The organism is Streptomyces sp. NPDC025618 (assembly GCF_055558795.1).
In genome coordinates, this window is record NZ_JBVHLW010000013.1 from 62,314 (window position 1) to 119,984 (window position 57,671).

At 70.1% G+C, this 57,671-nt stretch carries 44 protein-coding genes and 3 pseudogenes (1 of these 47 running past the window's edge); 22 read left to right on the forward strand and 25 right to left on the reverse strand.

Annotated features, from left to right (window positions below; genetic code table 11):
• Window positions 1–180 precede the first annotated feature (180 nt).
• Window positions 181–1,203 carry a polyprenyl synthetase family protein gene (locus ACZ4A5_RS14530; protein WP_467582557.1) on the forward strand — a complete coding sequence of 341 codons (1,023 nt, stop codon included), beginning with the start codon at window positions 181–183 and terminating at the stop codon, window positions 1,201–1,203.
• Between the two features lie 28 nt (window positions 1,204–1,231).
• Entirely contained in the window at window positions 1,232–1,789 is a 558-nt protein-coding gene (locus ACZ4A5_RS14535; RefSeq protein WP_467582560.1) for a hypothetical protein, read from the forward strand.
• 164 nt (window positions 1,790–1,953) lie between these two features.
• Here the strand turns inward: ACZ4A5_RS14535 and ACZ4A5_RS14540 are convergent, their stop codons facing one another.
• Window positions 1,954–3,219 carry a 2-hydroxycarboxylate transporter family protein gene (locus tag ACZ4A5_RS14540; protein ID WP_467582563.1) on the reverse strand — a complete coding sequence of 422 codons (1,266 nt, stop codon included), beginning with the start codon at window positions 3,217–3,219 and terminating at the stop codon, window positions 1,954–1,956.
• A gap of 65 nt (window positions 3,220–3,284) precedes the next feature.
• Window positions 3,285–4,397 carry a tartrate dehydrogenase gene (locus ACZ4A5_RS14545; RefSeq protein WP_467582565.1) on the reverse strand — a complete coding sequence of 371 codons (1,113 nt, stop codon included), beginning with the start codon at window positions 4,395–4,397 and terminating at the stop codon, window positions 3,285–3,287.
• 126 nt (window positions 4,398–4,523) lie between these two features.
• Here ACZ4A5_RS14545 and ACZ4A5_RS14550 point away from each other — a divergent pair, with 126 nt between their 5' ends.
• Window positions 4,524–5,432 (forward strand): LysR family transcriptional regulator, encoded by a 909-nt coding sequence (locus ACZ4A5_RS14550; RefSeq protein ID WP_467582567.1) that lies wholly within the window; start codon window positions 4,524–4,526, stop codon window positions 5,430–5,432.
• Between the two features lie 171 nt (window positions 5,433–5,603).
• On the opposite strand, the gene ACZ4A5_RS14555 is transcribed toward ACZ4A5_RS14550, so the two are convergent.
• The 7 genes from ACZ4A5_RS14555 to ACZ4A5_RS14585 form a co-directional block, all read right to left on the reverse strand.
• Complete coding sequence (locus tag ACZ4A5_RS14555; RefSeq protein WP_467582569.1) at window positions 5,604–8,468, reverse strand: M91 family zinc metallopeptidase; 2,865 nt, start codon at window positions 8,466–8,468, stop codon at window positions 5,604–5,606.
• Window positions 8,469–8,505: 37 nt separating this feature from the next.
• Window positions 8,506–10,242 (reverse strand): hypothetical protein, encoded by a 1,737-nt coding sequence (locus ACZ4A5_RS14560; RefSeq protein WP_467582571.1) that lies wholly within the window; start codon window positions 10,240–10,242, stop codon window positions 8,506–8,508.
• A 176-nt stretch (window positions 10,243–10,418) separates the two neighbouring features.
• Window positions 10,419–11,537: a hypothetical protein gene (locus ACZ4A5_RS14565; protein WP_467582573.1), complete on the reverse strand. Its 1,119-nt coding sequence runs from the start codon at window positions 11,535–11,537 to the stop codon at window positions 10,419–10,421.
• Window positions 11,534–12,652, reverse strand: a complete 1,119-nt coding sequence (locus ACZ4A5_RS14570) for a hypothetical protein (RefSeq protein ID WP_467582575.1) — start codon at window positions 12,650–12,652, stop codon at window positions 11,534–11,536. The genes ACZ4A5_RS14565 and ACZ4A5_RS14570 overlap by 4 nt, the downstream gene beginning before the upstream one ends.
• Before the next feature lie 28 nt (window positions 12,653–12,680).
• The gene (locus ACZ4A5_RS14575) at window positions 12,681–16,139 is read right to left on the reverse strand and encodes a hypothetical protein (RefSeq protein WP_467582577.1); all 3,459 of its coding nucleotides are present in this window, start codon (window positions 16,137–16,139) and stop codon (window positions 12,681–12,683) included.
• Complete coding sequence (locus ACZ4A5_RS14580; RefSeq protein ID WP_467582579.1) at window positions 16,136–18,358, reverse strand: hypothetical protein; 2,223 nt, start codon at window positions 18,356–18,358, stop codon at window positions 16,136–16,138. The genes ACZ4A5_RS14575 and ACZ4A5_RS14580 overlap by 4 nt, the downstream gene beginning before the upstream one ends.
• A 7-nt stretch (window positions 18,359–18,365) precedes the next feature.
• A complete protein-coding gene (locus tag ACZ4A5_RS14585; RefSeq protein ID WP_467582581.1) occupies window positions 18,366–20,945 on the reverse strand; it encodes a DUF6603 domain-containing protein in 2,580 nt (859 codons plus the stop codon).
• 953 nt (window positions 20,946–21,898) lie between these two features.
• Between ACZ4A5_RS14585 and ACZ4A5_RS14590 the strand changes: the two are divergent.
• The 3 genes and pseudogenes from ACZ4A5_RS14590 to ACZ4A5_RS14600 form a co-directional block, all read left to right on the forward strand.
• Window positions 21,899–22,129, forward strand: a pseudogene (locus ACZ4A5_RS14590) (beta-ketoacyl synthase N-terminal-like domain-containing protein); the annotation flags it as partial.
• A gap of 19 nt (window positions 22,130–22,148) precedes the next feature.
• Complete coding sequence (locus ACZ4A5_RS14595; protein WP_467582583.1) at window positions 22,149–22,433, forward strand: beta-ketoacyl synthase N-terminal-like domain-containing protein; 285 nt, start codon at window positions 22,149–22,151, stop codon at window positions 22,431–22,433.
• Window positions 22,434–22,439: 6 nt separating this feature from the next.
• Complete coding sequence (locus ACZ4A5_RS14600; RefSeq protein ID WP_467582585.1) at window positions 22,440–23,387, forward strand: hypothetical protein; 948 nt, start codon at window positions 22,440–22,442, stop codon at window positions 23,385–23,387.
• Here ACZ4A5_RS14600 and ACZ4A5_RS14605 read toward each other — a convergent pair.
• Window positions 23,282–23,845 (reverse strand): YbaK/EbsC family protein, encoded by a 564-nt coding sequence (locus ACZ4A5_RS14605; protein ID WP_467582587.1) that lies wholly within the window; start codon window positions 23,843–23,845, stop codon window positions 23,282–23,284. The genes ACZ4A5_RS14600 and ACZ4A5_RS14605 overlap by 106 nt on opposite strands.
• 219 nt (window positions 23,846–24,064) lie before the next feature.
• Here ACZ4A5_RS14605 and ACZ4A5_RS14610 point away from each other — a divergent pair, with 219 nt between their 5' ends.
• Window positions 24,065–25,315 (forward strand): cytochrome P450, encoded by a 1,251-nt coding sequence (locus ACZ4A5_RS14610; RefSeq protein WP_467582589.1) that lies wholly within the window; start codon window positions 24,065–24,067, stop codon window positions 25,313–25,315.
• Window positions 25,316–25,574: 259 nt separating this feature from the next.
• Here ACZ4A5_RS14610 and ACZ4A5_RS14615 read toward each other — a convergent pair whose 3' ends face one another.
• Together ACZ4A5_RS14615 and ACZ4A5_RS14620 are read right to left on the reverse strand one after the other, a co-directional pair.
• A complete protein-coding gene (locus ACZ4A5_RS14615; protein ID WP_467582591.1) occupies window positions 25,575–26,117 on the reverse strand; it encodes a hypothetical protein in 543 nt (180 codons plus the stop codon).
• A gap of 189 nt (window positions 26,118–26,306) precedes the next feature.
• Entirely contained in the window at window positions 26,307–26,504 is a 198-nt protein-coding gene (locus tag ACZ4A5_RS14620) for a hypothetical protein (protein ID WP_467582593.1), read from the reverse strand.
• Window positions 26,505–26,682: 178 nt separating this feature from the next.
• Here ACZ4A5_RS14620 and ACZ4A5_RS14625 point away from each other — a divergent pair.
• The 7 genes and pseudogenes from ACZ4A5_RS14625 to ACZ4A5_RS14655 form a co-directional block, all read left to right on the forward strand.
• Window positions 26,683–27,342, forward strand: a pseudogene (locus ACZ4A5_RS14625) (beta-ketoacyl [acyl carrier protein] synthase domain-containing protein); the annotation flags it as partial.
• A gap of 102 nt (window positions 27,343–27,444) precedes the next feature.
• Window positions 27,445–34,110 carry an SDR family NAD(P)-dependent oxidoreductase gene (locus ACZ4A5_RS14630; protein ID WP_467582686.1) on the forward strand — a complete coding sequence of 2,222 codons (6,666 nt, stop codon included), beginning with the start codon at window positions 27,445–27,447 and terminating at the stop codon, window positions 34,108–34,110.
• Window positions 34,111–34,339: 229 nt separating this feature from the next.
• Complete coding sequence (locus ACZ4A5_RS14635; RefSeq protein WP_467582595.1) at window positions 34,340–35,386, forward strand: 3-oxoacyl-ACP synthase III family protein; 1,047 nt, start codon at window positions 34,340–34,342, stop codon at window positions 35,384–35,386.
• A gap of 143 nt (window positions 35,387–35,529) precedes the next feature.
• Entirely contained in the window at window positions 35,530–35,757 is a 228-nt protein-coding gene (locus ACZ4A5_RS14640) for a 3-oxoacyl-[acyl-carrier-protein] synthase III C-terminal domain-containing protein (RefSeq protein ID WP_467582597.1), read from the forward strand.
• Window positions 35,754–36,689, forward strand: coding sequence for an alpha/beta fold hydrolase (locus tag ACZ4A5_RS14645; RefSeq protein WP_467582599.1), 936 nt, complete (start codon window positions 35,754–35,756; stop codon window positions 36,687–36,689). The genes ACZ4A5_RS14640 and ACZ4A5_RS14645 overlap by 4 nt, the downstream gene beginning before the upstream one ends.
• On the forward strand, window positions 36,686–38,293 hold the full coding sequence (locus tag ACZ4A5_RS14650; RefSeq protein WP_467582601.1) for an AMP-binding protein: 1,608 nt from the start codon (window positions 36,686–36,688) through the stop codon (window positions 38,291–38,293). The genes ACZ4A5_RS14645 and ACZ4A5_RS14650 overlap by 4 nt, the downstream gene beginning before the upstream one ends.
• Window positions 38,290–39,276: an NAD-dependent epimerase/dehydratase family protein gene (locus ACZ4A5_RS14655; protein ID WP_467582603.1), complete on the forward strand. Its 987-nt coding sequence runs from the start codon at window positions 38,290–38,292 to the stop codon at window positions 39,274–39,276. The genes ACZ4A5_RS14650 and ACZ4A5_RS14655 overlap by 4 nt, the downstream gene beginning before the upstream one ends.
• A gap of 224 nt (window positions 39,277–39,500) precedes the next feature.
• On the opposite strand, the gene ACZ4A5_RS14660 is transcribed toward ACZ4A5_RS14655, so the two are convergent.
• Window positions 39,501–39,692, reverse strand: a complete 192-nt coding sequence (locus ACZ4A5_RS14660) for a hypothetical protein (protein WP_467582605.1) — start codon at window positions 39,690–39,692, stop codon at window positions 39,501–39,503.
• 431 nt (window positions 39,693–40,123) lie between these two features.
• Window positions 40,124–40,348: a hypothetical protein gene (locus ACZ4A5_RS14665; RefSeq protein ID WP_467582607.1), complete on the reverse strand. Its 225-nt coding sequence runs from the start codon at window positions 40,346–40,348 to the stop codon at window positions 40,124–40,126.
• 235 nt (window positions 40,349–40,583) lie between these two features.
• Here ACZ4A5_RS14665 and ACZ4A5_RS14670 point away from each other — a divergent pair.
• Window positions 40,584–41,383 (forward strand): IS5 family transposase gene (locus ACZ4A5_RS14670; protein ID WP_467582689.1). Its coding sequence is split into 2 segments (ribosomal slippage): window positions 40,584–40,932 and window positions 40,932–41,383, totalling 801 coding nucleotides; the frame shifts between segments, so codons are not numbered across the junction.
• Window positions 41,384–41,391: 8 nt separating this feature from the next.
• On the opposite strand, the pseudogene ACZ4A5_RS14675 reads toward ACZ4A5_RS14670, so the two are convergent.
• Window positions 41,392–41,529, reverse strand: a pseudogene (locus ACZ4A5_RS14675) (transposase); the annotation flags it as partial.
• A gap of 215 nt (window positions 41,530–41,744) precedes the next feature.
• Here ACZ4A5_RS14675 and ACZ4A5_RS14680 point away from each other — a divergent pair.
• Window positions 41,745–42,833, forward strand: a complete 1,089-nt coding sequence (locus tag ACZ4A5_RS14680) for an alpha/beta hydrolase (protein ID WP_467582609.1) — start codon at window positions 41,745–41,747, stop codon at window positions 42,831–42,833.
• Between the two features lie 131 nt (window positions 42,834–42,964).
• On the opposite strand, the gene ACZ4A5_RS14685 is transcribed toward ACZ4A5_RS14680, so the two are convergent.
• From ACZ4A5_RS14685 to ACZ4A5_RS14695, 3 genes are all read right to left on the reverse strand, one after another.
• Window positions 42,965–43,270, reverse strand: a complete 306-nt coding sequence (locus ACZ4A5_RS14685; RefSeq protein ID WP_467582611.1) for a hypothetical protein — start codon at window positions 43,268–43,270, stop codon at window positions 42,965–42,967.
• A 1-nt stretch (window position 43,271) separates the two neighbouring features.
• A complete protein-coding gene (locus ACZ4A5_RS14690) occupies window positions 43,272–43,556 on the reverse strand; it encodes a hypothetical protein (RefSeq protein WP_467582613.1) in 285 nt (94 codons plus the stop codon).
• Between the two features lie 325 nt (window positions 43,557–43,881).
• Window positions 43,882–44,946 (reverse strand): polyprenyl synthetase family protein, encoded by a 1,065-nt coding sequence (locus ACZ4A5_RS14695; protein ID WP_467582692.1) that lies wholly within the window; start codon window positions 44,944–44,946, stop codon window positions 43,882–43,884.
• Between the two features lie 630 nt (window positions 44,947–45,576).
• Between ACZ4A5_RS14695 and ACZ4A5_RS14700 the strand changes: the two genes are divergently transcribed.
• Window positions 45,577–46,068 (forward strand): DinB family protein, encoded by a 492-nt coding sequence (locus ACZ4A5_RS14700; RefSeq protein ID WP_467582615.1) that lies wholly within the window; start codon window positions 45,577–45,579, stop codon window positions 46,066–46,068.
• A 293-nt stretch (window positions 46,069–46,361) separates the two neighbouring features.
• Here ACZ4A5_RS14700 and ACZ4A5_RS14705 read toward each other — a convergent pair whose 3' ends face one another.
• Complete coding sequence (locus ACZ4A5_RS14705) at window positions 46,362–46,997, reverse strand: TetR/AcrR family transcriptional regulator (RefSeq protein ID WP_467582617.1); 636 nt, start codon at window positions 46,995–46,997, stop codon at window positions 46,362–46,364.
• 86 nt (window positions 46,998–47,083) lie between these two features.
• On the opposite strand from ACZ4A5_RS14705, the gene ACZ4A5_RS14710 reads away from it, so the two are divergent.
• Complete coding sequence (locus ACZ4A5_RS14710) at window positions 47,084–48,040, forward strand: zinc-binding dehydrogenase (RefSeq protein ID WP_467582619.1); 957 nt, start codon at window positions 47,084–47,086, stop codon at window positions 48,038–48,040.
• Window positions 48,041–48,052: 12 nt separating this feature from the next.
• Here the strand turns inward: ACZ4A5_RS14710 and ACZ4A5_RS14715 are convergent, their stop codons facing one another.
• Window positions 48,053–48,193, reverse strand: coding sequence for a hypothetical protein (locus ACZ4A5_RS14715; protein ID WP_467582621.1), 141 nt, complete (start codon window positions 48,191–48,193; stop codon window positions 48,053–48,055).
• A gap of 142 nt (window positions 48,194–48,335) precedes the next feature.
• On the opposite strand from ACZ4A5_RS14715, the gene ACZ4A5_RS14720 reads away from it, so the two are divergent.
• The 3 genes from ACZ4A5_RS14720 (at window position 48,336) to ACZ4A5_RS14730 (ending at window position 50,249) form a co-directional block, all read left to right on the forward strand.
• Window positions 48,336–48,644 (forward strand): DUF7677 family protein, encoded by a 309-nt coding sequence (locus ACZ4A5_RS14720; protein WP_467582623.1) that lies wholly within the window; start codon window positions 48,336–48,338, stop codon window positions 48,642–48,644.
• 389 nt (window positions 48,645–49,033) lie between these two features.
• Complete coding sequence (locus ACZ4A5_RS14725; protein WP_467582625.1) at window positions 49,034–49,774, forward strand: class I SAM-dependent DNA methyltransferase; 741 nt, start codon at window positions 49,034–49,036, stop codon at window positions 49,772–49,774.
• Window positions 49,775–49,931: 157 nt separating this feature from the next.
• The gene (locus ACZ4A5_RS14730; RefSeq protein ID WP_467582627.1) at window positions 49,932–50,249 is read left to right on the forward strand and encodes a cupin domain-containing protein; all 318 of its coding nucleotides are present in this window, start codon (window positions 49,932–49,934) and stop codon (window positions 50,247–50,249) included.
• A 202-nt stretch (window positions 50,250–50,451) separates the two neighbouring features.
• Here ACZ4A5_RS14730 and ACZ4A5_RS14735 read toward each other — a convergent pair whose 3' ends face one another.
• The 4 genes from ACZ4A5_RS14735 to ACZ4A5_RS14750 form a co-directional block, all read right to left on the reverse strand.
• Window positions 50,452–51,450: a phospholipase D-like domain-containing protein gene (locus ACZ4A5_RS14735; RefSeq protein WP_467582629.1), complete on the reverse strand. Its 999-nt coding sequence runs from the start codon at window positions 51,448–51,450 to the stop codon at window positions 50,452–50,454.
• Between the two features lie 193 nt (window positions 51,451–51,643).
• Entirely contained in the window at window positions 51,644–52,618 is a 975-nt protein-coding gene (locus ACZ4A5_RS14740; protein ID WP_467582631.1) for a helix-turn-helix transcriptional regulator, read from the reverse strand.
• Between the two features lie 122 nt (window positions 52,619–52,740).
• Window positions 52,741–53,682, reverse strand: a complete 942-nt coding sequence (locus tag ACZ4A5_RS14745) for a VOC family protein (RefSeq protein ID WP_467582633.1) — start codon at window positions 53,680–53,682, stop codon at window positions 52,741–52,743.
• 190 nt (window positions 53,683–53,872) lie between these two features.
• Window positions 53,873–55,000, reverse strand: coding sequence for an FAD-dependent monooxygenase (locus ACZ4A5_RS14750; RefSeq protein WP_467582635.1), 1,128 nt, complete (start codon window positions 54,998–55,000; stop codon window positions 53,873–53,875).
• A 540-nt stretch (window positions 55,001–55,540) separates the two neighbouring features.
• Here ACZ4A5_RS14750 and ACZ4A5_RS14755 point away from each other — a divergent pair.
• Window positions 55,541–56,878 carry a phosphatase PAP2 family protein gene (locus tag ACZ4A5_RS14755; protein WP_467582637.1) on the forward strand — a complete coding sequence of 446 codons (1,338 nt, stop codon included), beginning with the start codon at window positions 55,541–55,543 and terminating at the stop codon, window positions 56,876–56,878.
• A gap of 234 nt (window positions 56,879–57,112) precedes the next feature.
• Here ACZ4A5_RS14755 and ACZ4A5_RS14760 read toward each other — a convergent pair whose 3' ends face one another.
• Window positions 57,113–57,671: the 3' portion of a TetR/AcrR family transcriptional regulator gene (locus ACZ4A5_RS14760; protein WP_467582639.1), read on the reverse strand. It continues 68 nt past the right edge of the window; only the last 559 of its 627 coding nucleotides appear in the window; the start codon falls outside the window, past its right edge; its stop codon occupies window positions 57,113–57,115.

A 57,671-nucleotide genomic window follows, 5' to 3' on the forward strand; every position in this document is an offset into this window, starting at 1 on the left:
CGTCCCCCCCCCCCCCCCCCCCCCCCCCCCCCCCCCCCCCCCCCCCCCCCCCCACCCCACCCCCCCCCCCCCCCCCCCCCCCCCCCCCCCCCCCGGGGCTGTGAGTACTGCCCGGCAGATTGTGTGCCCCTCCACACTGACGGCGCCCGATCTTGGCCCACCCTGGCAGCGGAGGCTGACATGTCCGAGACCCCGCGCGATGGCACGACGATCCTGGCGCAGACCGCTGCCATAGTGGGGCCGTTGATCCGCGCCCGGGTCAACGGCCTTGCCCCCGAGATTCGGCATGCGGTCGCCCTGCATTTCGGCTGGCAGGCGGAGGACCGTACCGTCCAGAGTGCCGACGTCGACGGCAAGGCCGTGCGTCCGGCGCTTGCCCTTCTGGCCTGCCGTGCCGTCGGCGGCACACCCGAAGACGCGCACCCGGCCGCGGCCGCCGTGGAACTCGGCCACAACGCCAGCCTGCTGCACGATGACATCATCGACCACGACGCGTTACGCCGGGGCCGCCCGGCACTGTGGGCCGCCAAGGGCCTGCCCGCGGCCCTCCTCGCGGGCGACGCGCTCTTCTTCGCCGCCATCCATGCCCTCACCGAATCCAACCGCGGCGCACAGGCCATCCCTATCCTGCTGGGCAGCGTCCAGTCGCTCATCGAGGGCGAGTATCTCGACACTCTCCTGGAGGCCGGCTCCGGTGTCAGCGAAGACCGTGCTGTGGCAGTGGCCGCGGCCAAGACCGGCGAGCTGTTTGCCTGCGCGTGCGAACTCGGTGCCCTTGCCGGCGGCGCGGACCCTGCCCGGGCCCGGCATCTGCGCGCCTTCGGGCAGTTGCTCGGGCTGGCCTTCCAGTGCCTCGACGACATCCTCGGCATCTGGGGGGAGGAACAGCTCACCGGCAAGCCCGCCCACTCCGACCTGCGCGCACGCACCATCACCGTGCCGGTCGCCGCCGCGATGGCCGGCCGCACCCCGCAGGCATCAGCCCTGCGCGCCCTCTACCAGCAGGACGCACCCATGAGCGAGGAGGACTGCCGTCAGGCCGCCAGACTCATCGAGGAAACCGGAGCACGGGAGACAACCCTGCGCCGGGCAACCCGCTGCACCGCCGAGGCCCTCGAACACCTGGCCCTCGCGCAGCCGGAAGCCGTTCCCGCCGCCGAACTCGCCGCCCTGGCCCACACGATCGTCCACCGCGATCACTGACCGTCTACGCGTCTTGAGCGAGGCCACCATGACCACCGAACTACCCGACGGCTTCCTGACCTTCTGGCTTCCCTTCCCCGCGGAGAAGGGCCCGGACGCGGACCGGCTCCGGGCCGAGTGCACCGCCTGGGCCCAGCGGCACAACGTGGGCGGCAGCGCCGAGACGGCCGCCCTGTATGCCGCCGTCGCCTCGGCACTGATCACCCACGTGCTTCCCCACACGCCCCGGGCAGCCGCCCGGCCACTGGCCGACTGCCTGGCCTGGGGCTGGCACGCCAACGACATCGCGGTTCCCAGCTCGCCGGAGGCGACGCTGGCGGACGCCGTGCGGGCCGTGGGCCGCTTCTACCTGCTCCTGCGCGACAAAGCCCTGGAGACCGCCGATCCCGAAACGCGCCGCTACTTCACAGGCGTCGACCTGTCCATCGCCGGGAACGTGCCCTTCTCCAGGACAGCCCTGCGCTACCTCGACCCCGAGGCCGCCAGCGCAGTCCGAGTCACGCCCGAGCGCCCAGCCCACACAAGCTCGGGAGCCGTTCCCGCCTACCCTCTCTTGGCCCAATGGGCAGACGTACTCCAGGCTTAACGCTGAGAGGACGAGCTGTCGGCGGCTACGGTGAAGGTCAGCGGCCCGCTCCGGGCCGGGCTCGAACCCCGGTGGGCCCATGCAGAGGGAGCCGAGGCGCGGACGACCCTCGCACGCGCCCCCGCACCCGGTCGGAGACCGGCACACCCGCCCGGGTGAGTGGCTCAGGGCCTGGTGAGGTGGATCAGGGTTGCCGCCGAGATGACGGTGGTGACCCCGCCGATGCGGGTGGAGATCTGAGCGAAGGGCATCAGCGCCATGCGATCGGAGGCGGACAGGATGGCGACGTCGCCGGTTCCGCCGAGTCCGCTGTGGCAGATCGTGACGAGCGAGGAGTCCACGGGGTAGAGGCCCAGCGCCTTGCCGGTGTAGAAGCCGGCGAGTGCCATCACGGCCACCACGGCGACACAGGTGAGGACGTAGCCGATCGAGAGAACCCCGATGACCTGGCCCATCGGGATGTACAGCAGACCGAGGCCGACCATCGTCGGATAGATGAGGTGCCCCGAGGTGATCGCGTAGATCGCGCGGGCCGCGCTGCGCGCACCGGCCGGGACGATGTTGAGGATCTTGCACAGGACCGAGAAGATGATCAGTAGTACCGGCGCGGGAAGGTGGAGGAGCGGCTCGGCCATGTTCGCCAGGACGTACATGCCGCAGATCAGCAAAAGGCCCAGGGCATAGTGCGGGCTTGAGTCCAGGGCGTGGTCCGGCTGATGGTGAGCGTCGTGATCGGGCGTGGGTTCGGCGTCCGCGGCGTCACGCTTCGGCTTTACCAGCGCGCCGCCACCGTCCAGTGCGCTGCGGCGCTCGCCCAGTCGCTTGAGCAGTCCGGCGAGGACGACGGCGGTGATGTTCCCGATGACCGCCGCCGGGATGAGCTGCGCGACGAAGTGCGCCGACTCTCCTCCCAGAGCCTTGGAGTAGGCGGTGGAGAGCGGGATGACACCTTCACCGATGCCGCCGCCGAGGATCGGGACGACGATGTAGAAGACGGCTCGTCGGAGGTTGTAGCCGAAGAGCATGGCGACCCCGGTGCCGATGGCCACCGCTGCGGCGGTGCCGGCCGCCAGGGGCACGAAGATGCGTGCCAGCGCGCGCAGGACGGTGGTGCTGTCCATGCCCAGGATGCTTCCGACCACGAGGGTGGCGATGACGAAGTAGAGGAAGTTGGCGTCCTTCATCAGCGCCGTAGCGGCACCGAGGATGTTCTTGTCGAATGTTCCCAGGTACACCAGAAGGGAGGGCACCATGAGGCAGACCAGGGCGCCGCCGCCGACTCTGGAGATGATCGGCAGCCGGTTTCCCAGCGGGCCGAGCAGCATGCCGAGCGAGGTGATGACGGCCAGGCCGCCGATCATGTCGGCTGGGATCGCGTGGAGAGCCCCGGCCGTGACGACGACTGCGGCGAAGAGGACGGGGACGATCACGGAGGCACGACCGGGAGTGGACCGGGGGACTTGGGCCGGATCTCTTCGAAGGGCTGTCATGGTGTTCACGCAGGTTCTCGCTTCATCGGAAGAAGGGGGCCGCGGCTGATCTCCTCAGCGACGGCCCGCCCGAGGGCCCGTGTGCTGCCGTTGCCTCCGATGTCCGGGGTCAGGACCTCCTTGTCGCCGCGCGCCAGGACGTTCTCGAACCCCCGCTGGACCGCGGCGGCCGCCTGCTGTTCGCCGAGGTGCTCGAGCATCATGGCGGCGCTCCAGATCTGGCCCACCGGGTTGGCGATGCCTTTGCCCGCGATGTCCGGGGCCGAGCCGTGCACCGGCTCGAACAGGCTCGGGAATCTGCGTTCGGGGTTGATGTTGCCGCTGGGGGCGATGCCGATCGTCCCCGTACAGGCCGGTCCCAGGTCGGAGAGGATGTCGCCGAACAGATTGCTGGCCACCACGACGTCGAACCAGTCCGGGTGCAGTACGAAGTTGGCCGTCAGGATATCGATGTGGAACTTGTCGACCTTCACCTCGTGATACCGCGCGGCGGCCTCCTGCACCCGCCGGTCCCAGTAGGGCATCGAGATGGAGATGCCGTTGCTCTTGGTGGCCGAGGTGAGATGCTTCGCGGGACGGCTGCCGGCCAGTTTGAAGGCGTAGTCGAGGACTCGGTCCACGCCGGTGCGGGTCATCACCGTCTCCTGGATCACCGTTTCCCGGTCTGTGCCCTCGAAGATCGTGCCGCCGATACTGGAGTACTCGCCCTCGGTGTTCTCCCGCACGACATAGAAGTCGACGTCGCCCGGCACCCGGCCTGCGAGCGGGCTGTCCACCCCGGCCAGGAGTTTGACCGGTCGCAGGCTGATGTACTGGTCGAAATGCCGGCGAAACTGCAGGAGGCTGCCCCAGAGAGAGACGTGGTCCGGTACCGCGTCCGGCCATCCGACAGCGCCGAAGAAGATCGCGTCGAAGCCGCGCAGCTGCTCGAACCAGTCATCGGGGAGCATCCGGCCGTGCTTGCGGTAGTAGTCGGCGTTCGCGAAGTCGAACTCGGTTGCCCTGAGGTCGAATTCGAAGGTCTCCGCGGCGGCTTTCAAGGCGCGCAGGCCCTCGGGGACCACCTCTTGGCCGATGCCGTCGCCGGCGATGACGGCGATGCGGTGGGTGCGTGTCATGAACTCGGCCTTTCCACTCGATCAAAAGGCAGGGTCGTCTCCCGCCCCACGTAGGCTAGGAGACAAGAAAGCCGCCATCGAGAGCCCTTGCGGCAAGGCATTGTTTCCTGAGTCGAAAGAAGTGGCGTGGATCTGGCATCGATCGACGATCTGGAGTTCTTCGAGCAGATCGCGAGATCGCGGAGTCTCACCGAGGCGGCCCGGACGTGGGGCAAGTCGGTCTCCTCCGTGAGCAAGCGGCTCGGCGCGCTGGAGGCCCGGCTGGGTGTGCAGTTGGTCAGGCGCAGCACTCGTCGACTGGCCCTGACCGAGGAAGGGCGCCGGTACGCCGAGGGCGCGGCATCGATCCTGCAGCAGAAGGCGGACCTCGAGGACGGCGTATCGAAGCACCGCGGCGAGCTCCGGGGGAGGATCTCGGTTCACTCGACACTCGGCATCGGGCGGGCACATATCGCGCCGCTGCTGGGCGAGTTCGCTCAGCGGCACCCCCGCGTCAGCATCGACTTGGAGCTTTCCGCTCTCCCGCTGAACACCTCGGGGACCGACTTCGACATCGCCGTCCGGGTGGGCTCGGTGCCGGACTCCCGGCTGACGGCACGGCTCCTCGCCCGCAACCGGAGGATCGTGTGCGCCGCACCGCAGTACCTTCGAAACGCCCCGGAGCTACGCACCATCGCCGATCTCGCGCAGCACAACTGCATCCTTCTGCGCGAGAACAGCAACGACTACACGCTGTGGCGGTTCGGCGCGGGCAGCGAACAGCAATACACGCGCGTCGACGGGAGCATGATCAGCGATGACGGAGACGTCGTGACCGAGTGGTGCCTGCAGGGGCTCGGGCTCATCATGCGCTCGACCTGGCACGTCGATCCGCTCATCCGCGAGGGAAGGCTTGTCCAGGTGCTGCCGAACGTCACCACGCCCGACGCCGACATCCTCGCCCTCTCTCCTGGCAACCCGCAGACTCCTCGGCGGGTCTCGGCCGCCGTCGAGTGCCTGCGGGAAGGACTCGCCGCGCGACTCCACAACTGCTGATCCCCGGCGCGAGGCCGCCGTGCTGCGGTGCCTCGTAACCCGGACTCCGCTGTGGGGTACGCGCATCCGCGGCAAGCCGGTGGTCGATCACGGCACGTCTTGGCGGGAACGCCGAGGTGGCAGGCCGGGGCCTGATGCCCGCATCGGTATCAGGCCCCGTTCACTCCGTGCTCAGTGGGGGAGCAGGCGATACGCCTCGACGTAGTTGCGCAGCAGGGCCTCGTGGGTGCCGTCGATGATTTCGCCGAGCGAGGTCTGAGCGAGGGTGCCGGGGCTCTTTTCCTCGATCCTCTTGCTGAGCTCCGTCCATCTGCCCTTGGTGATGTACCGCTCGAACACTGCCGGGTCCATGTCGGCGAGCTTTGCGAGCTTGCTGTCCTCCGGAACGTAGAAGACGAGATCCGACAGGACCCACGCCGTAGCAGGCGCCACCCCGTAGAAGTCCAGCACACGCTTGCGCCACTCCTCACGGCGGGCGTGGCTCTGGGTGTAGGACTGGCGGAGCGCGAGGACGCGGTCGCTGACGGGGCCTGTCGCGGGCGTGTTCTGGATGGCCTTGACGAGCCTGTCGCCGTCGGTGACGACGGAGCATTCGGGGGCGAACACCCTGTTCTCCTTGTCCTCGCCGCGGAGTTTGGCGAGGGACTTCGCCAGGGCCTCTCCCTCCTGGTCGCCCGTGCCGAAGGTGACGCCGTCCTCCAGGCGGGTGTCGCCCTCCAGGAGTTTGATGAAGGTGTTGGGCTCCGGGAAGTAGACGGTCCTGGGGTCGGCCTTCGCCATCGCGACGCGGACGTCCCGGTCCATCGCGGTGGCGATGTCCACGCGCGGGTCATTGCCCTTGGGGAGGCGGTAGCCCCCGCTGAAGAGGTCGGGCCAGTTCTTCTTCGCCAGTCGTTCCGCCGCCGTGTCGTACAGCGGGGTGTCCGCGGGAGTCCTGAGGGAGATCACATCGGCGTCGCCGGTGTGGAAGTAGATCCGCTCGTATCCCTTGCCGCCGTCGTACAGTCTTTTCGCGAACGCCTGCGCCTGGTCGCTCCCGGCGATGGTCTGCCGAATGGCGCCGTAGGGGATGGTCTTCTGATCGCTGAGACTCGCCTTGCCCTTGGGCGCGCACCAGAGGAAGGAGAGGACGGCGACCGGGAATTTCTCGTCCCGCCAGGCTTTGGTGAAGTCATTGATGATCTTCCGCTGCCGTGCGACGCGTTCCTCGCGTCTGGTATCGCTCTCGCCGTAGGGATAGCCCTCGTTGAGACCGATGACGAGCGCGCAGCCCTGCCCGGTCGCGGTGGCCTCGTCGCGGTAGCGGCGGGCCAGGGTGAGCAACTTCTCGTAGCTGTTCACCTTGGCCGGGACCATGGCGACGAAGCCCACACTTCCCTTGCGGGGTTCGGGACTGCCCGTCGCCTGGCCCGCGTACAGGTCGGTGATCTGCTCCCAGGGGGCCTTGCCGGTGGCCGAAGTGCCGTGCCGCGCCCGGTTGACGAGCGCCCCGGCCTGCTTCCGCTGCTCTTCGGGCAGGCTGTCGGGACTCATCCACTGAGGCCGGGAGGTCTCGGCCGGATTGCCACGGCTGCGATGGCACGCGCGCTGCTCGACCAGGTAGCCCTGCTCCAGGCGGGCGGCGCCGATCTTGTCCCGGTGATCCCACACCTGGAAGGCGGCGGCCCGGTCGACGGTGCTCAGGAACTTCGCCAGCTCGTTCAGGGAGGAGAGGTCGCGCTTGTAGACGAAGCTGCTCGCCCCTGTGAAGAGACGGTGGGGGATCCGCCGACGGGGCACGTCCAGGTGGTGTACGCCTTCCACCCTCGTCAGCGCGACGTAGGCGATGCGGTGCCGGAATCCCAGGTCGCGGGCGATGGCGACCTCGGTGACCCCGCGTACGCGCGTGCGCTGCTGCCAGGTGGCGGCGGCGTCGCGCAGGGCGGCGAGGCCGTCGGCGTCCCGCCGGCCGGCGCGCAGGACCGCGCGGGCGTGGTGGTCGAAGGCCACCCGCTCGGCGCGTACTTCGGCCGGGGAGGGCGAGACACGCCGGCCCTTGTGCCGCTCCACCACACCGTCGATCCACTCCAGGGCCACGTCGCTGCCGTGGGTGCGGATCTCCTCCCAGTTCGTGCCGCGCAGCACGACCAGCCCCTGCTCCGTCTCCGCGACCGGGAGCGGGTAGAGGTATCTCAGGGACAGCTCGGTGAGTGTCGCCTTGTAGAACGCCTCGCGCTCCTGACGCGTCTCGGACTTCCCGGTGCCGGGTACGTCCACCGGGCGAGGGTCCTTCATGCTGACCGCGTAGCCGGTGCCGTACTTCTCGCGGAACAGCCGCTCGGTCTCGGCCAGCGCGGCCTGCCGGACCCTGGCGCGTTCCTCGTCGTCGTGGCCCGTGTCGTCCATGGTCCCGGACAGGGCGTGCGCGGCGTGGATCAGCTCGTGCGCGAGGGTCACCTCGGGGGCCGTGGCGACGTCGTCGGTGAGCAGCAGCACCCGGGGGTGGAAGGACACGATGGAGTACACGCCCCGGCCGTTGTAGAGCGGACCCTTGAGCCTGGAGTTCAGCGACCACTGGACGGGCTTGCCGTCCGTGGCCTGCGTGATGATGACGTTGATCCCCGCGAGGTCGCGCTGTTTCGGCGTCGTACCGCTCTTGCGGGAGCCGCCGTGGCGGCACAGGACCCGTGTGCTGATGCCTGTGTCCCAGTCCTCCGGCCCGCCGTAGGTGCCGTCCGGGTCGGGCAGCGGCCGGGCGTGGCCCAGGAACTCGACCAGGCGCCTGCCTGTTTCGGAGGACTCGATCCGCTGGAGCAGGTAGTCGATCTCCTTGACGTACTCCTCCTCGTCCAGCTCGAGGCCGGGGTCGGGGTTGGAGGTGTCGTCGCGTATGTCGAGCGTGTCCGGGTCGGGGCACACGGCGATGCCGGGACGTATCACGGTGAGGGAGAGCGGCTTGCCGCCGAGCCAGGCGATCTCGATGGGCGACTCCGCGGCCGCCCGGACCGGCTGCGGTGGTGTCAGACGGGCAGGGTCGAGCCCTGTGAGGCGACGCATGACGGGGTGTGGTTCCTTTCGGGGATTCGGCGGGGATTCAGTCCGTGACGACCAGGACGGCCCGCGCCTGCTGGGCGTCGGTGGTCAGGACCAGGGAGGCGGCGGCGTCGGCCGCCGTCGGCGCGGTGTAGCGCAGCGAGATCTTCTCGACGGCGGGCAGCAGGTTCGGCAGCCCCGCCGTCGGGGAGCCCGCCGCGGGGAGCAGGGGGGCGAGCGCCTCGCCGAGGGTGATGCCTTCCTGGGCGGCCCAGGTCGCGGTCCAGCTCGTCGCCTCCGGATCCCTGTCCGCCGCGAGATCCAGCTCCATCAGCGACGCGTCCGGGCCGCTGAGGAGGAGGGAGCCGGTGGCCTCGACGTCGGGCGGGCCGTCTCCGGTGCTGATCCGCGTCGTGAGGTGGGCGCGGGCCCGCAGCCCGGCGGGCAGCGGGAACTCGGCCGATCCGGCCGCGGCGAACAGCCGTCCGGAGGGAGTCGGGACGATCTCGAAGCACAGCTCCCGCAATGTCAGCTCCGCCAGGGAGGCGGGCAGGCCGCTGCCCATGGCCTGCTCGGTCCAGGTGCTGATGTCGCGGAAGGCGATGCGGTCCGCCTCGACCGTCAGCCCCCAGCCCAGGGCGCTCCTGGCGGCCTTCACCCCGATCCGGGCCCCGCCCACGACGAGCGTGCCCGCCAGGGTGACCTCGAGCGCCCGGTCCCCGCCGCCGGACACCAGGACCGTCTGGTCCTCGATCCGTACGCCCGCGATCTCCAGGGGTTTCAGGAGCTCTCCCGCGACGACGAAGGCGCCTTCCCGGAGGTCGCACAGGAAGGAGAGCCGCCCCAGGCCGTTTTTGCCGAGGTCGGGGGCGGCGCGCTCGAAGAGGCCGCTGCCGTCGGCGAGTTCGCCGTGCGCCGTCAAGGCGGGCAGGTCGACCGTGACGGCGCTCTCCAGCCCGGCCACGGACAGGTGGGCGCTCAGCCCGACCGACAGCCCTCCCCAGCCGTTCTGCCGGGCGGCGGAGTCCAGGGCGATCCGCGCACGGACCTGGCTGAGCGTCACACCCGCCAACAGGGGCCACTCGTGCGCCAGGTCGACCTCGATCTCTCCGGTCACCCGTCCGTCCCCGGGGGCGTACGAGACGGTGACCTCGCGGAGCGCGGGCAGCGCCGAGGCGAGGAGCCCCTGCCACTCCGCGGGGAAGTGATCGGTGACGGCGTCCGCGCCCGTGCAGCCCGGCAGATCCGCCATGTGCCGCAGGGACGGCAGGGTGAGCCCGTCGGGAAAGCGGGCGGACACCGTGAACGCGCCCTCGTGCACGGAGGCGAGGAACAGCACCGGCTCGTCGAGGCCGGGCAGCTCCCACCGGGCTCCTGTGACGACCGGCGTCCGCTCCTGCCCGGACTCCTTGTCCGTATGAGGGGTGGCATCGAGGACGACGACGGGCGACCGCGCGCCCAGGGCCTGGAGCGGGCCCAGGTCATAGGCCGGGAAAGGCTCCGGCAGTTGCCACTTCGGGGCGTCCGCGACCAGGACGAATCCCACGAGCGTGCCGCCCGAGGTGTCGGCCAGGAACTCCGCCACGACCGGGCGAGGCTCCGGCCCGAGGGCGGGCACGGCGCAGCGCCCCCGGACCGTCATGTTCTCCGCGGTGAATTCCGCGTCCGAGAAGTTCAGTTCGGAGGAGCCGAGATACGTGGAGAACGCGTCACGGACCGCTGGGTCGGTGAACTCCTCGGCCTGGAGCCGCAGACTTCCGTTCCGCGCCCTCTCGGCTATTTCCTCAATGGATGGCATTGCCGGATCCCGTCCTCTTGGTGTTGCGTGGTGTGACTCACCGTTGATTCCTCAGGCTGACGCTCGCTGTGGCCTCGGCCGCCCCTGGGGGAAGCCGGGGCGGCCGGGCAGGGGCTTCCGTGCCGTCCACGGCCCGCGGCCCGGCGTGGAGCAATGCCGGGCCGCGTCCTGTGGTTTCACGCCGGAAACACGTGATTTCCCCATGCGATGGTGACCTTCGCGACGTCGGTGTTGTTCACCTCGGAGGAGACGAGCGTGGCCCTGCCGGCGTCGAAGTAGCTGTCGCCGCCGGCACCGCCGTGGCCGCCACCACCGCCTGCGCCACCGCCGCCTCCGCCGCCGGCACCGCCTCCGGAGAACCAGCCGGCGCCGCCACCCCAGGTTCCGCCTGCGCCACCGCCACCACCGAAACCGGCCTGCCCCGCCTCTCCGTCGGTTGCCCGGGTCCGCGCGTTCCCGTTGGCACCGGCCCGGCCTCCCCGGCCGCCGGAGCCGCCGTGGCCTCCCTGGCCGCCGGCACCGCCGGCGTTGATTCCGCTCGATGCCCCGGAGCCCCCGGTACCACCCTGCTGCGCGTTTCCGTTGTTTCCATTGCCGGCGCTGGTGTCGTCGGCGGTACCGCCTTTACCGGCGCTGGAGGTTGTTCCCTTCCCGCCGCCGTTTCCGCCGATACCGACGCCGTACAGGCCCCACTTCCAACCGTTGCCGCCGCGTTCGCCGTCGCCGCCGTCGCTTCCGCTTGACCCGGGGTCGCCTGGCCTGCCGGCGGCGGTACCGCCGGCGGGGGTGACGTGTCCGGCGTCTCCACCGGCGCCACCACCGCCCCCGTTCCCCCCGGAGCCGCCAGGGGCGCCGGAGGGGTAGCCGTCGGTCGTGCCCTGGCCGCCGTCGCCACCGGTTTTCCCGGCGTCACCCCGGCTGCCGGCCGCACCCGCCTCTCCACCGCTGCCCGCCCCCACGATCAGCGTGCCGTTGTGGGAGACCTGTGCCGAGGCCCCCGATGAGCCGTCGCGGGCGATGCGGACGCCGATGAGGTCTCCGGGAGTGACGTGGAGCAGGGCCTGGACGCAGGCACCCTTGCCCCCGCTCACCCCGTCGACGGACTCGCCCCCGGCGCCCCGGACGTACAGCGACAGGATGGTGACGTGGTCGGGGACGGTGAACGTCCGCTCGTCCGTACCGTTGTAGAAGAAGTCCCGGCTGTCGGCCCCCGGGTTGCGGATCCGCAGGTGGCTGCCGGCCCTGATGTTTCCCGTGGCCTTGAGGCGTCCGCCGATGGTGATGTTGCCGGTCATGCCAGCTTCCCCCGCAGCGGCGTGCCCTGGGGGTCGAGGAACTGCGCGTCGGTCGTGATGTCGCCGCTCGCCTCGACGGCGCCGGTGACGTTCATGTCCTTGCCGACGGTGAGGTCCTTCCGCGCGACGATGGCATCGCCCACGGTGAGTGTGCCGCCTCCGCCGTACAGGGTGCCGAAGACGTGGCATTCCTCATCCACGCGCATGGCGCCCTGGACGGTGAGGAGCTGGTGACCGTCCCCGTTCTTCGCGCCGTTCGCCTTGATGGTCTCGACGGTCAGCCGCGGGAAGACAGGCTCTTCGACGGCCACGGCCGTCGAGAGGTGGTGCGTGACCGTGTCGCCGGAGCGCTTGAGCGTCACCTGGACGTGGAAGTGGGTGTCGCGGGTGAGGCCCGTGACGGTGTGCTGCCACTTCTCCTTGTCGCGGAGCTGCTCCGCGTGCTTGCCGTTGTAGTAGACGTCGCAGATGGCGTCCGGCGGTGCGGTCCAGCTGAGGACGGCTTGCCCGCCCGGCTTGAGCAGAGTGATGGGGGTGGAGCCGGGATTGCCGTTGGCGTCGGGCTCGTGCAGGGCGAGGTCGCCGACCACGTCGGCCGTGAGTGCCTCGGCCGGAGGGTACTTCGCGAGCGGGAGGACGAGCTGGTTGGTCTCCCAGGTCCGGCCGTTGTCGACGCTCACCGTCTCCCGGATGCGCAGCAGGGCGGTGCCCACGAGGGCGTTGGCCTTGAAGTCCTTGAGGCGCAGGAGGAGCCCGTGGGCGGTGAGGGAGACGGACTCGCCGCTGGTGGGGCGGACGGTGAGCGGCGTGTTGCCGGGGGTGAAGGCCGCCAACTCGTCCTGGGGCAGGGTGAGGAGGACGCCGCTCTCGATCTCGTCGACGGTCCACTGGTCGGCCGGATCGACGGTGGGAACGATGCGGTGCCCTGCGGGCACGAGGTCCTGGGCGAGGTCGCCGGTGGGGATCTCGACGAGGATCTGCTTGCACAGGACGGCCTCGGTGCCCGAGTTGGACACGACGATGTCGATGTGGGCCGGCCGGTCGGTGGCCAGGGGAGCCGGAACGGTGGCCATGCCGTAGGTCAGGCGGCTGGTGCCGCCGTTGTTGGCGCTCATGGTGGCTATTCCTTCGGTTCTCGCGGGGTTACTCGGACGTGGCGGCGTCGGCCGGCGGCAGCGGGCCGCGGGAGGTGAGCAGGCCGGAGCGGAGCACGGGGGCCCGGCCGTCCCAGCGCGGCGTGGTGCTCGCGGCCGAGGTGGCGAAGTGGGCCCAGGTGCCGTCGACGGCACGCTCCGCCCACGTCCACGTCTGGTCGTCGACGGTGCGCACCGGCAGGGCGACGCTGCCCTCCTGAAGGGCGGCCGCCGGGGTGAGCAGCGGCCCGGTGCGCAGGACGGTACGCATGCGGGTCAGCGGGCCGTCGGTGAAACGGTGGGGGATCTCCAGTGTCGCGGTGGGCAGCAGACCGGTCGTGGCGTGCACGGGGGCGTGCGGGTCGACGAGCAGGGTCAGGTGCCGGTCCGCCCCGGCCGTGACGCGCAGGTGGGTTCCGTCGCCGATGGCGGCGATGCGCGGATGCGCGTCGCCCGGTGCGACCACGGTGCGCAGCACGCCGGGGTCGGCGTCGGCGAAGTAGCCCACCAGTCCGTCGCCCATACGCAGTCGCTCGCCCAGGCGCACCGGCCAGGAGTAGCCGGTGAACTCCGGCCGCGGCGGCTCGTGGTCGAAGATGTGCCGCCAGCCCGGGTCGGTGGGCGGCGGCCCGTCCAGTTCCAGGTGGAGGCGGCAGCGGACGAGGGCCAGCGGGCGCCCGGCGAGCGCGGCCGTGGCGGCGCCCGCGGTGGGCACGATGTCCACCAGCGAGGTCTCCAGGAGGTCCATGGCGGCGGGCAGCGGACTGCCCTCCGTCCCTGTGCCCTGGAACCAGGTGACGAGCGAGTGCACGTGGGGGAAGGCGGTGCGCAGGGCGTCGAGGTCGGCAGGGGCGGCGCCGGGCAGCGGCGTCCATACGGCTTCCCGGGCCGGCCGGCCGATGCGGTACGCCCAGCGCAGCAGGCCGAGGGCGGTGCCGTCGGGCGCGTACGCCGTGAGCGAGCCGTCGACCAGGTTGGGGACGATCCAGCCGGCGATCGGATTGCCGTCGTCCAAGTGAGTGGCCTGGTGCGTCTCGCGGGCGGCGTCCATGAGGTCCAGTCCGAGGCGCGCTGCCTGCGGCAGGCGCGGCGGCAGTTGGACGACGTGCTCCGGACTCGTGTCCAGGGCCGCGTGCGACGGGCGCAGGTGATCGGCGACCACCGGGTGCCGGAGGCCGCTCGCCCCTCCGGTGCCCGCCGGGGTGATGACGTCCAGGGCGCGCCCGAAGGAGTCCACCAAGGTCAGCCTGAGGAAGCGGAACTGGCCCGCGCGCAGCTGCTGGAAGCCGGAGTCCGGCCAGCCCTCGAAAGGCACGGGCAGGGGGCCCGGGTCGGGGCTGGTGCGGTAGGCGTCGCCGATCAGTTCCGCCAGCTCCGGCGGCGCGCCCAGGGGAGGGACGCCCTGGCCGGGGTCCTGGCCGATGAGCATGTCGCGCAGCCCCGCCAGCGAGCTGGACAGGATGTCCCCGCGGACCATCCGCTCGGCCAACGCGTCGCAGTGCGGGGCGAGTTCGTGGTTGTCGGGCGCGTACTGCCGGAGCTGGTCGGCCAGGCTCCGCGGCAGGTGGTCGCTGAGCAGCGTCCGGCCGGTGTAGGTGCGCGCGGCCTCGGGGCGCGGCCGGGGCCGCGGGCAGAAGTAGCGGTCACCGTCGAACTGCCACTGCTCGTACGGGAGGGGGTGGTACTCGATCTCCCAGAGCAGGTGGAGGGGACGCCACGGCTGTTCCCAGGGATCATTGCCGAAGGCCGGGGCGGTGCCGGTGCGCGGAGTCACCGTCGGCGCCGTGTCCGGCCGGCTGTCCGCCGGACGCGGCCGCACGGCCGGGCTGTGCGGGTCGAGCAGGAACGCCTCGCGCAGCAGGGCGCGGGTGGAGCCCGGCATGGCGGCGTGCTCGCCGGCGCCGAGGTCGAGCGTGTTGCACGCGAGATCGGCCCGCTCGGCGGTGAACTCATCCGAGCTGTCGCCGAGTTGTACGGCGGTCACGGTCTGGTCGCCGAACCGGCAGCGCAGTGGCGTGTCGTCCGCGTGGGGCACGGAGCCGGCGCCCTGCAGGACGACGGCGGGGTCCAGGGCCCGGTGGAAGAGGGCCGGGGCGACGCGCTTGAGGTCCCACCCGCTGGGCAGGCCGTGTGCCTGGGCGTACTGGCGGACCGATTCCGTCAGCTGTGCGGGCGTGTCCCCGGCGGGGAGGGCGGCCCGGAGGCGGTCGACCTCCTGCCGTTCGGCGCGTACGCGTGCGGCGAGGCTGCCCTCACGCGTGGGGTCGAGCTCCTGTGTCAGCTGCTGGTGGTGGTAGCCGCGCGGCAGTACGGGCAGGCCCTGGAGGCGCCACATGCCGTACAGCCTCCGGCGCAGCCCGGCCAGTTCGCGGTCCGCCCGGTCGTAGGCGTGCTGCGCGGCGTTCAGGGCGGCCTCGACGGCCCGGGCGCGGCGCACGTCCTCGGGGGAGGCGGCCTCGTCCGCGGTGCTGGGCGGCACCGCGTGCCAGGCGTACGCGACCGTACTCTCGCCGAAGCCGGCGCCGAGCAGGATGTCGGCGAGACGATGCGTATTGTCCGGCTCGTCCGCCCGGGCGAGGGTGTTGCTCTGGAGCTGGTCGAGCAGCGCGGGCGCGAGGGTGAGGGACGCGTCGGTGGCCGCCTTGTGGGTGGTCAGGGCGGTGAGCGCGGAGCGGGCGCTGTCGGCGACGGCCACCGTCGGGTCGGGCCGCTGCTCGCCGGAGGGGTCGTAGTGGGGCGACACGCTGTGGACGCGGCCGGTGTAGACGGTACGGGCCCCCGGAGGCGGGGTGCGGTCGGCCTGCCAGCCCAGGGAGCCTTCCAGAGCCTCGCGTACCCGCGGGTCGTCGAGCGGGTCGTCGGAGCGCGTCGCGTGCCAACCGATGACCTGGTAGCCCAGGCGGTCGAACGTGCCGGGCAGCTGCGCCAAGGGGTCGTGGAAGGAGAAGACGTCCTGGCAGTGCGGCTGGAACGCGGCGAACGCCAGGGTCCCCGGGCCGGTCGCGGTCAGGAAGGTGGGCTGCTCCGCCGCGGACTCCGCCCACCGCGCGGCCTCGGTGTGGCGCCCGATCCGGGTCGGGGTGACGTGGCCCCGGCCGGGGCGCAGATAGGGGACGGTGCCCGTGCGCTTGTCGAGGAAGTCGCTCTCGACGACCCACGCGGCGGTGGTGTACTCGCCCTCGGCCGTGTAGGCGTGCCGGACGACCAGCCAGCGGTTCGGGGCGGGCGGGAGTGTGACCTCGCCGCCGGGCGTGGTCGCCCTGCGCAGCGCCGCCGGAAGCTCCCAGTGCAGGTACACGCCCGCCTCCAGGGAGGACTCCGTGCTCGCGTAGGGCGACGGCTCCGGGGACCGGTGGACGCCCAGCAGGTGGTAGTTGGGCACCCAGCGGAGGAAGGAGTCCCGGTCGCGCACCTGGTCGTTGACGACCAGGGCCCGGAGCCTTACGGGGACCAGGAGGTCGGTGTTCATCGGGTGGTTCCTTCGAAGGAGAGGGTCAGCTGCTCGGGGGCGCGCACCAGCTGCACGGCGAACTCGGCGGGGGAGAGGAGGGATCCGGGCTTGACGTCCTCGGCGAGGCGGGCCGCGAGCCTGCCGACGTCCAGCACCCGTGCCCCGGCCGGGGTGGTGACGGTCAGGGCCGGGTCGGCGGCGACGGGCACCGAGCGTCCCAGCGGCCGGCCGACCTCACCGGGGGCCAGGCTGCGCGGCGCCACGTTCCCCTGGCCGTCCACGCCGAAGTGCAGCCCCTGGCGCGGTTCGCTGATCGTCAGGCGGTCGGGCATCCGGTCGAAGAGCATCAGCAGGACGTCGGCGCCCAGGGCCTCGCTGCGGATCACCTCGACCGGGACGGTCCCGGAGGCCGCGCGGGCCTCGACGCGCAGCGTCGGCCAGCCCGGGACGAGGGCCGAGCGCAGCAGCAGACCGGCGGCGGGCACGGGCCCCTGGCCCTCGAGCAGGCCGTCCAGTTCGGCGTCGGTCGCGGCGTCGGCCCCGGGGTGCCGGTCGAGGCTGCGCGCGCCGTCGAGCAGGGCGTGCAGCCAGCCGCGGTCGACGTGGAACAGGCGCAGGCTCTCGGGCGGGAGCATCCGCTGGTCCGGTACGAGGTAGTCGAACGGCACTCCGCTGAGCGTGCGCAGCCTGGCCAGCCACGCCGCCGTCTCCCGCGCGTCCGACGTCGGCCGCCGCGCGGCGGCGGAGCGCTTCGGCGCGCCCGGGCGGTGAGCGGTGGGAGCGGCGCGTACGGTCCGGGGGCGCGGCTCGTCGTCCTCGGGAATGCCGAAGGTCGCGGCCAGCGCGCCGAGAGCGCCGCCGCGCAGCAGCTCCTCGAACTGCTCGCGCGGCGTCGGCTGCTCGGGCGGCGTGGGCGCGGCCGCAGGGGCAGCGGCCGTGCGGGGGGACGGACCGGCGGACGGGGCGCTGTGGAAGAGCTGCCGGCGGTACGTCGCGTACTGGCGGTCGGTCGCCCGGCGCAGCCGGCCCTGGTGGCGCAGCCGGACCAGGGTCGTCGCGAAGCCAGGGTCGGCCAGGGCCAGGGCGCGGCCCACGTTCCAGGCGCAGGCATAGCCGGTGGCGAATGTGCCGGTCCGCGGCTCGTGGAGCAACAGGCCGTCGGCGTCGGGGAAGTGGCCGTCCTCAGGACGGGGCAGCTCGGGCGCGACGCGGGGGAGGAACGGGCCGCTGTACCACGCGAGGGCGCGTTCGCCGGACTCGGTGATGTGGGTCATCGGGACCATGCCCTGCTCCAGCAGGGTGCCCAGATCCTCCGGCAGCCCGCTGTCCGCGGCAGCGGCCGGGCGCAGCGGTGCGGCGCTGTGCTCGCCGTGCCCCGGGGTGAGGCGTCCGGCCAGCCGGCCGAAGCTGTCGCCGGATTCGGCACAGGAGGTGAACGTCCAGCTGTGCAGGGACACCAGGCGCACGGGCTTGCCGTCGGCCCGCGGCCCGGGCGGCGTGTGGCCCTCCAGCGAGACCAGGTGAGCCACGTACCGGCCCTGGGCCGCGGCGGGAAAGCGCGCGGTGGTGACGACCGCGTGCGCGTCCTGGCCCGGCCGGCCGTCCTGGCCTTCGGCGGGCGCGGCGTCCTCGCCGCCCGAGCGGACGTGGGCGAGGAGGGCGAGACCGGCCGGCTCGGGGAGCAGCTGTGCCAGCAGTTCCCCCGGTACATCGACGATCTGGCAGGGGGTGTCGAGCAGAGCGGGGTCGACGGCGTCCCGGTCCAGGGCGGGCCCCGAGACCGCGGCGTCGCCGTCGAGGAGCGCGCGTACGGTCAGCGGGGCGGTGGTGCCCAGGGCGTTGGGGTCGCCGGGCAGTTCGCCCTCGCCGAACAGCAGCAGCGCCAGCCACGGGGCCCGGGCGGGGTTCTGGACATCGCCGGTGAAGGGCTCGCGCTCCCACGGCAGGGCCGCCGGGTTGAGCGTGATGTGCGGGAGCAGGCCGTGGAAGGGACCCTGGCTGTGCGCGGCCGGGTAGACGGCGTGCACCCACGAGGGGTCGAGACGGAACTGCGCGGCCCGTACGTCGACGATCTGTTCCACCGGGTCGAGCCGGGCTCCCGGCAGGTCCTCGGCGGGCAGCTGCTGCTCGACGGTGATCCGGTAGCGGCCGGCTTCGATGCCGGGCAGCAGGTGGTCGTGAAAGGTGACGGGGCTGTCGTCCGCCGGTGCGGACTGCTCGGTCGGGTGCGTGGTCATGAGGTCCTCACGAGTGGACGAGTCGCAGGGGCGGGGAGGAGAAGGCCGCTTCGCGGGCGTAGCGGCCGAGCTCCGGGGCGGCGTCGAGCGGATGACCGGCGGCGGCCAGGGCGGCGAGCGCGGCCTTGCGCAGCGCGGTCTGCTCGGGTGTGTCGACCCGCAGCTCGCCGGTCCCCGCGGTCTTCTCCCGCTCCCCGCGGACCCCGGCGGGGACCGCGTCCGGGTCGAGCGGCAGGATCCCTTCGGGCAGCGGGGCGTGGGCGAGGCGGCCGCTGCGGCTGGACGCGGCCGCCTCGGGCAGGCGCGGTTCCGGCACGGCGATGCGTGCCCCGCTGACCAGGCCGTCGACGAAGGGGGCCGCGCTCAGCGCGTCACCGGCCTTCCCGGAGCCCCACAGCGCGGTCGGCTGCGGCGCCTTGTGCACCTTGATGTCCCAGTCCTGCCAGCGGTCGGCGGGCAGTTGCCGCCAGTGGCCGTCCTCGGTCTCCTCCTCGACCGTGACCGAGAGCGTGACGTCGAGGCCGGACTTGCCCATCGGACGGATACCGACCTCGGCGTGGCTGTCCTTCGTCTCGTCCTCGCCGTTGACCTTCAGCTTGGAGGCGGGGAACGCGCTGCCGACGGTGAAGGCGAAGCCGTCGGCGGTGGCGGTCCACGCGTCGGAGCCGCCCCGCTGTGCCCGCGCGGCGTGGTCGGGGTGGAGTCCGTCGACGGGTGCGAGCGTCAGCGGCAGCCGCGGCAGCAGCGTGCGGAACTGTTCCCAGCCGATGGGCGCGGGCCCGGCCTTGGGCTCGCCGAAGTCGATCGGGATGGAGATACCCAGCACCTTCACCTGTGCGGTGCCGCCGAACGACGGGCCCCACACCGACAGCCGCGCGCCCAGTGACGCCTCGCCGCTCCAGCCGAACAGCAGCCACACCTGGGCGGTGACCTCCGCCCATACGTCCACCTCGTAGTGGAACGGCGCCCACTCGACCAGGGCGTCGTAGCCGACGTCGACCCGGGCCTTGGCCCACGAGCCGTCGTACCGCAGCTCCAGGCGGCCGCCGGCCATGACGGCGGAGGGGGTCAGCGCGAAATAGCTGGTGCCCTTCACCGCCAGCTCGGAGCCGGAGGTCCAGTCGATGCCGACCGGGTCCGCCCGCGGGTAGTGCGGGGGCGGGGTGAAGCGCGGGTGGTAGCCGCCGATGGTGAAGACGAAGTCGCCGGGGTGGCCGCTGCCGCCGAACCACAGGCGCAGCGCCGCCCCGCCGGTCAGGTGCACCGACCGGTCGAGCAGGAAGCTGTCCGGGGCGAGGCGGGCGTCGACGGCGAGCATGTCGGCGGAGCGCCGGTAGACGGCGGAGACGTCCAGTTCGACGCTCGCGTACGGCTCGCCCATTTTCTTCTCGGGGTCGGGGAACTGGGCCTTGGCCGAGCCGAGCAGCCCCACCACCAGGTCGTCCGGGCCGAACTCGGCGAACGCCAGGGCCTTGCAGTGGACGATCTCGAAGATGTCCGCGTCCAGGCCGAGGGCCAGCCAGGTGTTGCCCTCGCGCGGGGTGACCCAGGCGGGAGCGCCGTCGCTCCCCTCCGTCAGTTCCTTGAGTACGTCCAGGGGCTCGGCCGGCGTGCCCTCGCCGGCCCCGGCGAGCCCGCGCAGCAGGGGGAAGCCGGCGACCTGGTCGATGGCGGGCACGCGCAGGGCGCTGTGGTAACCGAAACCCGCCTTCACCGCGGTGACCCTGAAAGCGGGAGGACCTCCGAACGCGGCCCCCAACTCCGCGTACAGGAACATCGACTGGGTTCCGCTCTTGAGGTGCTCGTAGGCGCCGATAGCCCCGAAGCTGGCGCTCGGGGTCTTGATCAGCGCGCTGCCCTCGATCAGCCGGTCGTAGGGCGAGTCGGCGGTGACCGGCTTGTTCACGAACGCGCCGGATATCTCCAGCGGCGGCTTGCGGAAGGACAGGCTCAGCCCGTCGAGCCGACCGGAGGGCGTGAAGTCCTTGCCGTCCAGGGCGATGCCCAGCCCCAGCCCGTCCACGCCCAGCTCCAAGGGGCCTGCGTGCACCGTGGCATCGCAGAGGACCCAGAGCTTCTCGTCCTGGTAGCTCGCACCCAGGCGCCGCAAGTACAGCGGGCCGAAGGAACGGTCGAGGGTGACCCACGCGGCGGCCGGAGTGTCCGGGGCGTCGGGTGCTGCCGGCGCGGCCGCCTGGACGTCCGTCGCCGCTGATACCGCCCATGTCGCCGCGACCGGCGCGGTATTGAGCGACTTGGGGGCGGGGGCGTCGTGCCCGTTGTCCTTGACGGGCTTCGCGCCGGCGAGACGGAACATCAAGGGGGTGCGCTTCTCGCCTCCCCACTCGTAGTCCAGGGCCACCAGAGCGCGCCCGCGGGTCTCCTCGGGAAACCTCGGATGGTCGCCGTCCAGGCGGGATATCTGTTCGTTGAGTGCTTTCACCTGATCGGCGGTGAGGGCGTCGGAGGCGATGACGGCTTTCACGCCGGTGATGCCGAGGTCGTGGTCAGGGGAGACGCGGTCGCCGACCAGGGGGAGGTCGCTGAGTTTGGCGGCAAGTCGCGCATCGACGAGCAGGGCGAACAAGAGGCACCTTCCGGGCCGGGAAATGGAAATCGGAGGGGAGTCGAAAGGGGATCACTTCGCGCTCAGGAAACCCGGCAGGTATCTCGTCTCAGGGCAGGAGCCGTGCGACACCAGGCCGATTTCCCCGGCGAGTTCGGTCCTGATGAGCTCGATTCATTTTGTTCAACAGTTGACTGAATTATCGGCGGCCGGTTACGCGCAAAGCGGGCGATGATCAACATCTTAAATCTATGCGCACAGCCGATCCGTAAGCCAACTGACGGTGTGTGGTGTGCTGCACACCCGAACATCGTCCCGCTCGGGAACTCGCACGGCGGCTCGCGCGACCGTAGCCGGGATGTCGCCGGAATTTTCACGGCAGGGTTTCTGAGATGCTGTCGATACGGCCCGGCCGGCAAGGGTGAAACCACTTCAGTGCCGACGGGTCCCGGGAAGTTCCGTATGTGAGGGAGTTGGCGCGGTCTTCGGCGCCGAGCAGTTCCTCCGGGCGGCGGGCGAGAACATGCCACAGCGGGTGTCCCGCCGACGGGGCTCGCCCGGATCTCCGGGCTGCATTCCGATCGGCTTCCCCGCCGGCGGGCGGTCGGGGGTGTAGGAGGCGCCGTGCTGGGCGACTGCGTCGAGGCCAGGGCGTGCGTATCACTCCGGGGACCGTACTGAGGCGTGCAGTTGATACGGCATTTACCGCGACAGGCGAGTGGGGGCGCATCAGAGCTACGAACGGGCGTGCGTTACGGCAGCTGTGTGATGTCTGCTTCGAGCGCTGGTTCGTCGCGTCTTCCCAAGGCCGTCACGCGCGCTCTCAATGGGGGTGCCAGTCTCCGGTACCGGCCGTGGTGGACGGTGGTGTGGAGCCTGTGGCGGTACGGAGATGCCAGCGGGAGGTGTGCCGATGGCCGGCGAGACCGTCGGGCGGGGGCTTCGTGATCTGAGAAGCATGGAGGTATCGAACGATGTCCGCGTCGGCTGAGAATCCTGTTGCGATCATTGGTATGGGGTGTCGGCTGCCGGGCGGGGTGGGTTCACTGGCTGGTTTATGGGATTTGGTGGCCAGCGGGCGTGAGACGGCCGGGCCGGTACCGGCGGGGCGGTGGGATGCGCTCCGGCTGCAGGAGTATCAGCATCCCGATGGCGTGAATCGTTACGGGGTGGGATGTTTCGTCGACGGTGATCCGTGGTCGTGGGACCCGGAGGCGTTTTTCAGTGGCTCCGGTGGAGGCGCCGTGGGTGGACCCGCAGTTTCGGATGCTGATGGAGGTGTCCTGGGAGGCGGTGGAGCACGCCGGTCTCCCGGTCGACCGAATACGGGGATCACGTACGGGCGTGTACATGGGGGTGTACTCGCCGGACAATATCTGGCGAGAGGCCAGGCCGGTTCAGGAGGCGCTGGATTCCCTGTATCTGTTCGGCGATTTCCATGCCGGTGCCGCCGGCCGAGTGGCGTTCGGGCTCGATCTCCGGGGCCCGGTGATGGTGATCGGGTACTGACTGGCGGTGATCCGGGGATCGGGGACGAACAACGACGGTCGGTCCGGCCGGTTGACCGCGCCGTCCACCGCGTTGCAGCAAGAGCTGTTCCGGCAGGTGGTGGCGCGCGCGGGCATCGATCCCGGTGCGGTGGGTCTGGTGGAGACCCACGGGCCGGGTACCGCAGTCGGTGACCCGGTGGAGTTCGAGTCGTTGGACGCGGTGTACGGGGTCGGCCAAGGTGCTTGTGCGTTGGGTTCGGTCAAGACCAATATCGGGCATACCGAGCCGGTCTCGGGTATAGCCGGCACGATCAAGGCCGTCCAGGCATTGCGGCACGGGGCGATCCCGCCGAACCTGAATTTCCAGACGTGGAACCGGCAGATCAGCCGACGTGAGAAGTCCCGGTTGTTCGTTCCCACCTCCTTGGGGAAGTGGCCGGTCGCCGAGGGGACTCGGTTGGCGGCGGTGTCCTCCTACGGGCTGGTCGGCACCGACGCGCACCTCGTGCTCGGACAGGCACCCACCCGCAGCGGCTCGTCACGACGTTCGCCAGCCACTGCCCCCAGCACCGGGGGCCACACCCCGACGGCGGGCCCGCAGGTGTATCTGCTGTCGGCGGGTTCGACGGAAACCTTGGCGCGCAACGCGCGCAGCCTCGCCGACTGGCTCGGTCGAGGAGCAGGCGCGCCACAACGCCTCGGCCGGTGCCGGCATGTTCGTCCGCTACGCGCGGGAGGATGTCAACGTCGGCCGCACATCCGGGGGGGCGGAGGCGATGCGCGTGACCTGGCAGGGCGGCCCGGAATGACCGGCACCGGGGCCAGCCGGCTTCCGGTGCCGGTGACAGGCCGGCTCCGGGACGGTGCTCAAACCGCGAGCTCGGGGAGGACTTCCGCGCCGGGGAGTTGGGCCAGCGCACTACCGGGGAGAATCAGCTTGCCCCGGCGCCGACCGCTGCCGATGAGGACGTAAGGGGCGTCGGCCACAGCTTTGTCGATCAGGAGCGGCCATGCGCGAGGCAGGCCGACAGGAGTGACGCCGCCGTACTCCATGCCGGTCTCGGCGACCACCGTGTCGAGCGGGGCGAAGGAGGCTTTACGCGCTCCCAGGTGCCGGCGAACGGCGTTGTTCACGTCGACACGAGTGTGAGCGAGGGCCAGGCAAGCGACCAGGGTGGTGCTCCCACCCCGCTTGGCGGCAACCACCACACAGTTCGCGGATGCCCGCGGCGCCACGTCGTACGCGTCGCAGAAGACCGTGGTGTCCGCCAGGCCGGGGTCAGTGTCCACATAGAGCACGGACTCGGCAGCCTCGCGGGCCTCCCAGGTCCGGAGGGCCTCGGACACGGGGCCGGCCAGGGGGTCGCGGACCTCCAGTGCCGTGCTGACATCCGTGAAGTTCCCGAACGGAACGCGTACCTGGTCGCTCATGGGAAGATGATAGCGAGGATGGTGCCGCGCGTTCCCGGACTGCGGGATCACACGATGCGGAGGACTCATCGGACCACCACTGTTTTATGGAGTGATGCTTCCCCCTTCACGCATCAGAGGCGGGAACACGGGACAGTCATCTCCAGGGCTGGCCGGAAAGAGGGAGGTCCAGTTGTGGCCCAAGAAGTCACCCGAGCCAATTGGGCAGACACGGCTCGATTGATCGCCTTCGGTCTGCTTCCCAACCTCGCCCAAGGCCCCATCATCCGCCGCCCCCTCACCGTCCGGCTGGCGGCCGGACTGGACACCAACGCCTGGTGCTGCCGGTCCCTGGACCGGCTGCGTGAGCGCCACGGCCCGGGCCCGGTGCTGGTCAGCGCTCTCGGAAGGAAGGGCATCGTCCTCCTCTCGGCCGAGGACGCCCGCAGGGTCCTCGACGAGACGGACACGTCGTTCACGGCCGCCAACAAGGAGAAGGCAGCCGCCCTTTCGCACTTCGAACCCGACGGCGTGCTGATCACCGCGGGCCCCGCCCGCGCCGAGCGGCGCAGGTTCAACGAGGCCGCGCTCGACTATCCCGCCGTGGAGCACCGGTTCCACGACGCATTCCGGAAGGCCATCCAGGAAGAGGTCCGACCGCTGCTGGTCGGTAAAACCGTCACCTGGAAGCGGTTTCACGCCGCCTACCAACGCATCGTGCGCCGGATCATATTCGGCGACACCGCGCGCGACGACGAGCGCATCACCGAGCTGCGGGACAAGCTGCGCGGCGATGGCAACTGGTTCACGCTGCACCGCAAAAGGGACCGCCTGCGCCGGGAATTGTTCGCCCGCACACAGCGGTATATCGACCTGCCCGAGCCGGGCGGCCTGGCACGCGCGGTGCGCGCCACTCCGACGACGCCCGACATCAAGCCGGTGGCCCAGATGCAGCACTGGTTCTTCGCCTTCGACGCCGCCCCGATCGGTGCCTACCTCGCGCTCGGCCTGCTCGCCGGCCATCCGCAGCAGGCGGCCAAGGCCCGTACCGACCCCGCGTACCTCCGGGCCGCCGTCCTGGAATCGCAGCGGCTGTGGCCCACCTCCCTGGCCCTCCTGCGCGACACCACGGTCGAGACGCGCTGGCCGGGCGGCGTGACACTCCCCGCGGGCACCGCGGTGATCTTCTGCAGCTCGTACTTCCACCGCGACGCCCGGCGCCTGTCCTACGCCGACCGCTTCGAGCCTGAAGTATGGCTCGACGGGCGGGCCGAGGCGGACTGGGCCATCGCACCGTTCAGCCGCGGTCCCGCCGAGTGCCCGGGCAGGAACATCGTGCTGTTCACCAGCGTCACCCTGCTCTCCGAACTGCTCCGCCACGACTGGCGGCTGTCCTCGGCGCACCGGCTGGGGCCCGGGCGCCCGCTGCCCCGTACGGTCGACCACACATCGCTGCGACTGGCGGCAGGAGAGCACGTGGGGCAGGGCTGATTCCACCTGCGCCTCCGCCGCCCCACGCTTCCTTCGCACCGCCTAGGGCACCACCACACCCCCAGAACCAGCACGCCCGACCGCGCCGCACACCTGCGGCTGATGCACCGCCGACACGTGCTCAAACAGTCCCTCACGCAGATCGCCGCAGACACCGGTATCTCCGCCACCACGCTCAGGAACATGCTGAACGCGTCACACGCAAGGTGAGCACATCCCCACGAATTCTGATCGCGTAGGTGGAGGCGCCACCTTGAGCCTATAGTTCCCACCACCATTCGAAGGCCGGAAGTGGCACAGGTGGAGGACCGGTGTGCGAGGGTGTGTCGGTGAAGGTACACGTGGTGCGGACCGCGTCGTGATGCAGCCCGTCAGGGTTCCTGTAGCGGGGAACCATCAGGCCCCATTCGAAATTTCCATGGTTGGCGAGGGCGCCGGTGGTGGGGGCATAGGAGCGGCCGTTGTCGTTGAGCATCACGACGACCGGCCGCCCGGGGGCGGCACCCAAGTTGTTCACGGTGCCCCGGCTCCCGCCGGGGTCGTGGCGCGGGCAGCCCGCGACCTCGGAGTAGATCCAGTGGTCGCTGTCGTAGAGCTGGTGCACGTCACCGCAGTAGTCGCCGGCCAGGGCGGCGGCGCGGGATACCGCGGCTTCAGCTGTGGTGCCGAGGGCGGGGCCAGCCAGTGCCAGGAGGGCAGTGCTCAGGCCGATCCCGGTTCTGCGTGCCAGCCGGCCGGTCGCACGGCCGGTGAGGTCAGGGGTCTGGGACGTTGCCGTGGTGGTGCGTCGCGAAAGCCGCATGAGCCGCCTCCTGCTGCGCGTTCCACCCCCTGGGATGCGGGGTGCGTCCAGAACAGCAGGACACGTCACCCCCTGATAGCCATCACGCAGCAAATTTCCCCGTATGGGTGCTCAGGGGTGCTTGACTGACAGCCCCGCAAGGATCACAGCCCGGTCCGGGGAAACCATGGGTCCGTGATCGCTGAAGCGTCAGACGATCTCGGGTGCGGGCAACTGCGCGCGATCAGCACCCAACGGACGCCTGCCGAGAGTGCTGGCGATGACGATGTTCACGCTGAGGTTCATCGGTATGGGCAGCCAGTCTTGGAGGCTTGACCGATCGAGGAGGCTACCATAACTAATGATCCAAATAGGGTAATCATCGCTTATATGTGCTTCTACTTCCACGTAAGCATGAAAAAGACGCTTCTTTACGTAAGGCATCTCGGGAAGGGGAGTCTCCCTTGCAAGGACGGGACTCGGCGTCGAATGGGGGTGTGCCGTGGCCTTGCCAGGGGGTCTGGGTGGTGGTGTCGGGCAGCACAAGGGAACTGGGCTGCTGTCAGGTTCCGTGGCGATCGTGGGAGTGGGCTGTCGGCTGCCTGGTGGGATCACCTCGCTGGATGGGCTGTGGGCGGCGCTGGAGCAGGGCCGGGACCTGGTAGGAGAGGTGCCGGAGAACAGGTTCGAAGTGGGGCGGTTCATGTCTCCGGGGCCCGTGCGCCCGGGAAAATATCGCATGGACGCAGGCGGATTCCTCCCCGATGTCACCTCCTTCGACGCGGAGTTCTTCGGGATCGCGCCGAAGGAGGCGTCCCAGATGGATCCTCAGCAACGTCTCTTGCTGGAGTGCGCAGTTGAGGCGCTGGACGATGCGGGAATCGATCCCGCGTTCCTGGCGGGCAGTGACACAGCGGTGATGATGGGTGTAGCCAGTCGGGACTACGGTGAGTTGCAGCAACGGCACCTGGCGACAGTGAACCCCTACACCATGAGCGGGTCGGCGGCCTGTAACACGGCCAACCGTCTCTCGTGCGCCTTCGACCTGCGGGGGCCGTCGATGGTGGTGGACACTGCGTGTTCGTCGGCGCTGGTGGCAGTGCACCAGGCGTGTGAGGCTCTGCGGGGCGGCGGCGCCCGCCTCGCGCTGGCCGGCGGGGCCAACCTTCTTCTCAGTCCGTTCTCTTTCGTGGGTTTCTCGCAAGCGTCGATGTTGTCGCCTACGGGGCGCTGCCGACCGTTCTCCGCGGCGGCGGACGGATACGTCCGGGCAGAGGGCGCCGGGATTGTCGTTCTCAAGCCGCTCGGAGCGGCCCTTGCGGACGGGGACCGGGTGTACGGGGTCGTGTTGGCGAGCGGAACGAACGCGGACGGTCATACGGCCGGACTGGCCCTGCCCAACGCGCAGACACAGGGGGCGCTGCTGAGGCGGGTCCTCGACGCTGCGGGCATTGGCTCGGATGAGGTCGCGTACGTCGAGGCCCATGGCACGGGCACTCCGGTCGGGGACCCCGTCGAGTGCGAGGCCCTGGGGCAGGTGCTAGGCCGGCAGCGTGAACGCGGCCCGCTGCCGATCGGCTCGGTGAAGTCCAACCTCGGGCACTTGGAGGCCGCCTCAGGCGTGGCGGGGCTGCTCAAGGCCCTGCTGGTGCTGCGTGAGCGGAGTATTCCCCCAACCCTGCACGCCACGCCGCTCAATGACGCCATCGATTTCGCCGGCCTGGGCTTGGAACCGGTGACAGCCTCCCACGCGCTGCCCGCTGCCGGCACTGCCGTGGTCGGGGTGAACTCTTTCGGCTTCGGCGGGGCGAACGCGCACCTCCTTCTGGAGGCAGCTCCGGAGCCGCCGACGGAACCGCCGTCTCCGCCGGCGGACGTTCGCCGGTTGCCGCTGTTGTTGTCCGCGCGTACCCCACAGGCCCTGACCGCGGCTGCCGCCCAGTGGGCCGATTACCTGCAGGAGGGGCGGCCGGACGGCTTTTATGACGTGGGGTTCACGGCGTGGCGCCGCCGTGGCCGCCATCCGCAGCGGCTGGTGGTGCTGGCCGCCGACGCGGACGAGGCTGCGGGGAAACTGCGGGCGATGGCGGAGGGCGAGAACGCTGGGGGAACGGCACGGGCGACCGCGGTCGGCCACGGCCGGATCGGGTTCGTTTTCAACGGCAACGGTGCGCAGTGGGCCGGGATGGCCGCCGAACTCATCGAAACCGATGCGGACTTCCGTACGGAACTTGCAGTACTCGATGCGGAGTTGACGCCACTGCTGGGCTGGTCGGTGGCCCGGGAACTGGCCGGACCATCCGAGGCGCAGCGGTGGGAGCGCACGGAGGTCGCGCAGCCGCTGTTGTTCGCGGTGCAGGCCGCCCTGGTGGCTGCGCTGGCGGCGCGCGGCATCGAACCGGCGGCTGTGACGGGGCACAGCGTGGGAGAGGTGGCGGCGGCTTACTGCTGCGGTGCCCTGGACCGGACCTCCGCCTGCCGGGTGATCGTGGAGCGCAGCCGGGCGCAGGCGCCGACGGCCGGGTTGGGGCGGATGGCAGCGGTGGGGCTCGGCGCCTCCGAGGCCCGGCGGCTGCTGGCGGGCATCGACGGCGGGGACCAACTGGTGGTCGCCGGGATCAACACCGACCGCGACGTCACGATGGCAGGCGATCCTGCGGTCCTCGCTTCCCTCCAGGGGGAACTGTCCCGGAGGGAGGTGTTCTTCAAAGACCTCGGCCTCAACTACGCTTTTCACAGCCCGGTGATGGACGCCTTGCGGGACCCGTTGGCGAGGGCCCTGACCGGGCTGGAGCCGCGCGGTAGCCGGATTCCGATGTACTCGACGGTCACCGGTTCCCTTCTCGGCGGCGAGGCGCTCGATGCCGAGTACTGGTGGCGAAACGTGCGTGAACCGGTCCGGTTCGCCGAAGCCGTACGCGCCATGGAGGGCGACGGCGGGTGCGACGTGCTGGTGGAGGTCGGTCCGCATCCGGTCCTGGGCGGCTATCTGCGCCGCGTCGCGGGCGGAAAGGGTCGGCAGATCGCCGTCGTGCCCACGCTTTCCCGCAGCGGCGGCGGCCCGGGCGCCCTGGACAGCGTCCTGGCGCACCTGCTGGCGGCCGGCGCGCAGGTGGACGACGACCGGTTTTTTCCCCGGCGGGGGCGTGTGGTCTCCTTGCCGGCTTACCCGTGGCAGCGGGAGCGGCACTGGAATGGCGACCCGACGTGGTGGCGGGAGCCGTTCAGGGAGGATGGTGTTCCGGCCGTGGAACACCCGCTGCTCGGGGAACGGCAGTCCTCGTCCTGTCCGGCGTGGCAGCAGGAGGTCGAACCGCAGCTCGTGCCGTGGCTGTCCGACCACCGGGTAGGCGAAACCGTCGTCCTGCCCGCGGCCGCCTACGCCGACATGGCGCTCACGGCCGGCCGCCAGGTCTTCGGCGACGGGCCCGTGGAGGTCGTCGGTCTGTCCGTCGACAGGGCGCTGTCCGTGCCGGTGGACGATCCGACGCTGGACCTGCGCCTGCATTCTGTGCTCACCGCCGATGGTGCTTTCACCGTCGCCAGTCGGCCAGGGAGCCGCGGCGACTGGACGGAGCACGCCCGCGGGCGTGTACAGCGGCTGCTGCGCGAACAACCCCCGCCCCGCGACGCGGAAGAGATCCGCTCCGGTCTGTCCGGAACACTGTCCGACGACGAGCACTACCGGCTGTGTGCCCGCGCGGGTCTGCCCTACGGGTCGGCCTTCCGCGTCCTGACCGGCCTGCGAGTGGGCGAGGGCGAGGTGCTGGCCGAGTACGCCGCCACCGTCGAGACGGACGCACGGTACACGGCGCATCCGACAGTCCTGGACGGCGCGCTGCAGGCCGTCGCCCCGCTGCTCTCCGCTGTAGGCGACCGGCCGGTGGCATACCTGCCTACCGGCGTGGGGACGGTGCGTTGTTGGCGGCTGGCAGCCGACCGGGGACTGATCCACCTGAGGCTTCGGGAGATCAGCGAGCAAGAAGTCAGGTGGGATGTGACCGTCAGCACGGCGGACGGCGAGGTTGCCCTGGAACTGCTCGACTGCCGTGCCCGGCGCTTCGACGCCGCCCTCCCGCCCGAGCCTGTGGCGCTGGTCGAGGTGCTGCGGGCCGCTCCCTTGCCCGGCGCCCAGGACAGCTCTTCCCGCTTGCCGGGCCCGGTGGATGTTCTTGCCGCGTGCCGGGAGGAGGTCGCGGAGCTCATGGCCCGCTGGCAGGCCATCCCCTGCCAGGACTTGCACGCCCGGATCCTGGAGATCGCCGCACACTTCACGAGCGCGGCCGTGCGGGAGTTCCTCCCGGGCGTGTCCTCCTTCACCGTGGACGACCTGATCGTCGCTGGTGTCTCCCCGGCCCATCGCCGCCTGCTGGAATCGCTTCTGCGCCTGTCCGCGCGGCGCGGCGTCCTGGAAGAGGACCAGGGAGACCGGTGGCGTGCGGCCACGGCACCGGTTCCGGAGGAGCTGGTCGCCTCCGGACTGCGGGACTTCCCCGGGGAATCCGTGAGTTTCCACATCTATGGGGTGTGCGGTCGGAATCTGCCCGCGGTGTTGCGCGGTGAGACGGACCCGTTGGATCTGCTGCTCTCGGAGCCCGACGCCCTTGCGGCCCGGTTCTACGACAGCATGACGCTCACGCGGATGGCCCACCAGTTGGCCCGGCTCGTGCTGCGGGCGCTCGTGGCCCGCTGGCCGGCCGACCGTCCCTTGCGGGTCCTGGAGGTCGGTGCCGGTACGAGCGCGACGACAGCGGCCCTACTGCCCGAGCTGCCGCCGGAGCGCACACACTACGTGTTCACCGACCTGTCCTCGTCCTTCTTCCCCCAGGCCCGCGCACGTCTCGAAGCCTACGACTTCGTCGACTACCAAAGTCTCGATCTTGACGCCGACCCGGACGGCCAGGGCTTCGCGCCCGGCTCCTTCGACCTGGTGATCGCAGGCAACGTCCTGCACGCCGTCCGTGATCTCAAGACCGCCCTGGGCCGCGTGGCCCACCTGCTGGCCGACGGCGGACACCTGCTCACCACGGAACTCCACAACCATGACCTGCTGGTCCCGGTCTTCGGTCTGCTGGACTCCTACTGGGCTGTCACCGACACCGAATCGCGCCCACAGGGGCCACTACTGCCCTGCGAGACATGGCCGCAGGTGCTGGAGGACTGCGGCTTCACCGGCGTCACACAAATTGGCGCCGCCGCCGAATCCTTCCGCGGCGACGCCTCGGTCCTCCTCGCCGCGCGCGGCCCGCACACCACACGCGTGCCGCACGCCCTACCCACCGGGGCCACGGCCCGGCGCTGGGCCGTGACCTGCCTCGATGACCACGGCACGGGCCTCCTGCAGGCCGTGACCGACGCGCTGCGCGCCCACCACCCGCCGCACACGCCCAGCACCCTCATGGCTCCCGACGACCCGGCCCGGTGGGTGGAACTCCTGACCGGCACGGATGCCCCAGCCGGCATCGTCCTGCTGGCGGCTGAGGGCCGTGCCGCCTCCCCTTCGCAGACGACGGAACAGGCGGTGCGCTGCCTGGCGGTGCTGCGCGCCCTCGCCAGCGCCTGTGAGCAGACCCCTGCGGCGCTCAAGGTCGCGGTGTGGCTGGTCACCTTCGCAGCTGACGGCGGCGGTACGGACTGCCCGCCCTCAACGGCGGGCGCCGGGGCGGCCGCCTGGGGCGCGGCCCGAACTCTGGCCAACGAACAGCCAGGGATCGCCATCCGCAGGATCGCCCTCTCCGATGCCGGGCAGGGTACGGACAGCCTCGCGCCGCTGGCCGGTCGCCTGGTGACGGAGATGCTGTCCCCGACCGACGAAGACGAGGTCCTGCTCACCCCCGGCGGGCGGTTCGTGACGCGTGTCCTGCCACTGCCCCCGCCGCGCCAACCGTCCCTGGGCGCGGCGATGACTCCGTTCACCCTGGCTCTCCACCAGCCCGGACAGCACTACCGCCTCGAATGGAAGCCCGCGGCCGTTCCCGTCCCAGGCTCCGGTGAGGTCGTGGTGGAGGTCGCTGCCGCCGGGCTGAACTACCGCGACGTCGCCGTCGCCACTGGACTGGTGCCGTCTCTCCCTCTCGACCGGCGGCTGGACGCCGCCCCGCTCGGCATGGAATGCGCGGGCACGGTCACCGTCGTGGGCCCCGGTGTCACGACGGTGTCCGTCGGGGACCGCGTGGCCGGCACGGCCCTCGGCTGCTTCGGAACTCACGCTCTGGTTCGCTCAAGTGGTCTGATGCCCGTGCCGGCGACGATGACGTTCGCCGAGGCCGCCACCATGCCCGTGGCCTTCCTGACTGTCCATCACAGTCTGCACCACTTGGCCCACCTCACTGAGGGCGAGACGCTCCTGGTCCACAGTGCGGCGGGCGGTGTAGGGCTGGCCGCGCTCCAGCACGCCCGTAAGGTCGGTGCCCGCGTCATCGCTACCGCAGGCAGCCCGGCCAAACGCGACCTGCTGCATCTCCTCGGGGCCGACCACGTCCTGGGCTCCCGCAGTCTGCACTTCGCCGACCAGATCCAAGAGCTCACCGACGGTGATGGCGTGGACGTGATTCTCAACTCCCTGGCCGGCCAGGCCCTGATGCGTAGTCTGCGCCTGCTCAAGCCTGGAGGCCGGTTCCTGGAACTAGGCAAACGCGACTTCCTCGCGGACAGTTCCCTGCCCATGGCCCCGTTCCTGCACAACATCGCCTTCTACGGCATCGACCTGGCGCCTATCACAGACAGCCCACTGGGCGCCTCCCACCTGACGGCGGTGCGCGCGGCGATGGACGCGGGGGCCTACAGCCCCCTGCCTCATCGCACCGTTCCGGCCGCCCGCATCGACGAAGCCTTCACTCTCCTGCGGCACTCCCGGCACATCGGCAAGATCGTCGTGACCTTCGACGAACCGGTGCTCGTCCGCCAGCCGCGGATTCCCGTCTCTCTCGACGGGGACGCCACCTACCTGATCACCGGCGGTCTCAGCGGCCTCGGCGCGGCCACAGCGCGCCGCTTCGCCGCACGCGGCGCCCGCCATCTGACCCTCGTCAGCCGCCGAGGCACGGACACTCCCGAAGCCCCAGCCCTCCTCGCCGACCTGCGCTCGTGTGGCGTTCAGGTGGCGGCACACGCTGCTGACGCCGCCGACCCCCACGCCCTGCGCCGCATCCTGGCGGAGATCGATGCCACCGGCCGCCGCCTGGCCGGCGTCGTCCACGCCGCGATGGTCCTCGACGATGCCCCCCTGACCGAACTCACCGACGAGCGACTGCGCGCCGTCCTGACGCCCAAGGTGACGGCCGGACATCTCCTGCATGACCTCACGAGCGACCGGAACGTGGACTTCTTCGTCGTCTACAGCTCCCTCGCCGCGCTGACCGGCAACATCCACCAGTCCTCCTACGCCGCCGCCAACACCGCCTTGGAGGCCCTGGTACGCGAACGCCGACGGGCTGGGCTGCCCGGCCTGGCCGTTCAGTTGGGAGCCATCAGCGACACCGGATACGTGCACCGCACCGGCCGCGGGGCGGAGGTCGCCGCCCTGGGCCTCGGCGACCTCCAGGCCGGCGAAGCACTCACCGCCCTGGAACAATTGCTGGCACACCCGGACACCACCGTTGTCTCGGTCAGTCGCTTCGACGTGAGGAAGATGCACCGCGTCTTGCCGACAGTCGCGGCCCCGCGCCTGTCGGCGCTGCTGCCGGAGCCCGAGGAAGCCGGCGCCGACGAGAACCTGCGCAGGGCCCTGGCCGACGCCATCGAAGAAGAAGCCCTGCTCGTGCTGGAGGACGCCCTGACCGGGCTGCTCGCCCACGTCCTGCAGACCACACCCGAGCGCATCGACCGCGGTCGCCGCTTCGATCAGTTGGGCCTGGACTCCCTGATGGGCGTCGAACTCGCCGACCTGGTTGCCAAACAGCTCGGTTGCGGCATCACCGCCATGGAATTGGCCACGGCCGGCGACGTGACCGGACTGGCCCGGCGCATCCTCCCTCGGCTGCGCCACCACGCGACCCCCACTCCCTCACAGTGACCGGCACAGGAACCAAGTCACCCTCCGTAGGCCGACAGCACCCAGGAACCGCCATGGATCGCAGGAACCGGATGGCAAGCCCGCGATGCTCTGCTCCACGGGGCCCGGACGGGACGGCCACTCGCGACGACGTCACCACGCAGAAACGGGTGCCGGGCAGTGCCCTCGCTGCGCACACCCGGGCACCGCGGCGTCCGGGCACATCGGCGGTAACGGCGGTGGTGCTCTGATGACCGGGCGACGGGCCCGCCTGGCCGGGGCAGCCGTCCACCTGCCCCCGACCTGGCGGTCTTCCACCGAGACCGAACACAAGATCACCCATCTTTGTGACTCCGCGGCGGTGCCCGCACCCGGCTTCCTCCTCAAGACCACCGGAGTCCACGGCGTGCACGTCATGAACGACGACCAGGACACCTCCGACCTCGCCGTCCTCGCGGGAACCCAGGCCCTGGCCGACGCCGTGCTCGACCCGGACGACATCGACCTCCTGATCTTCGCCGCGGCCAGTCAGGACTTGAGCGAGCCCGCAACCGCCCACATCGTCGCGGCGAAGATGGGTCTCACCTGCCCGGTGTTCGACATCAAGAATGCCTGCACCAGTGTCCTCAACGCGATCGAGGTGGCCGCGGCGTTCATCACCTCCGGTTCCTATCGCACGATCTTGATCACCTCCGGCGAATGCCCCTCCCGGGTGGTCCGCTGGACCATCCCCACCAAAGAGTCCCTGGCACGGGCCCTGGCCAGTTTCACCCTCTCGGACGGCGGCGCCGCGCTGATCCTGACCGCAGGCCCCGACGGGCCGCAGGACCCGGGCGTGCTGCGCACCGTGTTTCACGCCCATTCCACCGCATGGCCACTGGCCACGATCGGCGGGGGTTCTCGCTGGCCCCGCGAAGGTTCATCGCTCGACGACGACGAACGCTATCCGCAGGTCGACGGCCCGGCACTCCACGCCGCCGCCTCGTGCCTGGCCGAGTCCGCCGCAGCCGCCACGTTCTCCGACAGGGGCCTGACGAGCGCGGACTGGTCAGCCTTTGCCATGGTCGGAGTCCACCAGATCAACGATTTCTTCCACCGTGAGCTCGCCGCCGCCTTCGCTATCCCACCGGGACTGATCGTGTCGACGGTGGCCCAGCACGGCAACCTCGGGGCCGCCACGCTGCCCCTGCAGCTTGTCCGCGCCCGCGCGCGCGGACAAGCCCGGCCGGGAGGTCTGGTCGCTCTTATCGGCGTCGGCAGCGGCATGAGCCTGGGCTACGTCGTCCTGAGACTGTGAACGCCGAGTCGGCCGGATACCAGGAGCCATGTAGCGGACGGCTCTGGTCCGGCGGGGCGGCCATGGCCGGCCTCGAAGCTGACCGGTGGCTCAGATTCCAGAATTCCATACTGCTGCGGTGACGTTGAAGTAGTGGAGGAACCGTGCATCCGCACTCGCAGGCCGACGAGCGCACCACGCTACAGCTGAACGACGACCGGTGCATGCCTGCCGCCGCCAAACACGGCAACTGCGTCGCCGCCTCTCTGTCCGCGCAACTTGTCAGGACACGAGAAGCCGATCCCATCGAAGCCGCAGACATGGTGGCAATGCTCGGCGTGTCCAACGGCCTGAGCACCGGCTGTGCCCTCATCCGCCGGGGACGCACATGAGCGTCCCCTCGACCGGCACGGCGCGCTCCTCAGTCCTTCAACAGTTGCTGCCCGGCTACCCCGGGCGCGAGCACTGGCGACTCGTGCCGGCGACCGCCCAGCACTACCTCGACCTCGGCGCGGGTAAACCGCTGCTGTTCCTGCACGGCAATCCGACCTGGAGCTATGCCTGGCGCGAGCTGCTTCCCGCACTTGCCCCGCATGGGCGCTGCCTGGCCCCGGATCTGCCGGGCCTCGGCCTGTCCCATCACCTCGCACTGCCACAAGAACCGGCAGCGCGCTATCAGGCCCAGCTGGATCATCTGGATGGCCTCTACCATCACTTGGTCCATCAGGAGGGGGTCCCTTCGCAGGGCTGGACGCTCATCGTTCACGACTGGGGCGGTCCGCTCGGCTTCGCCTGGCGGCTGCGCAATCCGGGCGTCGTCTCCCGCCTGGTGGTCCTCAACACCATCGCCTTTCCCTGGCCCGACGGCTACCGGCTGCCGTTCTACCTGCGCTGGATCAGGGACCACCGGCCCGTCGCCGCCGCTGTCCACGCAACCAACGCCTTCGCCTGGGCCGCGGTCCACGCCGGCGTCACCCACTCGCTCAGTCCCGTCGAACGGCGCGCCTATCTACTCCCTCACAGGTCCCGGAGCAACCGCCGGGCGATCATAGAGTTCATCCGCACCATCCCCCGGAACAACGCAGACGAGGTATGGCGGCTACTCGAACCGTCCTGCGAATCCGACGACTTGCGACGGACCCCGATGTTCATCGGCTGGGGCATGCGCGACCCGGTCTTCACCCCGATGGTCCTTGCCGAGTGGACTCGCCGCCATCCGCACGCCGTCGTCCGCCGCTACCCGGATGCCGGCCACCTGGTGATGGATGACGCCGGGGGCGAACTCGGCGTCCACATCCGGGACTTCCTGCAAGGACAGCGATGACCACCGCACAGGACAGCATCCTGGCCCGCCTGGTCCGGCTGAACGAGCGCCCCGAGGCGGACGCACTCATCCGATGCGCCGGCGCCCGCGCATCGCAGGCCATCACAGCGGCACAACTGCTGGACGGCTGCCGCCGCACCGCCGACGCCCTCCAGGCGACCGGAGTGCGGCGCGGCGACAAGGCCGTGGTCATGACCCGCGACGCCTACGAACTCCTCGCCGTCGTCTACGGACTGGCCGCACTCGGTGCTGTCCCCGTCCTGATCGAGCCCCGCGCCGAGGCGCGGCGCTGCCTGGAGGAGATCGGCCCCGGCATCTTCATCGGCGAGCCCCTGGCCCACGCCGGGCGGCGGGTACTGGGCTGGGGCCGCAGCCATGTCCGCACAGCCCTGGTCGCCGGCCGGCCCTGGCCCTTCCCCGGCCAGAACCGGCTCCTGGGCCAGAACCTGCCGCTGGCGATCGCTGACGGTAGCGGTCCGCCGCCGCTTGTCCCGGAGCCGCACGACGACGACCTGGCAATGATCGCCTTCACCTCCGGCTCCACCGGGCAGCCCAAGGGCGTGGAATACCGCTGCTCCACCCTGGCCGGGCAACTCACCGTCCTGACCGCCGTTCTGCAGCCCGAGGCCGACGACGTCCTCCTCTCCTGCTTCCTGCCGATCGCCCTGCTCGGCCCGCTGCTCGGCATGACCACCGTCGCACCGCAGGTCAACCACCTGGCCCCGGCACGCACACCCCCCAAACACCTCGTCGGCCCACTCCTGCACCACAAGGCAACCGCCATCGCCGCCTCACCAGCGATCCTCGCTCTGATCGCCGACCACTGTGCCCGCAACGGCCTGACGCTGCCCTCGGTCCGCCGCGTGCTGTCCTTCGGCGCGTCGTTGCGCCCACGGCTCGCCGAATCCCTGGCCAGAGTGCTTCCTGCCGAGGCGGAGATCCTCAGCGTCTACGGCGCCACCGAGTGCCTGCCCGTCTCGACCATCAGCGCCGGCGACCTGCGCAAGGTGCGCACGCAGCCGCCCCCGGGCCACGCCGGCACCTGCCTGGGTCGGCCACTGCCCGGCATCGAGGCGCGCATCCTGGACGCGGACGCCACCGCACTGGGGGAGATCGCCGTCGCAGGGCCCGTGGTCAGCCCCGCCTACCACGCACGGCCCGACGCCACTGCCACCGCCAAAACGGTCGCCGATGGCAAACTGTGGCACCGCACCGGCGACCTGGGACGCCTCGACGACGAGGGCCGCCTGTGGTACCTCGGCCGAAAAGCCCACCTCGTCAACGGCGAAGGCTTCACCCTCACCACGGAGGATGTCGAGACCACCGCCGACACCGCCCCCGGGGTCCGCCGTACCGCCCTGGTCGGCGTCGGCCCCGCCGGACGGCAGCAGGCAGTGCTCTGCGTCGAGCGCGGGCCCGGCGCACGCAAGGACGCAATCCTGGACGCGTTGCGTGCCGCCCTCGATAATCACCGGCACGGCCGCCGCATCGGCACAGTGCTGTTCCACCCCCGCTTCCCCACCGACATCCGCCACAACTCCAAGATCGACCGTGCCCGGCTCGCCGCCTACGCCGCCAAGCACATGGCAGGCGGCATCCGATGAAGGTCCTGGTCACCGGCGGCAGCGGCTTCCTCGGACAGGAGATCTGCCGCCAACTCGTCACCCGCGGCACCACGACCTCCTCCCTCAGCCGCCACCCCAGCCTCGCCATGGAAAGCCTCGGCGTCCGGCAACACCAGGGAGACATCGCCGATCCAGCCGCCGTCTCCCGCGCGCTCGCCGACTGCGACGCCGTCGTGCACAGCGCCGCTCTCGCCGGCGTCAGCGGTCCTCTTGTGCCGTATTGGAACACCAACGTGCTGGGCACCCGCAACATCATCGACCAGTGCCGCGCCCACGGGGTCGGCGCGCTCGTCTACACCTCGACCGCCAGCGTCGTCTTCGGGCCCGGCGGCCTGGAGAACGCCGACGAAGGCCGCCCCTACCCCCATCGGCACCTGGCCGCCTACCCACGCACCAAGGCGCACGCCGAAGCCCTCGTCCTGGCCGCCAACAGCCCCGACCTGGCCACCGTCTCCCTGCGCCCCCACATCATCTGGGGGCCCGGTGACCCGCACTTTGCCCCAGCCCTGGTACGCGCCGTACGGGCGGGCCGGCTGATGATGCCCGGCAACGGCACCAACCTCATCGACACCACCCACCTGCGCACCGCCGCCCACGCCCACCTGCTCGCCCTGGACCGACTCCAACAGGGCTGCCCCATCGGAGGCCGTGCCTTCTTCATCACCCAGGACGACCCCCGACCCCTGCGCGACATCACCGCACACTTCTTGCGCGCCGCTGGCCGGCAGGCCACCTGGTGCACGGTACCGCCTCCTCTGGCCTATGCCGCCGCAGTTGCCTGCGAGACCGTCCTGCAGCTGACCGGATACACGCGCACCCACGCGCTCAGCCGCTTCCTCGTCGCCGAGCTGGTGCACCCCCACTGGTTCAGCATCGAAGCCGCACGCCGCGACCTGCAGTTCGCACCACCCATCACCTTCGACGCAGGCATAACCGCACTTTCGGACACCGCACCACGGTAGCTCCGCACCTTCGGTGGCTTTCCTCAGCGCCTGGTCCAGCCGCGGAGCCCGTGCGGCGAGCAGTCCGATCACCTCCAACGCCCAGCGGCCCACCGTGGTCGCGGAGATGCGGTTGCCGCACGCCATGTCGGCAAGCCGCTGGTCATCGCGGAGAACGGTGAGGACGAACTCCGCGGTGCGGCCCCTGGCTGCAGGAAGGAAAACCCCCGGCCCACCTTGGAAGGTCAGCGGGAATGCAGCCACCAGGCAACAGCAGTCACCATCGCGCTCCCCGCTGCATAGGAGGCGCCCTTACTGCGGGGTCGGCTGGTCACCCGGGCGCGCGGAACGGTCTGTTGCCGGCGCGTGGTGATCAGCTGGCAGACCACCGGGTCGTCGTCCGCGGGCGACGGCAGCAAGGTGACGGTCTCGACCAAGAGCCCGGCCTGAACGCACAAGTCCTCCCACAGGGCGGGAGTGAGGACCTACATCGGGGTGGTCAGCATGCCCTCGTCGCCCAGGCGTACGTACGCCCTCGGGGCGCGGGCTGACGGTCGGGGACGGGCCGAGTCCGTCCTGGTTTGTGTCCAGCACCGAGAACACCAGGCGTCCGCCGGGACGGATGCGGGGAGTGAGGGCTAGGAGGAGCCGGTGCGGGGCGATGAAGCTGAAGGCGTGCTGCGCGTACACGACGTCGTACGGCTCTTCCTCTTGGCGGAGGTGATCGAGGCAAGGACGAACGCACGCCGGGTTCGCCGTCGCTGTAGCGGTCGAGTGCCCGCTGGTGCTGGGTGGGTGAGCCGTCGACCGTGTCGACGACGGCACCGTCTGCATGGAGACGTCTCAACAACCACAAACCATTGTCGTGTTACGAGCTTTCAGAAATCGGGGTCACCGCGGGGGGCGTCACCGAGGCGATAGCGGCGATATTGAGGACGTTGTCGATGAGTTGACCGGCGACAAAGAGGAGGTTGTTGACTTTGTCTTCGAGTACGCCGTCGGCGGCCTGAGCGGGGGAGGCGAGCGTGATGCTTCCCAGGGTGAGAAGGGCGGTCGTTGTGACAGTGGCGGCGAACCGGCGGACAGTGCCCATGACGGGCCTCCCGGAGGGTTTGTCGGCTATTGAGGGGGCGAACCAGTCGGGAGCATTCCCCGACCAATGCCTGCGTGCACCGGCATTGCGCGGGTGCCCGGAGGGCCCAAAGGGCGCACGGCCCCCCTGCGGAGCGCACGGGCGCTCAGCAGCTTGACGGCTCAGTAACGGAACTCATCGGACAGCCCTTACAGGTCATCTCATTTGGAGTGTTCGATAGTCTGTTGACGTGGGGATCGTTGAGCGGCTGGTGCCGGATGAGCTGTGGGAGTTGTTGCAGCGTGTGGTGCCGGAGGTGCCGTCACGGCCTCAGGGAGGCGGGCGGCGCCGGCACGGTGACCGGGAAGTACTGGCCGCGATCGTGTTTGTGGCCACGTCGGGGTGTACGTGGCAGCAACTGCCGACGGCGTCGTTCGGGCCGTCGGGAGCCACGGCCCACCGGCGGTTTTCCGAGTGGACCAAGGCGAGGGTCTGGGCGAAGCTCCATCGCCTGGTCCTGGACGAACTCGGCTCCCGTGGTGAGTTGGACTGGTCTCGTTGTGCAATCGACTCGGTGAACATGCGGGCCCTGAAAAGGGGGTCCTGACGGGTCCGGATCCTGTGGACCGGGGTAAGTACGGCTCGAAGATCCACTTGATCACCGAGCGAACCGGTCTGCCCCTCTCCGTCGGGATATCGGGAGCGAACTTGCACGACAGTCAGGCCCTGGTCCCCTTGGTGAAGGGCATACCGCCGGTCCGCTCCCGCCGAGGACCACGGCGACGCAAGCCGGGAAAGCTCCACGGCGACAAAGGCTACGACTACTCCCACCTGCGGCGATGGTTACGCAAGCGCGGCATCCCCCACCGCATCGCCCGCAAAGGCATCGAGACCTCCCAGCGACTGGGCCAGCACCGCTGGACCATCGAACGCACCATGTCCTGGCTCGTCGGCTGCCGCCGCCTACACCGACGCTACGAACGCAAAGCCACCCACTTCCTCGCCTTCACCAGCATCGCCTGCACCCTTATCTGCTACCGCAGACTCGCCAAATGAGATGACTTCTTGATGCCGGTATGCGGCACGAAGAGGATCCCGCACAAAGCCTGCCGGTCCGGCACCCGAGGCCGCCCCTCCACCAGCTTCGGCCCCCGCTGGGGCAGCAACGGCTCGATGAGCGACCACAGGTCATCCGGCACGATCCACGGGCGCGACTGTCTCTTCCCCACGACCAGATCAACGACCGGACAAGCCGACAGTCGCACCAGCAACGACTTCTGTTAGCGACTCTTAAAGAACTCTTAGCGAGGCTTGAGATACATGGTCGGAATCAACCGACCGGGCTGGTCATCGCCGGGATCCGCAGGGGTGTACCGCCCTGCCTCCCCGGGTACCGGCATTACCTGGAGTACAGCTGATGACGCACCTCGACACCGAAGCCTCCCGTAAGGCTCGCCGCCCCCGTACCAAGCGCTGGATTTTCATCACGGCCGGGGCGGCCGTGCTCGGGCTGGCCGCCTGGCCGGTGCTCGATCACGCCGGGGTGTTCTCCGACAAGGGCGACCCGATCAGCTTCGGCCAGGACGGCAAGCCGGGCGGGACGGGGAGCGGCAAGGTGTCCCTGCCGACGGGACCGGAGGCGAAATTCACGGTCTCGGGCACGGTTCCGGAAGACGGCAGTAAGATCGCGGTCACGGAGTACGCGGGCAAGAAGTCCGGGTTCAAGGGCAAGGTCTGGGTCTGGGTCCCGCCGCAGTACAAGGACCCCAAGTACGCGAAGAGCGGTTTCCCCGTGATGATCGCGCTGCCCGGTGGCGCCGGGTATCCGAACAACTACTGGATGGGTACCGACCTCAAGCTCGAGGCGAGCATCTCCAAGTGGTCGCAGGAGGGCAAGAGCCTGCCGTTCATCGTGGTCATGCCGGTGCTCAACCCCGAGAACCACGACAAGGACGCCAAGGACCCCAAGGCGGGTCAGTACTGGGACGGCAGTGACATTCCCGGCCAGCCGAAAATGGGTACCTGGCTGACCGAGGACGTCCCGGACCTGGTCAAGGAGAACTTCCGCACGATCGACTCCCGCGACGGCTGGGCCTTCATGGGCTCCTCCACCGGAGGCTTCGCCGGCCTGAAGTCCGTGCTGCAGAAGCCCGACAAATTCAAGGCGGTCATCGCCTCGGGGCCGGACATCGTTCCGGACTCCCGTCTGTGGGCCGGCCACAACACGGAAAAGACGGCCAACAACCCGAAGAATCTCGCCCCCAAGCTGATCCGGGCCGGGGGCCCGGACGTCTATCTCGCCTTCCAGGTCGGCACCAAGGAAACCTCGGCCATGCCCCCGATCGAGGACTTCGTGAAGCGGTACACCAAGGGCCCGATCCACACCAAGCTGAGCGTCATACCGGGCGGCAGCCACAACGCCAAGACGTATGTGCCGAATATGGAGACAGGCGGTCTGATCCAGTGGATCAGCGAGCACATGCAGGGCCCCGTCCCCTCCTCCTGAACCCTGTCCGGCTCCCGCTGCTTCGCCATGGCGGCGGCCAGGTCGCGGCGGAGAGGAGGAACGATTCCGACAACCGCTACCGCGCGTCACAGATCAGATTGAACACATCCGGCCAGGGGTGCCGCAACGGGTCAGGCCCACAGGATGGGGCCGGCCGTCAGAGCGGTGGCGTAGGACAGGATGAACAACTGGTAGGTGACGCGGTCGGCGGCGGTGCGGCGCAGGAGCAGGGCCCGTGCGGCAGCGGTCCAGCACGCGGCGGCCACGGCGGTGTCGCAGAGGGCGACTCGCCACGGGGGCGCGCCGGTGGGGGCGAAGAGGAGGAAGTGCAGCAGCGGCGGGATGCCGGCCATGAGGACGGAGAACCAGATGCGGATGGGCCACGCGCCCAGGACGAGCGCGGGGGTGCGACGACCGATGGCGCGGTCTCCCTCCATGTCACGCACGTCTTCGTAGATGAGCGCGAAATTGCAAGGAGAAGGCGATGGTCAGGATCCATTGCCAGGTTGTCGTATCGAGCGGACTGACGACCTGCCAGGCCGCACCGAGCTGGGCTACGGTGCCCCCCCACCATGCAGGGGGCTTGTGCCACAGGTACGAGCGGGAGGTCCCCACCACGTTGAGGATGAGGACGTCCGCCTGCCACAGCAGCACCCACTCCATCACCCCGAACTGCCAGCCGAGGAGGGTGTAAAGGGGCATCGCGATCCCGAACCGGCGCATGACTCCCGCCGGGGTGATCGTCCGGCCGGGACGGGGCGGTAGGGCTCGTTCAGCCGGTCCTCGTCAGCGCCGTGGGCCTGGTTCGAGGTATCGAAAACGTAGCCGTAAAAGAGAGCCAGGGCGGTGATCTGCCCCAGGTGCCAGAGGACCTGATGGGCAGGGAGCCGGGCGTGGAAACAGGCGCCGAGCGTGAATACCAGCGGTGGGAGGAGAATGACCTGAAGGTTGTCGGCGAGCATCCGCCACGTCACGCCCGCCTCGCGCCGCGCCCCGTGGCCCAGCTGCTGCCAGGACACAGAGGGAAGGGTCGGCACACGGGGCCGGGTCATGAGGTCCGCATCGTGACCGTGTCGGCGAACTGCCGCAGCGTGGCAGTCACGGCAGGCGGAAAGGGGGCCCGGTCCAGGACGTCCAGCGCCTGGCGGCGGCGGTCCCGGATGCATCGTTCAACCGTGTCGCGGGCCCCCGTGGCCATGATGATCTGCCGCAGGCACGCGGCGCCGTCCTCGTCGAGATCGGGGCGGCCCAAAAAGGCCCGCAGAGTGCGCTGTTGGGATGCGCCGACCCGCTGGAGGGCCAGGGCGATCAGCACCGTGTGTTTGCCGTCCCGCAGGTCGTCCAGGCGCGATTTGCCGGTCCGGGCAGGCGAGCCGAAGACGCCCAGAAGGTCGTCGCGAAGCTGGAAGGCCTCACCGAGCGGCCGGGCGTAGGCGCTCAGCGCGCCCACCACCGCAGGCGGCGCGCCGGCCAGGGCGGCGCCGATCCGCAACGGCCAGTGGAGGGTGTAGCGGGCGGTCTTGTAGCGCACGATCCGCCACGCCAACCCCACATCCGCGATGGGGCGGCCTGCGGCGGTGACGTCGAGGTACTGGCCGTACATGATCTCGGTGCGCATCGCATCGAGCATCGGCAACACCTCGGCGAGCCGGGCCGGGGCAAGACCGGCGGTATGCACCAGGGCGTCCGACCAGGCCAGCGCCAGATCGCCCAGCAGGATCGCGGCGCTGCCTCCCACCCGGTCGGCGCTGTCCCGGTCCCGCCCGTCCCGGTGGAAGGCGGCAAAGACGCGGTGAGCGGTGGGCCGTCCGCGACGCGTGTCCGAATCGTCCATGACATCGTCGTGGATCAGCGCGAAGGCGTGGAACAACTCCAGTGAGGCCGCCGTCCGCACGACCGCGCCCGGCAGCCCCGCTCCACCGCCGGCGTGCCAGCCGGCCACACACAGCACCGGCCTCACCCGCTTCCCGCCACTGTCCAGAAAGCCGCGCAGCGTCCCCACGACTTCACCAGGCAGGCCATCCCTGGCAGCGGCACGGCCCTGGACCGTGAAGAAGTCCTCCCAGGCGGCATCGACCGCGCTGCGCACCTCTGTCGCGCCCGGGCACACCATGGTCGCCACGCTGCCCACTATCTGTCACCTCTCCCGCCACCGTGCTCAGCACCGTGTCCTCGACCAGCGAGTGCCCACTGCGCCAATAGCAATCGGAAAGGATCGCTTCGGTCGGGGCGCAGGGAATCACGCAGGGCGCCCGCTCACCGGCACGATGGCCGGCCGGGCGACCTCTGCTCGAACGCGCCCCATGTGCGCCCGTGCACCGACCAGTTGATCAAGCCCGGTAACTGGTATGGGTTTACCAGCACCAGGCGACGGAGGGGCAGGGCAGCGCATCCGAGATCGGCTCTCAGATCCCGAGATGACGCGACGTCAGCCACGTCGGCCCCGCTCAGGCTTGCTCGCTGCCGTCGCCGACCGTGGGCGTCGGGCTGCCGGGAGGATGGACTCGCGCCTTCTGGCGAAGTACGGTTGGGCCCGGCAGGACCTCTGCGGCAGCCCGGACGCGAGTCCGAGGAGATGCCGGTCCCGTCGTCTCGGCGACCCGGATGCGGGCCGGCCGACGACATTTCTTCCGACTGGGAATTCCGGTCGGCATCCGATTCGTGTTCGGCACCGAACCGATCGACTCGACCCCCTTCCCGTAAGCAAGCGAGATCATCGACGCCTACTGATTGGACACACGGGATGAAGACCCCGACCCGCCTCACCGACTGCCCCGAGCGCCAGATGCTCGAATACATGCTTGACCACACCCGGGCCGAACTGATCGCCACGGTGCGCGGCCTGTCCGAAGCGGAGTCCCGACGCCGTCTCGTCCCGTCCATGACGACGTCGATCGGACTGGTCAAGCATGCCGCGTTCGCGGAACGAAAGTGGTTCCAGCACATCTTGGGAGGTCTGCCGGAATCCGCATGCGACGGTGCGATGGTGGGCGAAGCCAGTTTCACGGTCAGCGACGACGAAACGGTCGCCGACGTGATCGCTGAATTCGAGCGCGCAAGCAATCGCGCACGAACCATCGCCGCGGACATCGACCTCGACGCCACGCGACAGCACCCTGCTTGCGGCACCGTCAGCCTGCGCTGGATCTACCTGCTCATGATCCAGGAATTCGCCCGCCACGCCGGGCACAGCGACATCCTGCGTGAACAGACCGACGCCACCCGTCGAGCTTGAGCCAGTCCGCGGAATCCCGCCCAGGCCGGTGGTGGAGGTGTTCGGCCTGCGCGGCCTCTGGACAGCTCGCACAGCCGGTGGAGACTCTCGTACAGGAGCTCGGCAAAGGGCCGGAAATTGGAGGTGCGCTGGCCCAACACCTGGGAAGAGGCTGGTCAACGGTTCGGCCGCAGGGGCGGAGACACGTCGGTTAGGGCGTCACCGCCTCCCTGTCCGCGGGCGCGGAACCCCGTCCGGCGTCGGCGCCCCGCACCAAGCCGGCAGACATCCAGAGCCCTGGGCAGCCAGCCCCCTTACGCGGGAGGCAGCGGTGGCAGTGACAGTCGTGCCGCCGGTGGCAGTGGATCGTGCTGGTTGGGGGAGGTGGCGAAGGCCTGGATCACGAAGGCGGCGAAGCGGCGGGAGGCCGCGACGCGGGCGGCTGTCGACCCGGCCTGGATGCCGCGGTTGGCCATGAGCATCATGATCAGGTCGTCCAGGACGAAGTCGGGGCGCAGGTGGCCGGACTCCTCGGCGCGGCGGGCGAGTTCGGCGATCGCCTTGAGGGCGTACGTGCGGTTCTCGGCGAAGTCCAGCGCCTTGGGGCAGGTCGTCATGAAGGCTTCGGTGAAGCCGCGGTCGCGCGCGTGTGTCTCGCAGGCCTGCATGATCACGTGTTGGAGGCCGTGCCAGGGGTCGGGGTCGGCCAGGCCCTCGTCGGCGAGGGCCCGGCAGTGCCGCATCTCCTCCGTGAAGGCCTCTGTGACCAGGTCCTGTTTGGTGGGGAAGCGCCGGTAGAGGGTGGCGGGTCCGACGCCGGCCCGCCGGGCGATCTCCCGCATCGGCACGTTCAGGCCGGCGGAGGCGAACACGGCACGGGCGGCGTCGAGGATGCGCTCGCGATTGTCGAGGGCGTCGGAGCGCAGGGTGTGAGGCAAAGAGGCGTTCACGGCTCTCACTTTACCGAAACGGACGGGGGCGTCCGTTAACGTCCGGACTCGTTCGTTCCCGCCTTCTCCCGTCCCTTGGAGTCACCGTGAAAGCCATAGCCATCCAGAAATTCGGGAGCCCGGAGGGGCTGGCCGTCGTCGATCTGCCGGCCCCGTCCCCCGCCGCCGGCCAGGTCCTGATCACCACGGAGGCGATCGGCGTGGGCGGCGTCGACGCGCTGATCCGCAGCGGCGCCCTGGCCGGGTACGGGTTCCGGACGGGCCACGTACCCGGCAGCGAGGTCGCGGGCACCGTCACCGCGGTCGGCGCGGGTGTGGACGCCTCGTGGGTGGGTCGACGGGTCTGGGCGGTCACCGGGACGGGCGGCGGCTACGTCGAGCAGGCCGTCGCCGACGCCGACGCGGTCCTGCCCGTCCCTGACGCCCTGTCCGCCGCGCACGCGGTGACGCTCGGCACGTCCGGCATGGTCGCCCACTTCGCCCTGCGCCACGCCCACTTCGCGCCCGGCGAGTCCGTCCTGGTGCGCGGCGCGGCGGGCAGCCTCGGCATTCCCACGGTGCAGCTCGCGGCGCGCGGCGGGGCGAGCGCGGTGTCCGTCACTACATCGTCGGCGGAGCGCGGGGACCGCCTGCGCGAGCTGGGCGCGACCCACGTACTGGACCGCGCCGGCGCCACCACCGACGACGCTCCCGAGGGCTACGACGTCGTCATCGATGTCGTAGCTGGCCCGGACCTGCCCCGCTTCCTGGACAAGCTCAACCCCAACGGCCGCCTGGTCACCGTCGGCATGATCGCCGGCCCACCTCCCGCGGAGCTCGCCACCCACCTGACGACGGCCTTCCGCAAGTCACTGTCGTTCGCCACGTTCAGCGCCGACACGGTCCCTTCGGCGTCCCAACGCGCCGTAAGTGCAACGCAGTTCGCGGGCGCGACCCCGCTGGAGCCGGTGGTGCACGCGGTCCTGCCACTGGACGAGGCGGTACGAGCCCACCAGCTGATGGCCTCCGGCGAGACCTTCGGCCGGATCGTGCTCGTGCCGTAGACGCGGGACGGATCAGGAGGCGTCGAGTCCCGCCTGGCGCTCGGCGGCCTTCACCGTCTGTTCCAGCGGCACGGTGACGGTCATCTGGCCCACGCCGCCGGGGGCCGGGGGTGAGCAGCCCGGTCCGTGTGGTGGCGGTGCCGAAGCCGACATCGCCCACGTTGGCGGAGTTGAGAGGCCGCGTCATGCCGATGATGCCGAGTTGTGGGTGGCTGAGCGAAGGTGCACCCCCTGAGGGTTGTTTCCCCACAGATGCTGGTTCGGTCCGTGCCTGACCGTCGCGCAGAATGCGTCCGTGGAACATCTGCCCATCGACGTGCGTGCGGCCATCCGATTCTTCGCTTTCTACCTGGCCAACGGCACAGTCGACCTCGACATCCTTGACGACATCGACTACAGGCCCCGCCTCATGGGGTCCGGCTCTGCGCTGGAGATGGTCTTCGCCGTCTTCACCAACGTTCTCCAAGTCGACGAAGACGGCAAGGTAATGAACGAGGGGGACGCCCAGTACCGGGCAGCTCAGTGGATTCGCGCTTACTGTGATCCAGGTTTTGAGGTCGATCCGCCTTTTGAAGCATGGGAGACCGAGCTGCACGGCCCCTGAACTCCCTCGTCAGCCTGCATCATCGGACGATGCGTCGAACCGGGTGACCCGCCTGGGTGCTCGCCGGACCCCGAGACGGCCTTCGTCTGATCACGTGCTCCGACCCAGGGTGTACCGATGGGGACGAAGGCAGTGATCGAGGCCGACCCGGCCGCCTCCCTCATCTACCTCGCCCCAGGTCTCGACGCCTGGCTCGCCGACCTCAAGGCAGCGGCCGAAGCGCGCCACCGCTGAGCCAACGGCCGGCCCGGCCACCGCCTCCGACGTCCACTGTCGGCCCGCACGGACCCGGGATGCGGCCCGGAGTGGGGACTCCGCCGGACGAACGCCCGCTCCCGGAAGGAAAACGCGTCGACATCGCCCCTTCGCGCCCGGCAAAGTGGACACCTGTGACGAGCAGTGAGCTGTGGAGCCGCGCGACCGCCGACCGCTACGACGCCGAAGAGACCGAGATGTCCTCGGCCGCCGTCCTCGGACCGACAATCGCCTTCCTCGCCGAGTTGGCCGGAGACGGCCGGGCGCTGGAGTTCGCCATCGGAACCGGGCGCGTGGCCATCCCGCTCCGGGAACGCGGCGTGCGGGTCACGGGTATCGAACTGTCCGAGCACATGGCGGCGGTCCTGCGGCGCAAGGTCGATGAGGACACGCTCCCGGTCACCATCGGCGACATGGCCACGACCGTCGTCCCCGGCGAGTTCGCGCTGGTCTACCTCGTCTACAACACCATCACCAACCTCCTCACGCAGGACGAGCAGGTCGAGTGCTTCCGCAACGCCGCACGGCATCTGAGGCCCGGCGGCCGATTCGTCATCGAGCTGGGCGTGCCGCCGCTGAGGTTCCTGCCGCCCGGCCAGATCGCCGTGCCCTTCGATGTCTCCGAGCGGCATCTCGGCTTCGACACCTTCGACCTGGTCGGACAGATTCTCGTCTCGCACCACTTCACCCGCGACGGCGACGACGGCCACTACCGCCGCGCCGACTCCCGGCACCGGTACGCCTGGCCGGCGGAACTCGACCTGATGGCACGGATCGCCGGGCTCGAGCTGGAACGGCGCGTCGCGGACTGGGACGCGACACCGTTCACCCAGGACTCCGCGAAGCACATTTCCGTATGGCGTAAGCTGGCCTGAGGCAGGCAGAAGGCGGGGCCTCAGCTGCGGGAAAGTCGAGTACGGTCATCCTTTGCCATTCGGTCGACCAAGCGTCAGCGCAGGTCGGATAGCGTCCAGGCATCCACAGACGAAAGCGGCCCGGGACTTTGCACCGGGCCGGTAGGAGAAGTGTGTCGTGAGCCTGATCAACGTGATGAGCACCGCAGCGGCCCTCCCGGAAGGGTGGCGTTCGCTGGTACTGGGGGAGGTGGGTCCTGCCTGCGTGAAGGTGCTGAGAATGGACGACATGCCCGTGGAGGCGGAGGCCCACGACGCCCCCGAGGCTCTCCTGGTTCTCGACGGGCAGCTGCAGCTTGAAGTCAGCGGTCAGCCTGTCCCGGTCGGCGCGGGCGAGCTCTACGTGATTCCGGCAGGCACGACCCACGCGGTTCGTCCCGGCAGCCGGGGCACACTCGTGATCATGGAACTCCGAGAAGGTGCCTCTTCGAGCTGAACGCTCACACTGGGGCAAGTCGCACCCTGCCCGCTGGCCTGCGGGCAGCGGCTGACCGAGGCGTTCGGCGAGGTGACGCGGCCCCTGGGCCTTCACCCGTGACGGAGCGCTCGTGGCCACCGTGGCTCAGGAGGGCCTGCTCCGGGTGTACGGCGGCCACGGGGCCATCGGCCGATCTCCCACGTGGGTGTGGGGAGTCGCCTCAGTACGGCGTCCCCGCCGCGAAGTCCGTCTTGAACGTCGACTCGATGCCGTTGAGCACGTCGGGACTGTTGATGATCAGACCGAGCTCACGGTTGTTGTTGAGCGAGTTGTCGGTGAAGTTCTCCGATCCCGCGAAGACCTTGGCCGTCGGGGTGCCGTAGTCGGAGACGATCGCCTTGGCGTGGATGTAGAGGCCCTCGGTCGAGGAGAAGGTGACGACCTTGCCGCCGGCCTCCTTGACCTGGTCGAAGTAGCTGCCGTAGCGGTCGGGGTTCATGCCGACCAGCCGGACCTGGACGCCGCGCTGCTGCGCCGCGGCCACCGCGTCCACGAGGGTGCTGTCACCGAACTCGAGCTGTTCCAGGTCCAGGGAGTGCTGGGCACCGTTGATCAGTGCCAGCAGGTGCTCCTCCGAGTCGGTGGGGGACCAGACCAGGTCGTCGCCGTCGGCGGGAGTGACCGAGGTCTTCGCGTAGTCCGCGGCGAAGACCTCCTCTATGGCGGCGACGTCGGCCACGTCGGTGTCGAAGACGCCGTAGTCGCGACTGGTCGCGTAGTACGTCGAGTCGAGGTTCCCCGTCAGGATCAGCGACTTGGCGCCGTCCACGGTAATGGTCTTCTGGTGGGTGAAGACGTAGTCGGAGGAGGAGTAGACCACGCCCACACCGGCGGACTTGAGGGCGCTGTAGGCCGCGCCGTTCACCGCGGTGCGTGTGGCGTCGAGGATGACACGGACCTTCACGCCGGCCTTCTGGCGGCTCACCAATGTGTCGACGACCTTGGTGTCGCGCAGCTCGTACATCGTCACATCCACCGACTTGGTGGCCGATCCGATGAAGTCGTAGACGGCGGCGCGCCCTTGGTCGGGGAAGACCAGCAGGGAGTAGGCGGCGGGTGCGGCCCCGGCAGTGCCGGGGGCCGCCAGGACGGATATCGAGGACAGCAGCAGGGCGCTTGCCGAGAGGGCGGCCTGACGGGCAGCTCGGGGTAAGGACATGCCGGACTCCGGTCGTGTGCGTGGGCGGTGGGGGGCTTGCGGGGCGCCCGGGGGCGCGCAGGACCCATGATGCGACCGGCTGGGTTTACGCGAGTAGATGCCGGAGGTTAACTTTTGGCATTGACACGACAATCATTGCCTCTGGGGTTTCTCAACTCCCAGGTGACGCAGTGGACTCCGCGTGCGGTCGCTGTTACCGCCGGGCCGCGGTGTCGGAGGGCAGCTCGTGGAAACGGCCACGGTAGTCGCCGGCGAAGCGGCCCAGATGGGAGACACCCCACCGATAGGCGATGGTGCCGACGTTGTCGGTGGTGGCGAGGATGTCCTGACGGATCCGGTCCAGCCGCAGGTTGCGTACGTAGGCCATGGGCGACAGGCCGAGCCGGTCGCGGAATGCGGAACTGATGGTCCGCGGGGCGCAGCCGGCCGCCTTGGCGATGTCGCCGAGGGCGATGCGCTCGGCGAGGTTGGCTTCGATGAACGCGAGAGCCGCGCGCAAGGAACGCGGGTAGCCAGGTCGAGGGCCGTCCCGGAGCTCGTCGGTGTGCGAGTGCCGCTGGGCCAGGAGCAGTGCGGTGACGATGCAGCGAACGTGGCCGCGCTGGAGTTCGGCGCGCTGGAACAGGGGATCTCCCGAATCCAGTTGCTCCAGGAGGGAGCGGACAAGGAGCCGTACGGCCCGGCCCTTGGGCTGGGCGAGGTCCAGGGCGAAGTCGAAGCGGACGGTGGACTCCGGAGGTCCCCCTGTCAGTACCGCGTATTCCTGCTCGACCAAGGATGCGTCGATCCGAAGTACCAGAAAACGTACGGTGGTTGGGCGTGCGGGGCGCAGTTCCTGGGTGTCTCCGGGGTTGACCACCCCGGCCGTGGCGGTGTCGAGGGTGGCGTTCAGGCCGCCGCGGGATGCGGCGATCGCACCGGACACACCTATGTTGACGAAGTAGGAGCGGATCCCTTCCGTCGAGGAGACGCGTACCTCGAGCGGCGAGGCGAAGTAGCCGACGGCGAAGTCATGCGTGGCCACCCCGCGCAGTTCGTGATCACCCCCGCACAGGCCGGTCAGCGGTGACGTGGCGACGGAGCCGCCGAACAGGCGGGTGGCGGAGTTCAGAAGGTCGACGGGGTTTTGGGAACGGGTGATGAGGAAATTTCGCAGCGGCGCCTGCAACGCGCTTCACCTCCTTGAGGGGCACTCGCCACGGGCACCCCGGACCTGCTGTCAGTGTGTCACCACTGCTGCCCGCAACGGGCTGGTGTTCGTCCGCAGGTCCCGGGCTCCGGGGAGCGCGCTCACATCGGCGGGGCGACGAAGAGCCCGGGGTCGGGGTCGTTGTGGGACTTGGCGGCGATGAACTCGTCCATCTCGTCAGCCGTGCCCCATTGATCCGCGTTGGCGGGGTCGCGCAGGTCGTAGAGGTGGGGGTGCCAGGTGTCCTCGTCCAGGATCTCCAGCCCGGTGGTGTATTCGACGGTGTTGCCTGCACGGTCGAGGAAGTAACTGAAGGAGTTGTCACCGGCACGGTGCCGCCCCGGACCCCACAGCCGCTCGATGCCCAGGCGCCGCATCCGGCCCGTGCCGCGCATGAATTCGTCGATTCCGCGCATCTCGAAGGAGGCGTGGTGGAACGCCGCGTGCGGCCCGCGCACGATGCCGAAGCTGTGGTGGAAGGCGTTGCATCGCAGGAACCACATGATCCCGTCACGGTCGCCCAGGCACATCGTGTCCGAGACGCGGAATCCCAGGTGTGTGGTGTACCAGGCGACCGTGGCCTCGGGGGTGGGGGAGTTCATCAGCACGTGGGAGAGGCGCACGGGGATCGGCTCACGGGCCTCGATCTCACGGTGCCGGCGGGTGGCGACGCCGGCGGAGACCTCGACCACGCGGCCCTCGTTGTCGAAGAAGCGGACCGCGTAGCCGCCCCCGGGGGTGTCCAGCGATTTCGGCTCGTGCACCAACCGCACGCCCTGCGCGGTGAGTCGTGCGGCCAGGGTGTCGACATCGCCGACGTCGGCGGCACCGAAGGCGATGAGGTCGGTGCGCTTGCGGGCGTCCTCGCGCAGCCGCACCACGTACGGCTCCGGGGAGCCTTCGGCAGCCAGGAACGAGACACCCGTGTCGGCGGCGGTCTCCGTCAGGCCCCACAGTTCGGTGTAGAAGCGTCGCTGCTCGGCGAAGTTCGGCATGGCGACATCGATGTGCCGCAGGTGGGTGATCAAACTGCTGTTGCTCACGGTGAGTGCACTCCCTTGGACGCGTGTTCAGCTCGGTCAGGCGTCTGCTTCAGCTCAGTCGTCCGGTCAGCCGGGTCGAGAACGGCGGGCAGCGGGCCCCGTGAGCTCGCAGCCACTGCTGCCGGGCAGGATGCGGAAGATCGCCGCGGACATGAGGGCCCCCTTGCCCGTCGTACGAACAGTCCGTCGGCTACGCGGGCTCGGCCATGAGGCGGTGACAGGCGTCGGCCAGTGGATACGCTTCGCTGTGGCGCTGGGCCCGCTCCAGACCGACGATCGCCACCGAGGTCTCCACGAGCGTCCGGCACCGCTGTGCGCGTCGGCTCACGAACGCCTTGAGCCCCGTGTCGACCGACTCGTGCCGTCCCAGCTCCTGGGCCAGCACCACGCCGTCCTCGATGGCCAGGGCCGCGCCGCTGGCCATCTGCGGTGCGGGCGCGTGGGCGGCGTCGCCGATGACCACGCCGTTGCCGTGATTCCAGGAGCCCTGGAGGAAATGCGTCTGCACCGGGCGGCGTACCACCGAATCGGACGCGGACACCAGCGGAACGAGCTCCGCCACCCGGCCGGGGAACGGCTCCAGCAACTGCCCGAGACGCGAGGCGAGCTCGGCGTCCGGGAGGATGCTCTGCTCCACTGCGTTCTCCGTCAGGAAGACGTAGGCCTGACTCTCCGAGAGGGGTACGAGCCCCGCCGTGTGGACCTCACCGGCGAACTGATGGATCCCGGCGCCCCACGACGGGCGCCGCACCAGCGCCCGCCACACCATCTGCCCCTGATAGCCGAGCGAAGTCCGAAGACCCAGCAGTCCCCGCGCCGCGGAACGGATCCCGTCCGCGCCGACGACGAGCGCGACCTGCCGCTCGGTCCCGTCCGACAGCCGCACGCGGACCAGCTCCGCCTCTTGGTCCATTGCCGCGACGGTCAGCCCATGGCGCACCACCACGCCGCGCCGCTCGGCTTCCGTGTGCAGGACGCGGTGCAGTACGGGACGTGCGATGCCGGCCATCGCCGGTCGCCGCGCTCCGACCAGGCGCGGCAGGTGGACCTCGCCCGCGGGCTCGCCGTCCACGTCCACGTGCGTGACCGTGCTCATGCCGTACCCCTCGGCCAGACACGCTTCCGCGAGACCCAGTTCGTTCAGCGCGCGCAGCGAAGGCCCGGTCAGGCACAACCCCCAGCCAGAGGTCGCTCTCGACGGGCTGACCTCGACGATCTCCACCCGCCATCCGGCGCGTGCGAGGGCCGTGGCCGCCGTCAGACCGGCGACACCCGCGCCCACGATCAGGGCCGTCCGCACACCGCCACAGCTGTCCATATATGCCTCCAGAGCACTGTTTGCTCCGGAACCGTAGGACGCCTCGGCTCTACGTCTTATCCGCATCGGGCGGCAACCATCCGATGTCGGCAATCAGCCGTCGGACCCGGGGCACTTCCAGGAAGCCAGGGGCCCCCGCCGTCCCGGCCCCGCTCCGGGACGCCGGCGTGGGCCGGGAGGGGCCTCTCCGTGCGCCGCGCGGCCTCCTCCGCATGATGTGTGGACCGGCCGGTCCAGCGGATCTCCCCGCCACAGGGCGAACTCTCGCCCGGGCACCGCAACGAGCGGTGCGCGCCGCGCGTTGAGAGATTCATGGTCATCCGCGAGACGCCGTCCCACCGAGCGCGGGACCGCCTTGCCTTGGCGCCACCCGTGACCAGCGCGTCCCTTCCGCACCGCTCCGATAGCATGTTCGGTCTCGTGGCGATCACCCGGACCGCCCGCCCATCACCGGAAACCCGTGCTGCCCAGCACAAAGCGTGACGTATTTAGCTGGCACCCGACAAATTGGCCGAGCAATTGATATCTGCAGTATCAAGGTTGTTTTCGCGAATAAATTCCAGAATTACGTTCGCCGCATGGCGTGAACCACGGACGATACTGTGGGCCACGGCGGGTGTGGTGGCTCTCGCATTCTTCGTCATGCTGGAGATCGCAGCGCGTCACTACGGCATGCCGGGACCGATCACCAATCAGGCGAAAGAGGTGATTTTCGCTCCCAAATCGGGGCCGCTGCTGTACGGCAGTATGGCGCTGATGATGGTGGTGTTCACCTGGCGGCAGCGGTTCATCGCCGCAGGTGTCGCGGTCGGCATCGACGTCGTCTTCTGGCTCGTGCGGTGGGCCGTCGACGCCAAGATGATGTTCGGCAACGGTGCGTTGTGGGTGATCCTTGGCTGTGCCGTCATCGCCGTCACACGCCGCACCGGCAGGGAACGCGTCCTGCTGCTGAAGGGTGTCGGCCTGGGCCTGCTTCTGGTGGCCGGCCGCAAGACCGGCGACACCTGGCTGCTCATCACGTCGAAGACCCGCCCGACGGTGCTCGACCAGTACGTGGCGACCGCCGATCACGCCCTGGGAAATCCGTCGTGGGTGGTGGGCCGGATCGTCAAGGCCACCGGTCCCGTCGGCGACCACATTCTCGACTACGTCTACATCCAGCTCGCGGTGGCCGCGGTCGTCGTCGCCCTTTACCAACTGCGCAATGTGGCAAGCGAGCGCCGCTTCCCGCGCCATCACCTGGTGCGCACCTTTCTGGTGATCGGCCTCCTCGGCCCGGGCATCTACATGATTTTCCCGGTGGTCGGACCGATATTCGCCTACGGCGCCGACGGCAGCCACTGGGCGGTGGCCGACCTGTGGCCGAACACGGCGCCGGTGCTCAGCGCGCCGCACCATATGCCGTTCGACGAGATCACCCCACGCAACTGCATGCCCAGCCTGCACACGGCGTGGGCCACCGCGATCTTCATCCATTCCCGCAAGGGCCCGCGAATTCTGCGCTACGCGGGCACGTTCTGGCTGATCGCGACGCTCGGTGCGACGCTGGGATTCGGCTACCACTACGGCACGGACATCATCGCCGGCGTGGTGTTCACGCTCACGATCGAGGCGGCTCTGCGCTCGCTCGAACGTGGCTGGGACCGGTCGGGAACCCAGCTGGTCGCTTATGGCGCGGCGGTCTTCACCGCGTTCCTGGTGTCGTACCGCTATCTGCCGATGGAGATGGCCGAATACCCGTGGGTGTTCGGACCGCTGCTCATGCTGGCGATGGCATCCGTGATCTACGGCTATGTCCGGACCACCAAACTGTGGGAGTCGGAGAAGCCGAGGATTCCGTCGGCTCGGCAGCCGGAACCGCAACTCGAACTGGTTTGATGCGTGTTGCGTCAGGGGGGGGGCGGCACCGGCGACGGGGCCGCCCCCCCAGCCGGGCCGTGGGTGGCCTCGTCCTCGTCCGAGGCGGCCGGCAGGCTCCTTGCGTCTGTGAGCCTCACAGCCTGATTCCCCAGGTGAACGCGGTAATCCCGGGAGTCGTATGAGCTGTGAGCGTCCCTGGCGGATGCCGTGCCTGCGGGTTCTCTGTGATGCGGGGGCTTCGAGCCGGACCCGCTATTCCCTCTCCTTTCCTTCACCCTTCTTTACGTACATTCCCGCCCTCGCCGCCGCTGCCGCCGCTTCGGCGGCCCGGTCCGCGTCGGTCTCGTCGAGTCCGTCGGCGGTGGTCAGCAGGCGGTAGTAAAGGGGGGCGGAGACGGCGCGGACGACCTCGCGCGTATCGGTGCCTTCGGGCGCCTCGCCGCGTTCGATGGCCTGCTCGACGCAAGGGGCCCATTCCTCGACGCGGATGTCGTAGAAGCGGTGCAGGGCCTCGGCCGTCCTCGCGTCGCATGTGGCGGCCGCGATCACTGCCTTGAGCAGCGCGCCCTGCCGGGGGTCGGCCAGGGTCCGCTGGACGAGCCGGGCGTTGGCCTTGAGGTCGCCGAGCAGCGAGCCGGTCTGGGTCCGTGGCAGCGACGTCTCGGCCATGTCCGCCAGCAGGTCCGCGACGAGGCCGGTGACCGTTCCCCAGCGGCGGTAGACCGTCGTCTTCCCCACCTCGGCCCGGCGCGCGACGTCCGCGAGGTCGAGGGCCGCGAACCCCCGTTCCGCCAAGGTGTCCCCGGCCGCC

What these genes read in the sequence shown, in the direction of transcription:
- ACZ4A5_RS14750 (WP_467582635.1), bottom strand. Translation starts at nt 55,000, where the DNA reads ATGGACAGCTGTGGCGGTGTGCGGACGGCCCTGATCGTGGGCGCGGGT.
- ACZ4A5_RS14565 (WP_467582573.1), bottom strand. Translation starts at nt 11,537, where the DNA reads ATGACCGGCAACATCACCATCGGCGGACGCCTCAAGGCCACGGGAAAC.
- ACZ4A5_RS14555 (WP_467582569.1), bottom strand. Translation starts at nt 8,468, where the DNA reads ATGCGTCGCCTCACAGGGCTCGACCCTGCCCGTCTGACACCACCGCAG.
- ACZ4A5_RS14700 (WP_467582615.1), top strand. Translation starts at nt 45,577, where the DNA reads ATGAAGACCCCGACCCGCCTCACCGACTGCCCCGAGCGCCAGATGCTC.
- ACZ4A5_RS14680 (WP_467582609.1), top strand. Translation starts at nt 41,745, where the DNA reads ATGACGCACCTCGACACCGAAGCCTCCCGTAAGGCTCGCCGCCCCCGT.
- ACZ4A5_RS14545 (WP_467582565.1), bottom strand. Translation starts at nt 4,397, where the DNA reads ATGACACGCACCCACCGCATCGCCGTCATCGCCGGCGACGGCATCGGC.
- ACZ4A5_RS14690 (WP_467582613.1), bottom strand. Translation starts at nt 43,556, where the DNA reads ATGCGCCGGTTCGGGATCGCGATGCCCCTTTACACCCTCCTCGGCTGG.
- ACZ4A5_RS14695 (WP_467582692.1), bottom strand. Translation starts at nt 44,946, where the DNA reads ATGGTGTGCCCGGGCGCGACAGAGGTGCGCAGCGCGGTCGATGCCGCC.
- ACZ4A5_RS14715 (WP_467582621.1), bottom strand. Translation starts at nt 48,193, where the DNA reads ATGTCGGCTTCGGCACCGCCACCACACGGACCGGGCTGCTCACCCCCG.
- ACZ4A5_RS14570 (WP_467582575.1), bottom strand. Translation starts at nt 12,652, where the DNA reads ATGAGCGCCAACAACGGCGGCACCAGCCGCCTGACCTACGGCATGGCC.
- ACZ4A5_RS14645 (WP_467582599.1), top strand. Translation starts at nt 35,754, where the DNA reads ATGAGCGTCCCCTCGACCGGCACGGCGCGCTCCTCAGTCCTTCAACAG.
- ACZ4A5_RS14735 (WP_467582629.1), bottom strand. Translation starts at nt 51,450, where the DNA reads ATGTCCTTACCCCGAGCTGCCCGTCAGGCCGCCCTCTCGGCAAGCGCC.
- ACZ4A5_RS14580 (WP_467582579.1), bottom strand. Translation starts at nt 18,358, where the DNA reads ATGACCACGCACCCGACCGAGCAGTCCGCACCGGCGGACGACAGCCCC.
- ACZ4A5_RS14530 (WP_467582557.1), top strand. Translation starts at nt 181, where the DNA reads ATGTCCGAGACCCCGCGCGATGGCACGACGATCCTGGCGCAGACCGCT.
- ACZ4A5_RS14685 (WP_467582611.1), bottom strand. Translation starts at nt 43,270, where the DNA reads ATGGAGGGAGACCGCGCCATCGGTCGTCGCACCCCCGCGCTCGTCCTG.
- ACZ4A5_RS14655 (WP_467582603.1), top strand. Translation starts at nt 38,290, where the DNA reads ATGAAGGTCCTGGTCACCGGCGGCAGCGGCTTCCTCGGACAGGAGATC.
- ACZ4A5_RS14535 (WP_467582560.1), top strand. Translation starts at nt 1,232, where the DNA reads ATGACCACCGAACTACCCGACGGCTTCCTGACCTTCTGGCTTCCCTTC.
- ACZ4A5_RS14575 (WP_467582577.1), bottom strand. Translation starts at nt 16,139, where the DNA reads ATGAACACCGACCTCCTGGTCCCCGTAAGGCTCCGGGCCCTGGTCGTC.
- ACZ4A5_RS14635 (WP_467582595.1), top strand. Translation starts at nt 34,340, where the DNA reads ATGACCGGGCGACGGGCCCGCCTGGCCGGGGCAGCCGTCCACCTGCCC.
- ACZ4A5_RS14560 (WP_467582571.1), bottom strand. Translation starts at nt 10,242, where the DNA reads ATGCCATCCATTGAGGAAATAGCCGAGAGGGCGCGGAACGGAAGTCTG.
- ACZ4A5_RS14605 (WP_467582587.1), bottom strand. Translation starts at nt 23,845, where the DNA reads ATGAGCGACCAGGTACGCGTTCCGTTCGGGAACTTCACGGATGTCAGC.
- ACZ4A5_RS14650 (WP_467582601.1), top strand. Translation starts at nt 36,686, where the DNA reads ATGACCACCGCACAGGACAGCATCCTGGCCCGCCTGGTCCGGCTGAAC.
- ACZ4A5_RS14615 (WP_467582591.1), bottom strand. Translation starts at nt 26,117, where the DNA reads ATGCGGCTTTCGCGACGCACCACCACGGCAACGTCCCAGACCCCTGAC.
- ACZ4A5_RS14665 (WP_467582607.1), bottom strand. Translation starts at nt 40,348, where the DNA reads ATGGGCACTGTCCGCCGGTTCGCCGCCACTGTCACAACGACCGCCCTT.